Raw genomic sequence first — 56362 nt, forward strand, 5'->3', positions numbered from 1 at the left:
CCGCCACAAACGCCAGTGGCTGGCCATCCTCTCGACCAAGATCGACCTTGCCGACGAGGAAATTGTCCGTATTTACGGCAAGCGATGGGATATCGAGGTGTTCTTCAAGATGATGAAACACTACCTCAACCTCGAGCGGGAAGTCCAACTGCGGGATTTTGACGGTCTCATCGGCCATATCACCCTTGTCATGAGCCGCTATGTGTTTCTGGCTTTCGAGCAACGCTGTCATGACGATCCCCGCACCCTTGGCTCGCTCTTTTACGCCTGCAGTTAAGAGCAGCAGGATTTGAACCTGGCCGAAGCCATGCAACGGCTGCTCAGCCTCGCCCTGGATACAGTCAGAGCTGCTGGTCTCATCACCGAAAATGCAGTGCTGGCCCTTGTTGATACAGTCATGGACTTTGCCGTTGATATCCTGCAAACAGGGAAAAGGTTAGCCCGCAGTACAAACATAATAACGGTAAGTTAACTCAACTCAGAAACTTGAGTTCCCAATAATATCAGCGGTTACAATTTTACGCTTGACGCGAGTTTCGCGTAGCCGCCGCTATCGCTACCGTTGACGGAACGGGATCTGGCAGTACTCGATGCCGCGTTGCGGCACGATGCCGTTTTGCTCCAGAAACATTCCGAGGGAATTCATCGAGATATTGATATTGGCCGTGGGCCCCAGATAGAGGTGGTCCATGACCAGCGGCCGGCCGTCCAGGCTGAGGTCGAATTCGATGTAGGGCACCAGCATGGCGTGCCCCTCGCGGAAGAGAATCGGCGAGTCGGCTCTGTTGGCGAACACCGGCGAGACGACGCGCCATTCCTTTTCCTCGCGGAACGACGGATGCTTGAGGATGGCCGCGATCCGCAACAGGTCGGTCTCCACGGCCGAAAAGGCCGAGCGGTACAGGGTGCTCCGCTCGCCGGCCGGACAGTCCTCGCGGGCCAGTCCGGCGGCCAGTTCTTCCACCGCGTCGACCACTTGCCGGATCAGGGCCCGCTGCCGCGCCGGCTCGTAGATGCACTTGCCGATCATGAACCGTTGCCGCTTAGCGCAGCGCAGAATGTAGTCGGGATCGAATCCCAGGCTGACCCCCCTGCCCGGCGAACTGTAGCCCCGCCACTGGCTCAGCAGGTTGCCGTGCGAGCGGAAGGAAGCCCCGAACAGCATGCGGCCGTTGGTGATCCGGTGCGAGACCCAGTCGACGAACAGGGACAGCAGGCCGGAGTCGGCGTGGCCGCTGTCGATCCGCTCGCGCACCTCGGCGGCGATCAGGTTGGCGGTGTGGCGCAGTTCGGCGGAGTCGTTCATGTAACGGATGTCGCTGGCCCAGAGCGCCCGGCTGTTGACGATGCCGAGCAGGCCGCTGAAGGTGGTGTAATGGTAGAGGGTGCCTTGGGGGGTGTCGGCGTACAGTTCCCTGGTCAATACTTCGATTTCCTTCATGGTTCGTCCCGAATCGGGTTTGCGGCCGGGGCGGTCACTCCTGGCGGCAGCCGACATCATTCTTGAGATTTAGGCCGTCATCTGGTACAAATGCAACGTTTCTTCGTTGCCACCTCCGGCATGGCGGCCGGCTCCACTGAGCCCGGTCGTGCCGGCCAACTCGTGTTCCTTCAGCAGGTACCATATCCGATGTACAGAAATTTCAAAATAGTCCCCCAGATTGTTTTCGGCCGAGGTTGCTTCAACCAGTTGGGCGATATCCTCAAACCCAGGCGGACGACGCCCGATGCCTACATGGTGTTCGTCCTCGACGACGTGTTCAAGGGCCGGCCGCTGGAAGGCCGCCTGCCCATGGAAAAAGGCGACATGCTGCTGCCGGTCAACGTCGACGACGAGCCCAAGACCGGCTACATCGACCAGCTGGTCGCCCAGGTCCAGGCCTATTGCCCGCGGAAGCCGGCCGGCGTCATCGGCATCGGCGGCGGCGCCACCATGGACATCGCCAAGGCGGTGTCGCTGATGCTCAACAATCCCGGATCGGCCGCCGACTATCAGGGCTGGGACCTGATCAAGAATCCGGCGGTGTATCACGCCGCCGTGCCGACCCTGGCCGGCACCGGGGCCGAGATTTCCCGCACCACCGTGCTCACCGGTCCGGTCAAGAAGCTGGGCATCAATTCGGACTTCACCCTCTTCGACCAGATCGTGCTCGATCCCGAACTGCTGGCCGGCGTGCCCAAGGATCAGTGGTTCTACACCGGCATGGACTGCTACATCCACGATGTCGAATCCCTCAACGGCACCTACCTCAACGAATTCAGCCGCGCCTACGGCGAAAAATCGCTCGAGCTGTGCCGCCAGGTCTTCCTCGAAGACCGTGCCGACAAGGACGACAAGCTGATGATGGCCTCCTACTTCGGCGGCATGTCGATCGCCTATTCCCAGGTCGGCGCCTGCCACGCCCTGTCCTACGGGCTGTCCTTCGTGCTCGGCGTCCATCACGGCATCGGCTGCTGCATCGCCTTCGATTATCTGGAGGAGGTTTATCCGGAAGGGGTCAAGGAATTCCGCCGGATGATGGAGAAGCACGACATTCGCCTGCCGCGCAACCTGACCGCCAAGCTCGACGAGGCGGCCATGGACACCATGGCCAACGTCGCCCTGGGCCTGGTGCCGTTGTGGGAGAACTGCTTCGGCAAGGATTGGCAGCGGGTCGTGACCAAGGAATGGGTGCTGGAGTTGTATCGCCGGATGTGACCGCCCCGTCCGCCAGGATGTTTTGACCGGCGCCGGTCTTCGGGCCGCGCCGGATCGATTGCCGCAACCTCGTCCGTTTCGTCCTGTCGGTGGATGCAAACGGCCGGGGTTGTTTTTTTGGGCGGGCGCCGTCCCTGGGCCCGATGGCGGGCCGACCCGGCGAAAAACTCAAGGGATGCGAGGTGGGTGCGGTGGCAACAAGGGCAGCAGGACCGGCGGAATTCGCCTCCTTTCTTTACGCGATGCCCAACATCCGCCTGTTCATTGCCTTTCGCGTTCTCTTCAACGCCCGATTCTACTACCCTGTCTTTACCGTCCTTTTTCTCGATTTCGGCCTGAGCCTGGAGCAGTTCGCGGTGCTCAACACCGTCTGGGCGGTGACCATCGTGCTGGCGGAGGTCCCCTCCGGCGCCTTGGCCGACCTGTTGGGCAGGCGGGTGCTGCTGATCGCCACCTCCTTGTTGATGATTGCCGAGATGGCGCTCATCGCCTTTGTGCCGCTGGGCAATCCCCGGCTCGTTTTCTGGGCCTTTCTCGCCAACCGGGTATTGAGCGGCCTGGCCGAGGCCATGGCCAGCGGCGCCGACGAGGCCCTGGCTTACGATACCCTGGTCGCGCACGGCAAGGCCACGGCCTGGCCCAAGGTGCTGGAAATGCAGATGCGCGCCCAGAGCGTCGGCTATATCTTTGCCATGACCGCCGGAGCCTTGGTCTACGACCCGGAAGCGGTCAACCGGGTGATCGGCTGGCTGGTCCCCGGCACGGCTGTCACCCTCCAGGACACCATGCGCTTTCCGCTGTACCTGACCCTGTTGTTCGGCCTGCTGGCCCTGGCGGTCACCTGGCGGATGCGGGAGCCCGAAGGAGTGGCGGGACAAGCCGGACCACGGGCCGCGACCACCACTTTGCGGGCGGGAATCCGCCTGATTTTCCAGGCCGGCAAATGGATTCTGGCCACCCCCATGGTCCTGGCCGTCATTTTGTTTGCCACGGTGTTCGACCATACCCTGCGGATGCTCGCGACCCTGACCAGCGAATACTACCGGCTGATCGACCTGCCCGAGGCCAGCTTCGGCCTGCTGGGTTCGGCGGCCGCGGTGCTCGGGCTGTTCGTCCCCCGCCTGGCCCGGATCATGGCCGAGCGCCTGCCGCCCGGCGGCAACGTGCTGGCGCTCGGCTGCCTGTCGCTGGCCTCCCTGGCGCTGTTGCCGCTTTTCATCCCCTATTTCGGGGCGCTGCCGATGATGCTGGTCTTCACCGGCCTGACCCTGACCAGCTATTTCACCAGCCACTACCTGAACGCACTCACCGATTCGGCGCAACGGGCCACGGTCCTGAGTTTCAAGGGGCTGGTGTTCAACGCGGCCTACGGCTGCATCGGCCTGATCTACGCCGGGGTGATCCAGGTGCTGCGCCACGACCGGACCGGCCTGTATCCCGATTTGCCGCCGAATCTCATTGCCGACCAGGCGTTTAAGGAGGCGATGGTTTTTTTCCCCCTCTACCTGATCGTCGGACTGGCTCTGGCGGCCCTGTGCTGTCTCCCCCGGCTGCGGCGCGGCCGTGCCCTTGCCGGGCGCGGCTGAAAAGCCCCGGCTCCGTTCCTCAGATTTTTGGGGATCTCGTTGCCGGGATGCCCAGTTTTTTCAAGACCACTGCCAACGGACAGAACTTGCTGAAGCCGAACTGGAGGAGATTGGCGCCGACCAGGACGGCCAGCAGCAGCCAATAGCGGCTGACGAACAGGGGATTGGCAGGGCTGTCGACCCCCAGGACCAGGGAAAGCAAAATGAATGTGCCGGCCGCGACATGAATCCAATCGTCGATGATCATACAATACCTCCTGGTGCAAAACGCCGGCCGGTCCGATGGGAGGGACGGGCGCGGCAGCGGCTGGTTGTCTGGAAACAGTGGTAAGGGATGCGAAGCGTTCCGTCAATCGCTTGCGAAATGTTTGCGGCGCAGCGGGCATCCGACGCATCGGGACCTGTTCGGATATCGCCTCGAAACAGCAGGGAAATTGATGCTTGTCCACGGTTATGCTGATGCCTGGCCGCCGGCTGGGGCAAGGGCGGAACTTTTCAGCCGGGAAAATGCGTTTTCAACGGATTGGCCCTCGGTAAACGTTTTCTTTTTTCGAAAAATTTCTGTACATATTGAGTTTTGGATTGCCGCCCCAGGAAATTCGGGCGCCGCAACGACCATGGCTTGCCGGTGTACGCCTTCAATGTGGCACATGGAAACAGCGGATGCATTCCTGGGGGACTGGCCCTGCCCGCCGCCTGTTTTTCAGTGGACGGCATGGATTTGTGACACAGCCTTACGTTGAGGGGGACTATCATGAGTGCAATGGAAGACAAAATCACCAGTTTGTTGGCAGAAGGCAAGGTGTTCCAGCCGCCGGAGAAGGGGCGCGAGCAGGCCTGGATCAAGTCGATGGACGAGTACAAAAAGGCCTATGCGCACTCCATGGAAAATCCCGAGGATTTTTGGGCCAAACGGGCGGAGGAGCTGGTCACCTGGGACAAAAAATGGGACAAGGTGCTGGAATACGATCTGTCCATTCCCGAGGTCAAATGGTTCCAGGGCGGCCGGCTCAACATCTCGGCCAACTGCCTGGACCGCCATCTCACCGACGGCCGCCGCAACAAGGCCGCCATCATCTGGCAGGGCGAGCCGGAAGAGGACGTCCGCATCTACACCTATCAGATGCTGCACGACGAGGTCTGCCGGGTCGCCAACGTGCTCAAGAAAAAGGGTGTGCAAAAGGGTGACCGGGTCGCCATCTATCTGCCCATGGTCCCCGAACTGGCCATTTCGCTTCTGGCCTGCGCCCGGCTGGGCGCGGTGCACTCGGTGGTGTTCGGCGGCTTTTCCGCCGTGGCCCTCCAGAGCCGGATCGAGGACTGTCACGCCAAGGTGCTGATCACCGCCGACGCGGTTTTGCGCGGCGGCAAGGCCATCCCCCTGAAAGGCAATGCCGACGAGGCCCTGGAGACCTGCCCCAGCGTCGAGACCTGCCTGGTCGTCCGCCGGGCCGGCATCGAGATCGAGATGAAGGACGGCCGCGATTGCTGGTGGCACAAGGAGGTGAACGCCGCCGACATCACCTCGTTCTGTCCGCCCGAATCCATGGATGCCGAGGACATGCTCTTCATCCTCTACACCTCCGGTTCCACCGGCAAGCCCAAGGGCGTGGTCCATACCACCGGCGGCTATCTGACCTATGCCATGCATACCGTCCAGTGGGTGTTCGACCTGAAGGACGACGACGTCTACTGGTGCACCGCCGACCTCGGCTGGATCACCGGCCACAGCTACATCCTGTACGGGCCACTGGGCCTGGGGGCCACCACGTTGATGTTCGAAGGCGTGCCCAACTATCCCGGTCCGGACCGCTTCTGGAAAATCGTCGAGAAATTCAAGGTTAACATCTTCTACACCGCGCCGACCGCCATCCGGGCGCTGATGCGCGAAGGCATCGAACCGACCCAGAGGTGGGACATGTCCAGCCTGCGCGTTCTCGGTTCGGTGGGCGAGCCGATCAATCCCGAGGCCTGGATGTGGTATCATGTCAATGTGGGCAAGGAAAAGCTGCCGATCGTCGATACCTGGTGGCAGACCGAGACCGGCGGCATCATGATTTCGCCGCTGCCGTACGCAACGCCGCTCAAGCCCGGTTCCGCCAGCTTGCCGCTGCCCGGCGTCGATGCGGCCATCTACAACGAGGAGGGCAAGGAGGCCAGTCCCAACGAAGGCGGGCATCTGGTCATCCGCAAGCCGTGGCCGGGCATGCTTCGCGGCGTCTTCGGCAATCCCGAGCGGTACAAGAAAGCATATTTCAGCCGCTATCCGGACACCTACGATCCCGAGGACGGAGCCCGCCGGGACGAGGACGGCTATTTCTGGATCATGGGCCGGCTCGACGACGTGATCAACGTTTCCGGGCATCGGCTCGGCACGGCGGAGATCGAGTCCGCCCTGGTGGCGCACGAGGCGGTGGCCGAGGCCGCGGCGGTCGGCATGCCGCATCCGATCAAGGGCCAGGCGATCTTCGCCTATGTCACCCTGATGTCCTGGGCGGAGGAAAGCGAGGAGTTGCGGGCCGAGTTGCGACAGCACGTGCGCAAGGAAATCGGCCCCATCGCCACCCCGGATGTCATTCAGTGGGCGCCGGGATTGCCCAAGACCCGGTCGGGCAAGATCATGCGGCGCATTCTGCGCAAGATTGCGGCCAACGATTTCGCCAACTTCGGCGACACCTCGACCCTGGCCGACCCGACCGTGGTCGAGCAGTTGGTCGAGGCCAAGAAGCAAATGGGCTGATCCGGCCCCAGCCGCCCCATCGCGCGACCTCCGGCGGTCGCGCTCCCGCCCGCCTCCCGACCGGCAAATGCCCCGCTTTTGCCGGTCGGGTTCTTGATATACCCCGGTTGCCGTTTTTCCTTTGCAACATTTCATTTCATGGTATCATGGAAAACTTTGCGGTGAGAATGCCCGCATTGGCGTGTTTTGTTGCGCCTGTCCGCGCCGAAGGCGGGGGCGCGCAGCGGACCGGGCCGCCCTTCCCGGAAAAATAAACGCTCTGACGACGCAATGACCGGTAACGACATTCGACAATCCTTCTTGGAGTTTTTTGAGAGCAAGGGGCACACCAGGGTACCCGCCTCCTCCCTGGTGCCCATCGACGATCCCACCCTGCTTTTTGTCAACTCGGGCATGGTCCAGTTCAAAAAAGTCTTCATGGGCGAGGAAACTAGGCCCTATGTCCGGGCCACCACCGCCCAGGCCAGCGTCCGGGCCGGCGGCAAGCACAACGATCTGGAAAACGTCGGCTACACCGCCCGCCACCACACCTTCTTCGAAATGCTGGGCAACTTTTCCTTCGGCGATTATTTCAAACAGGAGGCCATCGCCTTTGCCTGGGAATTCCTCACCGAGAAATTGAAGATCGACCCCCAACACCTGTGGGTCACGGTCTATAACGACGACGACGAGGCCTATGCCCTGTGGGAGCGGATCGACACCCTGCCCAAGGGGCGCATCGTCCGCATGGGCGAGAAGGACAATTTCTGGGCCATGGGCGACACCGGTCCCTGCGGTCCCTGCTCCGAGATCCATATCGATCAGGGGACGCAAGTGGGCTGCGGCCGGCCGGAATGCGCCCTGGGCTGCGATTGCGACCGCTTCCTCGAACTGTGGAACCTGGTGTTCATGCAGTTCTACCGGGACGAAAGCGGCACCATGACGCCGCTGCCCAAGCCCTCCATCGACACCGGCATGGGACTGGAGCGGGTGGCGGCGGTGCTGCAGGGCAAGACCAACAACTACGACTGCGACCTGTTCACCCCGATCATCGACCATGTGGCCAAGCTTTCGGGCAAGCCCTACCACGCCGACAAGGCCGACGACGTCTCCATGCGGGTCATCGCCGACCATGCCCGGGCCACCACCTTTCTGGTGGCCGATGGCGTCCTGCCCTCGAACGAGGGCCGGGGCTATGTCCTGCGCCGGATCATGCGGCGGGCCATCCGCTACGGCCGCGCCTTGGGCTTGAGTTCTTTTTTCCCCGGAGTCTGTGCCCTGGTGACCGAGGAAATGCAACACGCCTACCCCCATCTCGCCCATACCACCGAACTGCTGGCCAAGGTGGTGACCAACGAGGAGGAGCGTTTCGGAGAAACCCTGGATCACGGCCTCAATAAGCTCGACCAGGAAATCCGACGGCTGCGGAAGGCGGATGGCGACCGGGCGGTCATTCCGGGCGAGTTCATCTTCAAGCTCTACGATACCTACGGTTTTCCGGTGGACATCGTCCGCGACGTGGCCATCGAGCGCGGGGTGGGATTCGACGAGCCCGGATTCGCCACGGCCATGGAGCAGCAGCGCGAGCAGTCGCGCAAATCCTGGAAAGGCAGCGACGTCGACCATCTCGAGGCGGGCATCATCGAACTGGGCAGCCAGGGGAAAAAAGCCGAGTTTATCGGGTACGGCGCCACTCAGGGCGTTTCGACCGTGGAGGGGATGGTCAACGCCGCCGGGCAACTGGTGACCGAGGCCCGGGCCGGGGAGACGCTGCGCCTGTTCTGCGCCCAGACCCCCTTTTATGCCGAATCGGGCGGGCAGGTCGGCGACCAGGGCGAGATCACCTGGCCGGACGGCCGGTTCGTGGTGGACAAGACCTTGGCCCCGGTGGACGGGCTGATCCTGCACGAGGGGCGGCTGGTCCAGGGAAGCCTGGCGGTCGGCACCCGGGTCGAACTGACCGTGGCCGAACGGCGGGGCGACACCGTGCTGAACCACACCGCCACCCATCTTTTGCAGGCAGCGATGAAAAAGGTGCTGGGCGACCATGTCAAACAGGCCGGATCAGCGGTCGACCACAACCGTCTGCGGTTCGACTTCACCCATTTTTCGCCGCTGACCCACGGGGAAATCTGCACCATCGAACAGATGGTCAATGCCGAGATCCGCAAGAACATTCCGGTGGCCACCAACCTGCTTGGGCGCGAACAGGCCATTGCCGAGGGCGCCACCGCCCTGTTCGGCGAAAAATACGGCGAGGAGGTGCGGGTGGTGAGCATCGGCGCATTCAGCAAGGAGCTGTGCGGCGGCACCCATGCCCGCATGACCGGCGACATCGGCCTGTTCAAGATCGTGATGGAGACCGGCATCGCCGCTGGGGTTCGCCGGATCGAGGCCCTCACCGGGTCCGCTGCGGTTCATTGGGTGCAGGAGCTGGCCCGGCAGGCTTCGGCGATCAGCGCGGTCATTTCCGGGCCGCTGGAAGGCGCGGTCGACAAGATCCAGGGCCTGCTCAAGCGGCAAAAGGAACTGGAAAAGCAAATCGCCGCCCTCAACGCCACCATGGCCCTGTCCGATCTCGACCAGCTGCTGGCTGCAAGCGTCGAGGTCGATTCCATGCCGGTGGTGGCCAGCCGGGTGCCGCTCGATTCCCCCAAGACCCTGCGGGAGATCGGCGACAAGATCCGCGACAGGATGCCGCAGGGGATTATCGTCCTCGGTGGCGAGTTCGAAGGCAAGGCCGCCTTGCTGGCCATGGTCAGCAAGGACCTGACCGACCGGATCAAGGCCGGGGACCTGGTCAACCGGGTGGCGACGATCGTCGGCGGCAAGGGCGGCGGCCGGCCCGACATGGCCCAGGCCGGCGGCACCATGCCCGACAAGCTCGACGAGGCCATCGGCAGCGTGGTCAGTATCATCAAAGGCCTGGCCCGGGTCTGAACCGTTTATTCCGCCATGCTGCAACTTCCAGAACACCAACGAATCGTAATCACCGGCGTGGGCCTGACCGCGCCGGGAGCGGCCAACCTGATTGAGTTCCGGGCCAATCTCCTGGCCGGGGTCAGCGGTATTTCCACCATCGATTTACGCTACATGGGGGTGCATCCGGCCGGGGTCTGCCGATTCGCCGAAACCCGCTATCGCAAGAAACGGGAAAACAACCGGGGCACCCGGGCTGGCTGCATCGGCGTGTACTGTGCCAACGAGGCCCTGGTCGATGCGAAAATCGATTTCTCCACCTATGACCGGGCCGCCACCGGCGTCTATATCGGACTGACCGAGCACGGCACGGTGGAAACGGAGAACGAGGTCTACAACATCGGCCAATACGGCTACGACGTCAACTACTGGACCCACCACCACAATCCCCGCACGGTCCTGAACAATCCGGCCGGCGAGATCACCATGAATCTCGGCATCACCGGGCCGCACTACTCCATCGGCGCCGCCTGCGCCGCCGGCAACGCCGCTCTGATCCAGGGGATGCAGATGCTCCGCCTGGGCGAGGTCGATCTGGCCCTTTGCGGCGGCATTTCCGAGTGCGTCGGCTCGTTCGGCATCTTCGCTTCCTTCCGCGCCCAAGGCGCCCTGGCCGAACACCGGGATCCGACCAAGGCGAGCCGCCCCTTTGACCGCGATCGCAACGGCATCGTCATTTCCGAAGGCGGCTGCGTCTTCGCCTTGGAACGCCTGGACCGGGCCCTGGCCCGTGGGGCCGCCATCTACGGCGAGTTGACCGGCTATGCCATGAACTCGGATGCGCGGGATTTCGTCCTGCCCCACGGCCCCCGGCAACGGCAATGCATGGAGGCGGCCCTGGCCCGCGCTGGCCTGCGGCCGGAGGAGATCACCATCGTCAATACCCATGCCACCGGCACCCGGCAGGGCGATATCGAGGAATGCAACGCCCTGCGCGAAACCTTTGCCGGCTGCGCCAACACCTGGGTGAACAACACCAAGTCGAGCATCGGCCATGCCATGGGGGCGGCGGGGGTGCTCGAACTGGCCGGCAACCTGCCCGCTTTTGTCGATCGCCAGGTCCATCCCACCATCAACCTGGACCATCTCGATCCGGAATGCGATTTGCCCGGCCTGGTGGCCAATACCCCCAAGCAACTCGACCGGGTGGACGCCATTCTCAACAATTCGTTTGGCATGGTGGGGATAAATTCAGTGGTGATAGTCGAGAGATTTGTGGCAAACTGAGGAAAGTTGTGGTATTTCTACTCATTTGCGCCTGGGTACGGATGCGTATTTGTTATTTCACATAAAGGAACCGAAGCATGAGCCGTGACGAGATCAAGGACGTTCTCCTTGAAATCATAGCCGATATTGACGAAGAAGCCGATTTCGCCAGCCTTGATGCCGGTGCTCCCCTGCGGGACCAGCTGGACCTTGATTCCATGGATTTTCTCGATATCGTCATGGAGTTGCGCAAGCGCTACAAACTGCAAATCCCGGAAGACGAATATCCGCAACTCGCCACCCTGACCAGTTGCATCGATTACCTGGAACCCAAACTGCAAAACGTCTGATTTGTCTCGCCGGGGCCGCAGGGCCTCGACGAAATCCCGTTCCCCATCGGTTATGCCCGCTCCATGGCTGCGTATCAGCTTCTCATCATCGGAGGCGGCTTGTCGGGAATCGCGGCCGGTATCCGGGCCGCCCGTTTCGGTCTCAAGACGCTGATCCTCGAGCAACACAACCTCCCCGGCGGCCTCAACTCCTATTATCTTCGCCAAGGGCGTCTCCTGGAAACCGGGCTGCACGCCATGACCAACTTCGCCCCGCCCGGTGCCAAACAGGCCCCGCTCAACCGTCTGTTCCGCCAACTGCGTCTTTCCCGCAAACAACTCGAAGTTCACGAACAGATCGGTTCGGAAATCCGCTTTGCCGGGCGCTCGCTGTACTTTACCAACGACATTGCGGCGCTGGAAGAGGCGATCGCGCGCGAGTTTCCCGACACGATCGACCGGTTTCGGCTGCTCAGGCGGCTGGTCGCGGCCTACGACCCTTTTGCCGCCGTCCCCTGGCGCTCGACCCGCGACTTTCTCGCCGAGCACCTGCGCGACCCGCTCCTGATCGACATGCTGCTTTTGCCGCTGATGATTTACGGCAATGCCGAGGAACACGACATGGATCTCGGCCAGTTCGTGATCATGTTCCGGGCCGTGTTCGAGGAGGGGTTTTTCCGGCCCGGCGGCACCATGCGCGAATTTCTCGATCTCCTGGTGCGGCAGTTCCGCGAGTTCGGCGGCGAACTCCGCTACCGCAGCCCGGTGGCGGCGGTCGAAACCGACGGCGACCGGGTGGTGGGCGTGCGCCTGGAGAGCGGCGAACAGTTGACCGCCGACGCGGTCCTGTCCACGGCCGGCATACCGGAAACCATGCGGCTTGCCGGCTGGGAGGGCGACCGTGCCCAATATGCCGGCCAGATGAGTTTCATGGAAACCATCTCGTTCGTTCCCCACGCGAGCGTGGCCTCGCTCGGCCCGGGCCGGACCATCATCTTCTATCACCGCGGCCCCCGGCTTGCCTACCGGCGTCCCGACGATTTCCTCGACCCCTCCTGGGGGGTGATCTGCTTTCCCGACAATTTTTCCGGTCTGATGTCGGAGGATACGGCCCAGATCCGGGTGACCAACGCGGCCAGCTATCCATTGTGGAAGAACCTCGCCGCCACGGCCTACGGCCCGGCCAAGGAGCGGTGGAGCCGGGCCGCCATCGCCGCCAGCGAGGAAATCATTGGGAATTATCACTCATCCATTGTATATCAGGACAGTTTTACCCCGGTGACCATCGAGCGGTTCACCCGCAAGGCCCAGGGCGCGGTTTATGGCAGCGGCATCAAGGTCCGGGACGGTGTGACGCCTTGGGGCAACTTGTTCATTGCCGGGACCGACCAGGGATACCTCGGCATCGTCGGGGCGATGCTGAGCGGAATCACCATTGTCAACCAACACATTCTCCGATAGCCCCGGGCTATGCCGGCCGTTTACGCGGCGGACCTGAAAATGCTGGTTTCACGTTTATCCACCAAACGGAGCGAAATGCAGTACACGCCATTGGATCAGGTGCGGTCTCATTATGACGCCATTGTGGTCGGTTCGGGCCTCGGCGGCCTCACCTGCGCCAACCGGCTGGCCGCAGCCGGGCATTCGGTCCTGCTGCTGGAACACCACGTCCAGCTCGGGGGACTTGCCACCTGGTTCAAGCGCGGCGGCCATATCTTCGACGTCTCCCTGCACGGCTTTCCCTACGGCATGGTCAAAACCTGCAAGAAATACTGGGGCAGGGCCATCCGCGACTCTATCGTCCAACTGAAGAACATCGTTTTCGACAATCCCCAATTCTCCCTGCGCACCACCTTCAGCAAAGAGGATTTCATCCGGATTTTGCAGGAGCGCTTTGGAATCCGCCCGGAGGTGGTCGCCGAATTTTTCGCCACTGTCGACGGGATGAATTTCTACGACGACCAGCGCCTGACCACAAGGGAGCTGTTTGCCCGTTTTTTTCCCGGCCGCAGCGACGTCCACCGGCTTTTGATGGAACCGATCACCTATGCCAACGGCTCCACCCTGGACGAACCGGCCATCACCTACGGCATCGTCTTCTCCAACTTCATGAACCGGGGGGTCTACACCTTCGAGGGGGGCACCGACAAGCTGATCGGCCTGATGGCCGACGAACTGCGGGCCAAGGACGTCGATATCTGCGCCGGCGCCGAGGTGGACCGCATCCTGGTCGAACAGGGCAGGACCACCGGAGTGGCGGTCAAGGGACGGGAAATCACGGCTCGGGCCGTCATTTCCAATGCCGGGGTCACCAACACCATCGACCGCCTCGTGGGCCGGGACCGGTTCGCCGCCGATTTTCTCGACCGATTCGGCCAGGTGCGGGTCAACAATTCGAGCTGTCAGGTCTATTTCGGTATCCGCAAGGGGGAATCGATCCCCGATATCGGCGATCTGCTGTTCACCTCCACGGCGGCGGATTTTTCCTCGGAGGAGATGCGGCGGATGGATACCGGCAGCCGCACCTTTTCCCTCTACTATCCGAAAACCCGGCCACAGAACCCGCCGGACCACACCATCGTCGCCTCTATGAACGCCGACTACGACGACTGGGCCAGCCTGGACCAGGCGGCATACCGGGCGGCGAAGGAGGCGATGGTCGCCCGTTGCTTCGCCGATCTGGAACGGTATCTCCCCGGCATCCGCGCCAAAGTGGACACCGTGGAGTCGGCCACGCCGCGCACCTTTCACCGCTACACCCTCCACACCAAGGGCACCTCGTTCGGCACCAAGTTCGAAGGACTCGATATTTCTCGCACCCTGCACAAGGAAATCGGCGGGTTGTTCCATGTCGGCTCGGTGGGAATCATCATGAGCGGGTGGCTGGGAGCGATCAATTACGGAGTAATCGTGGCCAACGACGTGGACGGGTATTTACGGGGGTAAAGGGGAAGAGTGGAATGAGGCTTGCCGACTACACCCAGAGCCGGGACAACAATTTCAATCTGATCAGAATTGCGGCGGCGCTTGCCGTCTTGGTGAGCCACAGCTTTCCGCTGGCGCTCGGTTCGAAAGCCGTGGAACCGTTGGTCGATTTGGCGGGAATGTCCCTCGGCGGGGTTGCGGTCGATATTTTTTTCTTCACCAGCGGCTTTCTCGTTACCGCCAGCCTTTTGACGAGACAAAGCGTGAAACAATTCGCGTGGGCGAGAATATTGCGGATCTACCCCGCGCTTATCGTCGTGGTCTTGTTGTCCGTTTTCGGTGTGGGATTGTTTTTCACCACCCAGCCCACGACAACCTATCTGGCCGATGCGAAAATTTACAAGTATTTGCTCAAATGCTCGACCTTGATAACCGGTGTCAACCAGCATCTTCCCGGAGTTTTCGAAAACAATCCATTCAAGAACTCTGTCAACGGATCGTTGTGGACCATGCCGTACGAAGTGAAAATGTACATAATCCTGGCGTGCGTTTGGTCGATCGTGCGGTTGATTCCAGCCAATAAAGTCAAGGTCTTCAAGATTGTTCTGGTGCTGAGTGCGGCGATCTCCGGGATTTTGTTGCTCTTGGTCCATTTTCATGTGGTCAATACGGGCGGTAAATCTTTAAAATTTTTCTACATGTTCTTTTCAGGCGCATCGTTTTACATCCTGCGCGACAAGATCGCTTTGTCTCACACTTTCTTTTTTTTATTTTTACTGCTGCTGGTTGGGGCGTTGTTCAATAAGCACCTCTTCTTTGTCAGCTATGTCTTGGTTCTCGGATACTGTATTTTGTACCTTGCTTACATTCCTTCGGGGATCGTCAGGAAGTATAACGACTTGGGTGATTTCTCCTATGGAATCTATGTGTACGCCTTTCCGGTGCAACAGTCTGTAGCCGCATTGATTCCGGGTGTTTCTGTGCCAGTAATGATGCTGTATTCAAGTGTTGTTACGCTGACTCTTGCCGTACTTTCCTGGTCGTTTGTGGAGAAAAAAGCGTTGCATTTGAAGGAAGGCTGGCTTAACCACCGTACGAGCTTTGCGTTCCCCTTGTGTATGCCTCGGAGCAAGAATTGACGATGGGCAAGGCGTTGTTTCGGGTCGACATGTAATCGATTTAATTTTTTGAATAAACCCATGCTCGAATTTGAAGGGAAAAAAGCAATTGTCACCGGGGCCACCCGCGGCATCGGCCGGGCGATTACCGAGGCTCTGTTGGCCCGGGGAGCGACTGTGGCCGGCATTTATGGCGGCAATCACGAGGCAGCCGAGGCCATGGTCGGTGACAACAGCCGCTATGGCGGACAATTGCGGCTCATCCGGCTCGATGTCGCCGACTATGCGGCCGTGGCCGACTTTTGCACCGGCTTGGAAGCGGAATGGGACACCCTCGATATCCTGGTGAACAACGCCGGCATCCGCCGCGACGCAGTCCTGGCCATGATGGGCGAGGAACAGTGGCGGCGGGTGCTCGACGTCAACCTCACCGGCGGCTTCAACATGGCCAAACTCGCGCTGCCGCTGATGCTCAAGCAGAAATATGGCCGGATCGTTTTCATCACCTCGCCCATGGGACATCTCGGATTTGCCGGCCAGGCCAACTACGCGGCTTCCAAGGCCGGCCAGATCGGGTTGATGAAGTCGCTCTCCAAGGAGGTGGCCAAGCGCAAGATCACGGTCAACGGCGTCTCGCCCGGTTTCATCGCCACCGAGTTGCTCGACGACCTGTCCGAGACCCAGGTGAAGGAGTACAAGAAAATGGTTCCGGCCAACCGGTTCGGCACTCCGACCGAGGTGGCGGAGGCGGTGCTCTTCCTGGCCGGCGACCGGGCCGCCTACATCAACGGTGCGGTGCTCGAAGTGACCGGAGGTTTGTGATGCAGCCGGCGGCCGATGCCTTCATCCTGGACCGCATCCCGCACCGGCCGCCCTTTCTCTGGCTGGATCGGGTGCTTGAAATCGGCGATGGGACGATCCGGGCGGAAACAACCATCCGTCCCGACCTGCCGCTCTTTGAGGGCCATTATCCCGGCTATCCGTTGATGCCCGGCGTGCTCCTCTGCGAGGCGGTCTTCCAGGCCGGTGCCCTGCTGATCGGAGAATTGATGGGCGGCAAGGAGGCGATGCCAGGGGGCGGGATGCCGGTGCTGACCCGGATCATGGGCGCCAAATTCAAGCGGGAGGTGCGGCCGGGCGATACCCTGGAAATCGCCGCCACCCTGATCGAACGCCTGGGGCCGGCCTGGTTGATGAAGGGTTCGGTCCGGGTGGGTGGAAAAACAGCGGTCCAGGTGGAATTTGCCTGTGCCCAAAAGAGGGGCTGAATGGATTTTCTCCAGCTTGCCGGCAAGACGATCGTGGTGTTCGGGCTGGCCAACAAAAAGTCGGTGGCCTGCGCCATCGGCCGGGTTCTGGCCGGGGCCGGGGCCAAGGTGGTCCATGTGGTCCGCAGCGAGCAGCGGGCGGACACCGCTGCCAAGCTGTTTCCCGACAGCCCGGTCTTTTGCTGCGATGTCGAAAACGAGGACAACATCGTCCGGGTGAGGGACGAAATCGCCGCCCGCATCGGAGCGCCGCTCGACGGCATTGTCCATTCCATCGCCTTTGCCAATTACTCGGAAGGGATGCGGCCTTTCCATGCCACCCTGAAGCGGGATTTCCTCCAGGCCATGGATGTCTCCTGTTTCTCCTTCATTGCAATCGCCAACCATTTCCGAGAATTGCTGGCTCGGCAAGCCTCGCTGGTGACCATCTCGATCTCCACCACCCGGATGGCCGCCGAGAATTACGGCTACATGGCCCCGGTCAAGGCGGCGCTGGAATCGTCGCTCTGCTTCTTGGCCAAGAGCTTCGCCGCCTTTTCCGAAGCCCGCTTCAACGCCGTCTGCCCCGGCCTGCTTAAGACCTCCGCCTCGGCAGGCATCCCCAACTATATCGACAGCTATCTTTTTGCCGAGCAAGCCACCTTGCGGAAAAGGGCGGTGCAGACCGAGGAAGCCGCCCATGCCGCCGCCTTCCTCCTGTCGCCGCGTTCCTCGGGGATTACCGGCCAATGCCTGGTGGTGGACGCCGGCATGGGCCTGAACTATTTCGACGCCGCCATCGTGGCCAAGGCTGTGGGCTGAAGAGGGGCGCATGCATTTCTGGCCGATATTCGCCCGCCTGTGGCAGATGATCGTTCACGCCAAGGATGTTTTCCTGTCGCCGGCCACCCCACTGCATGTGAAAATCGGTCTGGCTCTCGGCCTGCTGTACATCCTGTCGCCCTACGACTTTATTCCCGAATGGGTGCCGGTGCTCGGGGTGATGGACGATCTGGCCCTGGCTGCCCTGTTGATCGCCTGGGCCGGCAGATTCAGGAATGCCGGATGAAGGCGGAAGCGATGATCAAACCGTCTTGTGCACAGCATCGAAGACCGGAAAGGGCGTTTCGCAGTGCCGTTTCCGCCGGCGATGGTTTTCGGCAGCACCTTGGCCGGCTGCGAGCCGGCTTGCCTGCATCCGGAGCCGGCTCGTGAATCTGCGCTTCGACCGGGTCTGTCTGCATGCGTTCGGCCACGCCCTGCCGCCGGTGGCATTGTCTTCGACGGCCATCGAGGAGCGGCTCGGGCCCCTGTATGAGCGGTTGAAGCTGCCGGCCGGCCGTCTGGAATTGATGACCGGCATCGGTTCCAGGCGATTGTGGCCGCCGGGAACCCGGCCGAGCGACGGCGCGGCCGCGGCGGGTGCGGCCGCCATCGCCCATGCCGGCATCGACCTTGACGCCCTGGAATGCTTGCTGTTCACCTCGGTGAGCCGCGACATGATGGAGCCGGCCACCGCCGCCTTTGTCCATCGCACCCTGGGGTTGCCGCCGTCCTGCTTGCTGTTCGACATCTCCAATGCCTGTCTCGGTTTCCTCGACGGTATGGTCATGCTGGCCAACATGCTGGAGCTGGGACAGGTCCGGTCCGGGCTGGTGGTGGCGGGCGAAACCGCGGAAGACCTGGTCGCCTCCACCCTCCAGCATCTGCTTGCCGACACCACCCTCACCCGTAAGACCATCAAGCCGCTCTTCGCCTCGCTGACCATCGGCTCCGGCGCCGTGGCCCTGGTGATGACCCGCAGCGATTATCTCGATACCGGCCACTATCTGCGTGGCGGGGCCTGCCGAGCCAACACCGCCCATAACGATCTCTGCCAGGGCGGCCAGAACGCGGAGCAAGGAACGCTGATGTCCACCGATTCCGAACAGCTCCTGGAAAAAGGGATCGAAACCGCCGCGGCTTGCTGGACGTCCTTCCGGGAGAGCCTGGGCTGGGAACTCAATTCCATCGATCGATTTTTTTGCCACCAGGTGGGCAAGGCCCATGCCCAAATGCTGTTTGAGACCCTGCGGCTCGACCCGGCCAAAAATTTCGAGACCCTGCCGACCCTGGGCAACGTCGGTTCGGTTTCGGCACCGATCACCATGGCCCTGGGCATCGAACAGGGGGCCCTGATGCCGGGACAGCGGGCCGCGATCCTGGGAATCGGTTCGGGCATCAATGCCCTCATGCTGGGGATCGACTGGTGATGGAACGCACGGACAGCCTGGCGGAATATGCCTTTACGCCGCGTTTTATCGCAATCGACGGCCACCGCATGGCCTACCTCGACGAGGGTGACGGCCTGCCGGTGGTCATGGTGCACGGCAACCCCTCCTGGTCCTACCTGTACCGCAATCTGGTCCTCGGCCTGCGCGAACGTCACCGCTGCATCGTCCCAGACCACATGGGATGCGGTTTTTCCGACAAGCCGCAAACCTATTCCTATCGTCTGTCCACCCATATCGACAATCTGGAGCGGCTGCTCGACCATCTCGGCATAGCCCGCTGCGTACTGGCGGTGCACGATTGGGGCGGCGCCATCGGCATGGGCTGGGCCGGCCGCCATCCGGAGCGCGTGGCCGGGATGGTGGTGTTCAACACCGCGGCCTTCCGATCCCGCCGCTTGCCTCTGCGCATCGCCGTCTGCCGGTGGCCGTTGCTGGGGCCGTTTTTGGTGCGCGGCCTCAACGGCTTTGCCCGCGCCGCCACGGTCATGGCGGTCAACCAATCGATGCGGCCGGAGATCGCCAGGGCCTTCCTCGCCCCCTACGACAGCTGGCGGCATCGGATCGCCCTGCTGCGCTTTGTCCAGGATATCCCCATGCGGCCTGATCATCCCTCTTGGACCGCTCTGGCCGAGGTCGAGGCGGGGCTGGAGCGGCTGCGCGACCTTCCCATGCTGCTCTGCTGGGGTGGCCGCGATTTCTGCTTCAACGATCAGTTCTACGGGGAGTGGCGCCAGCGCTTTCCCCATGCGCAGACCCATTATTTCCCGGATGCCGGCCACTATGTGCTTGAAGACGCGCTCTCCGGGATCAAGCCGCTGCTCGCCTCTTTCCTCCTCGGCCTCGGGAGCGATCGATGACCGATTGCGCCGTCACCGATTGCAACATCGCCACTGCGCTCCAGCGCACGGCCGCGGCGCAACCCGATCAGATAGGGCTGGTCGCCCTGGAAGACGGGCAATGGCACGAATGGAGTTTCGCCCAACTCCGGGACAACGGCGACGGATTCGCCGCTGCCCTGCACGCCGAGGGCATCCGGCGGGGCGACCGGGTGATGCTGATGGTGCGGCCGTCGATGGCCTTCATCTGCTTGACCTTCGCCCTGTTTCAGCTGGGAGCGGTGGTCATCCTCATCGATCCGGGCATGGGTTATAAAAACCTGCTGCGCTGTATCGGCTCGGTTCGGCCGGACATCCTGGCCGGCATTCCCCAGGCCATCGTTTTCAGCCGGATTTTTCGCCGACCCTTTGCCACGGTGCGCAAACGGATCGCAATCGGCCGGACTTGGTGGCTGCCCGGCAAACGCCTGCAGCCGCAGCCGGCCGAGGCCGGGAATCGATTCCGGTACCAGGCCGGGGAGGGCGACCCGGCGGCCATCATCTTCACCACCGGCTCCACCGGCCCGCCCAAGGGAGTGGCCTATACCCACGGCATTTTCCATGCCCAGTTGCGCATGATCCACGACTACTACGGCATCGGACCGGGGGATGTCGATCAGCCCGGCTTTCCGCTGTTCGGCCTGTTTGCCGCCGCCCTCGGGGCCAAGGCGGTTATTCCGGACATGGACCCGACCCGGCCGGCCCGAGTCGATCCCGAAAAATTCGTCCGCACCCTGTTGGCCCACCGGGTCACCTACTCCTTCGGTTCGCCGGCGATCTGGAACGTGGTCAGCCGCTACTGCCTGGCAAGAAAGATCGTGCTACCGGTGCGCACGGTCTTGATGGCCGGGGCACCGGTCTCGGGCGAACTGGTGGACCGGGTCCAGCGGATTCTGCCCGAAACAGCCCGGATTTTCACCCCCTACGGCGCCACCGAAAGTTTGCCGGTGGCCTCGATCGAGGGTCGGGAAATCGTCGAGGCCACCTGGCCCCTGACCCGCACCGGCCGTGGCGCCTGCGTCGGCCGGCCCCTACCCGGCATGGAGATCCGGATCATCGAACCGGTGGAAGGCGAGATCGCCTCCTGGCAGGATGTCCGGCAAGTCGGCACAGGCATGATCGGCGAGATTACGGTGCGCGGGCCGGTGGTCACCCGCCTCTACGCCGACAACGAGCAGGAGACCATGCTGGCCAAGATTCCCGACCACCAGGGCTTCTGGCACCGGATGGGCGACATGGGTTACCTCGATGCCGACGGCCGGTTGTGGTTCTGCGGCCGCAAGGCCCATCGGGTGTCCACTGCCCAGGGCATGCTCTACACCATTCAATGCGAGGCAATCTTCAACGAGCATCCGCAGATCAGACGTTCGGCTCTGATCGGCCTGGGCAACCGGCCGGAGCGGAAAACGCCGGTGATCGTGGTGGAGCCGGAAGGCCCGATCACCGATCAACAGCGGCTGTTCGCGGAACTGCGGGACTTGGCCAGGGCCAATCCCCTGACCGAACAGATCAAGCATTTCCTGGTGCATCGCTCCTTTCCGGTGGATATCCGCCATAACGCCAAAATATTCCGCGAACAGCTGGCAACGTGGGCGGCCAAACGGGTGCAATTGCCCTGCGGCTGATGACTGCGGGTCGTCCGGTCCGGACGACAATCAGGGGAGAGGGCGATGGATGCCGGTAACGGGGTGACGGAGGCACGGGAAAAAGCGATGCCTTGGATGGGGAAGATGAGGAAGGTGGCGGTGACCGGCGGTGGCGGCTTCATCGGCAAGGCCCTGGTGCGGGCCCTGGTCGAACGAGGAGTCGAGGTGACGGTGATCGGCCGCAACTCCTACCCGGAGCTGGCCGCCTTGGGGGTGCGCTGCGTCCGAGGCGATATCCGGGAACCGGATGCCTTGACCGACGCATTGCATGGCTGCGACACGGTTTTCCATGTGGCCGCCAAAGCCGGCATCTGGGGACCGAGGGAAGAGTATTTCGCCATCAACGCCGCAGGTACGGCCAATGTCATTGCCGCCTGCCAGGCTCGGCAGGTGCCGCGCCTGATCTACACCTCGACACCCTCGGTGGTTTTCGATCGAGACGATCTCGCCGGTGCGGACGAGTCGACCCCCTACGCCGTCCGTCCCCTGTGCGCCTATGCGGCCTCTAAAATCCTGGCCGAGCGGGCGGTGCTTACGGCCGACTGTCCGGAATTGAGAACCATAGCCATAAGACCGCATCTGGTTTGGGGTCCGGGGGATGGGCATCTCATCCCCCGACTACTGGAGCGGGGCAGGGCCGGCTCGCTCAAAATCGTCGGCACCGGCGAAAACCGGGTGGATATCGCCTTTATCGACAACGTGGTCCATGCCCACCTGCTGGCGGCGGAAAATCTGTGCGCCAGCGGCAGCGGCGCCGGCCAGGCTTTCTTCATCGGCCAAGAAGCACCGGTTGCGCTCTGGCAGTGGATCAACGGACTTTTTGTCCGGCTCGGCATTCCGCCGGTGACCCGCAAGGTGCCGCTGGCCGTTGCCTACGGGGCAGGCGCGATCCTCGAGGGGATCCATGGCGCGCTTGGCGCCGCCAACGAACCGCGGATGACCAGGTTTCTGGCCTGCCAACTGGCCAAATCGCATTGGTTCAGCCACAGGAAGGCGGAGACCCTGCTCGGCTATCGGCCCCTGGTCAGTACCGAAGAGGGACTTGATCGATTGGTGGATTGGCTGCGCGGGGACGGTGGCCGGCCAGCCTGACCGCTTGGCGGCGGCTGGCCGGGGAGCAAATATTCATTGGCATTGCGCCGGGAATACAGTAGGCTAGCGCCTCTCTGCGGCCAGGCAAAACAATGGCCTGGTTTTCGAGCCGACAGCCTGAAACCAGCGGCACCGACGAGCAACAAGCATAACTGAAAAATCCCATAAATTTTACTTAAAAAGATTTGACAGCCGAACCAATTTTCAGTAGTTATCCGGAGCGGAAGATGAACCGCCATTCACTTGTCATGGCGAGCAATTACCATATTTTCAGCAATAAGAGGGAGTTAGTATGATTTCGGTTGATGTCACGCTGTTGATACACATCATCAATATGATCGTGCTGATGTTCGTTCTCAATGCGATTCTCTACAAGCCGGTGCTGGGGATTCTTGAGAAACGGGCGCAAAAAATCGAATCGCTCAACGGTGACGTGGCGCAATTCGAGGAAAATGCCCGGCAGCGGCAGGCCGAACTGGACAACAAAATGCGGGAAGCAAGCAATAAGGCGAAAAGAGCGCTCGATGGTGCGCGGGCGCAGGCCCAGGCGGCCGGTGCCGAGAAATTGGTCGCCATTCGCAAGGAATCCGACAGTGTCAAGGAACAGCAACTGACCGACCTCAGGGCGCAAATCGAGGCGGCCAGAAAGGAGCTTCAGGGAAATGCCGCGGGCTTTGCCCAGGCAATGGCAGGAAAGATACTTGGAAGGAGTCTGGACGCATGAAAGCTTGGAAGACAACATTGCTGCCGGTGCTGCTGGCGCTGCTGATCGGTGCCTTGCCGCCGGCAGTTGCTGTGGCGACCGATGCCCCGGCGGCCGGCACGCATCAGCAGGTGGGAGCAACGGAACCGGCCTCGGCCGGAGCGGCTGCCCATCAGGCCGTGGTCGCAGACCACGGAAGCAAGGCCGATGCGCATGGCGACGCCCATGCCAGCAACCCCCTCTCGGCGGAAAAACTGCAAGACCTGTTCTGGCGAACAATCAACTTCGTGGCGCTTGTTATCATTTTGGTGAAGTTCGGAGCCAAGCCGATCCTGTCCGGTTTGAGTGGACGGCAACAGCGAATCCGTGAGGACCTGGACGATCTCACCATCCGTCGCGACGAAGCCGAGAGAGCCTACAAGGAATTCGAGGCGAAGCTGGCCGGCATGGAAAAGGAAATGGAGCTGATCGTCGAGCGTGCCATTGCCCAGGCGCAGGTGGAAAAAGAACGCATTCTGGCTGATGCGGAAAAGGCTGCGAGCGATATCAAGCGCCAGGCGGAAGCGGCGGTCCAGACCGAATTGGAAGACGCCAAGCGGCAACTCCGGGAGGAGATTGCAGAGCAGGCTGCGGCCATGGCCGAAGAGTTGATCGTGAAGAACTTGACCCCGGCGGATCAGGTGGCGATCACCGAACAGTATCTTGAACGAGTGGGTGCGGTACAGTGAGACAGACAATACTAGCACGTCGCTATGCGAAGGCGCTCTTTTCCCTGGGGAAAGAGCAGGGGAGAACGGAAGAGTACAGCGAGCAGCTCAAGGCGATCGCCGGACTGTATGCCGACGAAGCGGCCGGTGTCTGCGATGCCGTGACCAACCCGCTCTATCCGGTGGATGTCCGCGAGAAAGTGATGGCCAAAATCGCCGAGTCGATCCAGGCGGACACCATCATGGCCAACTTCCTCAAGTTGCTCATCGCCAAGAAACGGGCGGATATCATCCCCGACATTGCCGAGGCAATGCAGGCCATGGTGGACAAGGACCAGAATATCAGCCATGGCACCATTGTTTCCGCGATCGAACTCAACGGCGACTTGATGGCCAAGATTCAGGCTACGCTCGAAAAATTGACAGGAAACAAGGTGATACTTGAAACCCAGGTTGATCCGTCCATTATCGGCGGAATTATTGCCAAGGTTGGTGACTTGGTGCTGGACGGAAGTATTAAGACGCAACTTAATGGATTAAAGGAATCTATCAAGGGGAGAGAATAATCAATGCAGATCAAAGCAGAAGAAATCAGCCAGATTATCAAGGATCAAATCTCTGGCTATAAAGCGGATATCGACCTGAAAGAAACCGGTACCGTTCTGTCGGTGGGTGACGGTATTGCCCGCGTCTATGGCGTCGAGAATTGCCAGGCCATGGAACTGCTTGAGTTTCCCGGCAACATCTTCGGACTGGCTCTGAACCTTGAAGAAGACAACGTTGGTTGCGCCATTCTGGGCGATGTGCGCGATATCAAGGAAGGCGATATCGTTAAGCGGACCGGCAAAATCGCCATGGTGCCGGTTGGACCGGAAATGGAAGGCCGCGTTGTCGACGGCATCGGCCAGCCCATCGACGGCAAGGGGCCGATCAACGCCAAGGAATCCCGCAAGATCGAAGTACTGGCCCCTGGCGTTATCGCCCGCAAGAGCGTGCATGAGCCGTGCTACACCGGTGCCAAGGCCGTGGACGCCATGACTCCGGTTGGCCGCGGCCAGCGCGAGTTGGTCATCGGCGACCGCCAGATCGGCAAGACCGCCCTGTGCGTCGATGCCATCATCGCCCAGAAAAACACGGACGTCCATTGCATCTACGTGGCCATCGGCCAAAAGAAATCGACCGTTGCCCTAGTTGTCGAGGCGCTGCGCAAGCATGGCGCCATGGATTACACCACGGTCGTTGCCGCCTGCGCCTCCGATCCCGCGCCGATGCAGTATGTTTCCGCATTCGCCGGTTGCGCCATGGGCGAGTATTTCCGCGACAACGGCCAGCACGCCCTGATCATCTATGACGATCTCTCCAAGCAGGCCGTTTCCTACCGCGAGTTGTCCCTGCTGCTGCGCCGTCCTCCCGGACGCGAGGCGTATCCCGGCGACATTTTCTTCAACCACTCCCGCCTGCTGGAGCGCGCTTCCAAACTGAACGACCAATTGGGCGCCGGCTCGCTGACCGCTTTGCCGATCATTGAGACCCAGGCGGGCGACGTTTCCGCCTTTATCCCGACCAACGTTATTTCGATCACCGACGGGCAGGTCTATCTGGAGCCGAGCCTGTTTTTCGCCGGCATTCGCCCGGCGATCAACGTCGGTCTTTCCGTCTCCCGCGTTGGTGGCGCCGCCCAGGTCAAGGCCATGAAACAGGTCGCCGGTACCCTGCGGCTCGACTTGGCCCAATACCGCGAACTGGCAGCCTTTGCCAGCTTCGGCTCGGATCTCGATGCTGCGACCCAGGCTCAGTTGACCCGTGGCGAGCGGCTGGTTGAGATTCTTAAGCAACCGCAGTACCAGCCGTTGCCGATGGAGAAGCAGGTCACCATCATTTTTGCCGGTACCAAGGGCTTTCTCGATAAGTTCCCGATCAATGTCCTTGCCGATTACGAAAAGGAGCTCTACAGCTACATCGAAACCAACGAGCCGACCATTTTCAACGAGTTGCGGGATAAGCAGGCCATTTCCCCCGAACTTGAAGAGAAAATGAAAAAGACACTGGCAACCTTTGGCGATACATTTAAGGCGACAAAGGGCCTGAACTGAGTGCAGGGGTAGACTCACATGCCTGGACTAAAGGACGTTAAAGAAAAAATCAAGGGTGTCAAAAAAACCGCGCAGATCACCAAGGCCATGAACATGGTGGCTTCGGCCAAACTGCGTGGGGCCCAGGAAAAGATGGAGCGGTTTCGGCCCTATGCCGTCAAGTTCGCCGAAGCGATGCGCGACCTTTCCGGCGGCATGGAGGGCAACGACCTGCCCCTGATGGAGGTCCGCGAGGTCAAGAAGGTGGAGATTGTCGTGGTCACCTCCGATCGCGGATTGTGCGGCAGCTTTAACGCCAACATCATTAAGACGGCCGAACGCCTGCGCAAGCAGTACGAGGCCGAGGGCAAAACCGTCAGTTTTGTCACCGTTGGCAAGAAAGGGACGCAGGCATTCAAGAAAAGCGGTAAATTGCGCACCCAGTTCAACGATATCATGGGTAGCTTTCAGATGTTCAACGCCCGTGAGATTTCACAAAATATCACTGCGGCTTTTCTTGACGGCGAAAGCGACCAGGTGGATATCGTCTACGGCCGCTTTTACTCGGTGGCGGTCCAAAGACCCGAACGGGAGGAGTTGCTGCCGATTAAGCCCATGACCGGAGAAGGCGAGGGGGCACCTGCCCCGGAGGCGATGTCCGGCTCGTATACCTACGAGCCCGATCCGGGCGAGATTATGGAAGTTTTACTGCCGCTCTTTTTAAATGTGCAGATCTATCACGCCATGTTGGAAGTTGGCGCCAGCGAGCATGCGGCCCGGATGACGGCCATGGATAACGCCACCAACGCTTGCAAGGATATGATCACGCAATTGACTCGTCTGTACAACAAAGCGCGCCAGGCTGCGGTCACCAGCGAGCTGATGGATATTGTTGGCGGCGCCGAGGCGCTCAAAGGATAATTACGATTTTACAGGCTATTCACACGGTTAAAGGAGGCCTTACCACAATGGGTGAATCAAACATAGGAAAAGTTATCCAGGTCATCGGACCTGTTGTCGACGTTGAGTTCGAGCCTGGCTGCCTGCCGGATATCATGAACGCGCTTTTTCTTTCCAACTCGGCTATTAGCGACGAACCGGACAATCTGGTATGCGAAGTGGCACAGCATCTCGGCGACAACGTCGTCCGCACGGTCGCCATGGACCAGACCGACGGTTTGGTGCGCGGCATGGCGGTCAGGGACAGCGGCGGCCCGATCACCATTCCTGTCGGCTCACCCGCCCTTGGCCGGATCATGAACGTGGTCGGCCGCCCCGTCGACGGGCTTGGGCCGATCGTTTCCGAGAAAAACATGGCGATCCATCGCCCGGCTCCCGCATTTACCGAGCAGGACACCGAGGTTAACGTCCTTGAGACCGGCATCAAGGTTATCGACCTGCTGGTTCCATTCCCCCGCGGTGGCAAGATGGGGCTCTTCGGCGGCGCCGGCTGCGGCAAGACCGTCATCATGATGGAGATGGTCAACAATATCGCCATGCAGCACGGTGGTATTTCGGTGTTCTGCGGCGTGGGCGAGCGGACCCGCGAAGGAAACGACCTGTACCATGAAATGAAGGAATCCGGCGTGTTGCCCAAGGCTGCCTTGGTGTACGGCCAGATGACCGAGCCTCCCGGTGCACGTTCCCGCGTCGCCCTGACCGGCTTGACCGCGGCTGAATATTTTCGCGACGAAGAGGGACAGGACGTGTTGTTCTTCGTCGACAATATTTTCCGCTTTACCCAGGCAGGTTCCGAGGTTTCCGCTCTGCTCGGCCGTATCCCTTCCGCGGTAGGGTATCAGCCCACCCTGGCAACCGACCTCGGTGCTCTTCAAGAGCGCATTACCTCGACCACCAAAGGATCGATCACCGCGGTTCAGTGCGTTTACGTGCCTGCAGACGACCTGACCGACCCCGCGCCGGCAACCACCTTTGCCCACCTCGACGGAACGGTTGTTTTGTCTCGCCAGATCGCTGAGCTTGGCATTTACCCCGCGGTCGATCCGCTTGACTCAACTTCCCGCATTCTTGATCCCAATGTTGTCGGCCAGGAGCACTACGCCACCGCACGCGGGGTTCAAGTCGCACTGCAAAAATACAAAGAATTGCAGGATATCATCGCCATTCTCGGTATGGACGAATTGTCCGAGGAAGATCAGTTGACCGTTGCCCGTGCCCGTAAGGTGCAGCGCTTTCTCTCCCAGCCCTTTCACGTGGCGGAAGTTTTTACCGGTTTTGCCGGCAAATACTGCAAGGTTGAGGATACGGTGCGCGGCTTCAAGGAAATTTTGGACGGCAAGCACGACGATCTTCCCGAGACCGCTTTTTACATGGTCGGCAATATCGAAGAAGCTGTGGAAAAAGCTGCACAACGGGCCAAGGCTTGATGCATCTAGGCTGAAGCGAGGTAACGTTCATGGCGCAAATTCATCTGGAAGTTGTCACCCCTAGCGGTGCCGTGATCAGCGAGGATGTCGATATCGTCACCGCACCCGGTGTGGGTGGTGAATTCGGTGTGCTGGCCAATCATGCCCCTTTCTTGAGCACCATCAAGACAGGCACATTGAGTTTCAAAAAAGACCGGGTCTCGAAGTTTTTGATGGTGACCGGCGGTTTTACCGAGGTGTCCAACAACAAGGTTACTTTTCTGGTGGAAAGTGCCGAATATGGCCAGGATATCGATGTAGAGCGGGCACTGCGTGCCAAGGAACGGGCTGAGAAGCGCCTTGTCCAGGCTCAGCAGGCTGCCGAAAAAATTAACCGCGTCCGTGCTGAAGCTGCTTTACAGCGAGCCTTGGCTCGCATTCATACTGCGGAAATGGCACGACACTGATTTTATTTATCGCATGCTTTACAAAAGCCGCCCCTAGGGGCGGCTTTTTTTGTTTGACCATTCACGACAAGACCCAACGAAACATTATTCCTCTTTCGTTGCAAAATACAACCTATCATCCAGTTGCTTCGACAAGTTCCTTCTGAAAGGGAACTGGCACAAGGCAAGGGAAAAAAAATCTGTATTCGGACGGAACATCTGCAGAAAGCACAGATTTTGGAGTTTGCTCGGAACCTATATTTGGCGATCAGTCACATGAGCAAAAAAAGCGCACTGCTACACGGATACATGAGCATGATTGATTTGGTAACGTGCTCTGTATTTGGAAACGAAATATGCGGGTAAAAAAGCAGGTTCCCCGACGTGGCGTCAAAGAGTAACGGCCGCGGTGTGGTGATGGTCGACGTAGGCGGCAATACCGGCGGCGATATGGGCGGCAATTTGATCGAGATACTGATCGTTTTGCAGCAGCTTGGCCTCTTCCGGATTGGTGATAAAGGAGATTTCGGTCAGGATCGCCGGCATTTCAGCCCCGATCAAGACGTAAAACGGTGCCTGTTTGACCCCGAGATTGCGCAGCTTATAGCTGCGGCCCAGGCCGGAAATCAAATTAGTTTGCACAAACCGCGCTAACCGGGTTGATTCGTCGAGCTTGGAATTCTTCATCATGGTTGAGAGGATATCCTGCATTTCACTGATGCTGTGGGTTGAGGTGGCATTTTCCAATGCCGCAACCCGCATGGCATTAGCATCGGTGGCCAGGTTGAGGAAGTAGGTTTCAATGCCGCCTTTGCTCTGGTCCGAATGCGCGTTGGTATGAATCGAAATGAACAGATCGCTTTTCTGGGTATTGGCGATGGCTGTTCGTTCCTCAAGGGGAATGAACACGTCCTTGGTCCGGGTCAGCACCACTTCGTAGCGGTATGTCTCATTGAGGACTTTCGCGACCCTCTTTGAAACAGTGAGGACAATGTCCTTTTCCTTGAGGCCAAAGGCCATCGCACCCGGATCTTTACCGCCATGACCGGGATCGATCACAATTTTACGGATACCAAGCCCCAGCTGCTGAGCCAGTGAAAGTTTTTCCTTCGATTTTCCCTTAGTGGAAGTGGATACAGCAGGCATGACAACCGACAGCGGGCTATGTTTTTTCTGCTCCGTCAGGCTGATAATGGTTCGCGCCGAATCACTTGTGTTTTTTTTGCCCGTTGCTGCGTCGCCGGGCGGTTGAGCGATTTGCGGGGTAACAGAAGCGGCAGGACCGGCGATTCGAGTATCCTTTGCTCCGGTATTTCCGCCGCGAATATCGACAATAACCCGAAATGGATCCGGCAGGCTGAAAATCTTGTATCCGGAAAAGGAGGAGAGGTCCAAGACAACACGGGTCGTCTCGCCACCCAACTGGTCCGGACGGATGGCCTTCAGGAGACCGGTCCGTACCTGCACCGGCTGGCGACTCTTCTGATCGATGACGCTTTGGCCGAGTTCAATGGCAAGCCGCCGTTCCTGGCCATCGCCTTGCGGCAACACCTTGGCGGAAAAGGGTACCGGTGCATCGGACTCAAGGACGATTCGGCAATAATCGTCTGAAGACCAATATTTGATAGGCGAAAGAGCGGCCAGGCGCGGTTGGGCCGGTGGCGCGCTCACTTGCGCGGCCTGCTTGGATGTGGCTCTGGATTTTTGTGGGCGTTCCTTGCCCTTGTTTTTTTCAACCTGGTCGCCTTGCGGATAAAACTCGGCGATTTTACGATATAAATCGTTGGCGGTATCTTCCTTTCCCGGAGTCATGCGAGCACACTCCGCCGCTTCGTTCAAGGCATCGTCGGCAAGAGCGTGGCCGGGGTAAACGTCTGCGAGTTCAAGGAAGCTTTTCATTGCGGCATCGAGATCTTGCGCTACCTTGAAAAGATCGTAAGCGCGTCGATATGTTTTGCCGGCCATGAACAGGCTGGTCGGGCCCAGTTCTCCCTTGCGCTCGGAAACGTAAATCTTGCGAAACGCTTGGGCGCAGTTGAGCCAGTTGCCGCGGGACTTGCCCAGGGTTTTGTCATGCTCCAGCCGGTCGGCAAAATCCCTGGCCGCCTGGTATTGCTGCTCGGCAGTTAATTTTTCGGTGGCTTCGACTTTGATGCCAGCCTTAGCTATGGCTTTGCCAGCGTTTTTGGGTGCCGCGACGGCCGGAGTCGTTGCAACAACGAGCACCAGGAACGCAGCAAGCAAAAGCTCGGCTCCCCTCAAACGGGCAAAGGGTAATAAGGCAAATAGCGTCAAGGGCATGGCTTAAGCGGGTTGCGCGGGTAATTCGCTGGAATAATTAATATTGTTTGAATGATGGCTGGCGCGAGGCACCAACAAAGCATCCAAATTCGACGCACTATACCGTATTTACGTCGGAAGGTAAAAGAAATTGTACTTTGCAGTGCGCAAAGTTTAAAAAATTTAAACAGAGGCGTCGGTGGTTTACAGGCAGGCTGGAAAATCTCAAGAAAAACCAGAGGCCGGAGTTTATGGATCAGAGGCCTTGAGGCAGGCAAGTGCTTGATAGATAAGCTCAAGTGCTTGCTTGGGACTCAACTCGTCGGGGTTGATGGCGGCCAGCAGTGCAAGCGCGGGATGAGTGGGAGGTGTGAACAGCGACAGCTGACGAGGGGCGTTTTTTTTGCTTTTCTTGCCAGCGGCGATGGTCGGCTGCCCCTGGAGGTTGAACTCGCCTATCTCGATATTCTTCAGAATTTCGTAGGCGCGGGTGATGACATGCTCGGGCACCCCGGCCAGAGAGGCCACCTGGATGCCGTAGCTGCGGTTGGTGGCACCCTTGATCAGCTTGTGAAGGAAGATGATGGTGTTGTTCCATTCCTTGACGGCGATCGAATAGTTCTGCACCCTGGCGTTTGTTGCTGCCAGGTCGGTCAGCTCATGGTAATGGGTGGCGAAAAGGGTTTTGATGCCAATGCCGTCTTTTTGGGCCAGTTCCTCCACCACGGCCCAGGCAATGGCCAGTCCGTCGTAGGTCGAGGTGCCACGGCCGATTTCATCCAGAATCACCAGGCTATTCTCGGTGGCGTTGTTTAAAATATTGGCGGTCTCATTCATTTCGACCATGAAGGTCGACTGGCCGCGCCGCAGATCGTCCATGGCGCCGACCCGGGTGAAGATGCGGTCGATCAGACAAATGTCCGCCGACTCCGCCGGTACGAAGCTGCCGAGATGGGCCATGAGGACGATCAGGGCGGTTTGGCGCAAAACGGTCGATTTCCCCGCCATGTTGGGGCCGGTGATGATCAGGATCTCGTCGCGTTCCTGATCGAGATGCACGTCGTTGGGAACAAAGCGGCCAGGCTCCAGGGAGCGTTCGATGACCGGATGGCGGCCCTCGGCGATGGAGAGGGAGCGGTTGGCGTTGATCTCCGGCCGGCAGTACCGGTGTCGGTACGCCAGTTCGGCGAAGCAGGCCAGCACATCGATCCGGGCCAGGAGGTCGGCGACGGCCAGCAGACGCTGGTTGTGTTCGACGAGTTGGCTGCGCACCTGCAGGAAAAGTTCGTATTCGAGTTCCAACCTGCGTTCCTGGGCGGTGGCAATGGAGTTCTCCAATTCCTTCAACTCGGGGGTGATGAAGCGCTCGGCGTTGACCAGGGTTTGCTTGCGGATGAAATAGTCGGGAAGCGCCTCGGCTTGGCTGCGGCTTACCTCGAAATAATAGCCGAAAACCTTGTTGTAGCCGACCTTCAGCTTGGCCAGGCCGGAACGTTCCCGCTCGCTGGTTTCCAGGGCGAGAATCAGTTGCTTGCCATCGCGGAGCAGCACGAGCAGCCGGTCGAGTTCGTCGTGGTATCCCTCCTTGATCAAAAGCCCTTCCCGCAGGCTGATCGGGGCGTCGTCTCGGATGGCGGCGTCGATGAGTTGGTGCAGATCGGTCAGGGAGTCGAATTCGGCGGCCATGGCCCGCAGCAGCGGGGAGGTGCACTCGGCCAACCAGACATGGATGGCGGGCAATTGTGCCAGGGAGGTCTTGATGGCGCCCATGTCGCGGGCGTTGCCATGGCCGAGCACCAGGCGGCTGCACAACCGTTCGAGGTCGTAAATCGAATCGAGCAGGTCGCGGATGGCGGCCCTGGCGTCAGGGCGCTGGAGCAACTCTTGGACGCTGGCCAGCCGCGCCTCGATCTGTTCTCGCTCCTGCAGCGGAAACAACAGCCAGCGCCGCAACAGGCGGGCTCCCATCGGGGTGGCGGTCCGATCGATCGCAAACAGCAGCGAGCCTTCCCGCTGGCCGCCGACCAGCGTTTCGGTCAACTCGAGATTGCGGCGGGAGGCGTCGTCGATGATCAGAAAGCCGCCTTGGTTGAGGGGGCTGAGTTGCTTGATATGGGAAAGTTCGGATTTTTGCGTCTCCTTGAGATACAGCAGCAAGGCGCCGGCCGCATTGACGGCGGCGGTGTAGGCGGCGCAACCGAAACCAGCCAGGCTGGTGGTATGGAAATGTTCGGTGAGGGCCGAAAGTGCGGCGCGGGAATCGAAGTGCATATCCGGCCGGCCGGTCAGGCAGAGCTGCCCCAAGTGGGCGGCAAGCAAGTCGGTGAGCCCGGTCCACTCTTCGAGTTCGGACTGCGGCAGAATCAGTTCGGCGGGACGAAGGCGAGTAAACTCGTCGATCAGGGGGGCGGGATCGCTTGGGGCGAAGATGACCTCGCTGACCTGAAAACGGCCGGTCGAGACATCGACCACCGCCAGACCGGCCAGCATCTCCTTGGCCGATTTGCGGGAAAACGAGGCGGCGCAGACATAACAGTCCGATTTGGCGTCGAGCAACTGATCGTCGGTGGTGACGCCCGGACTGACCACCCGCACGACTTCCCGGCGGACAATGCCCTTGGCCTGTTTGGGGTCCTCGACCTGCTCGCATAGGGCGACCCGGTAGCCGGCCTTGATCATCCGGCCCAGATAGCCGGTCACGGCGTGGAAGGGCACGCCGCACATTGGGATCTTGTTGGCTTCGTCCTTGGCGCTGCGCGAGGTCAAGGTAATCCCCAGGATCTTGGCCGCGGTCAGGGCGTCATCGAAGAACATCTCGTAGAAATCGCCCATGCGGTAGAAGAGGATGGTATCGGGATACTGTTCCTTGATCTCCAGGTACTGCTGGAGCATGGGGGTGATTTTGGGCGGCGCGGCGTTCATGGAGCTGAAGGGGGCGGCAATGCGCGAAAGTCCGGCGCGAGCGTGTCAAAGGTCCGCTCGATGTGCTGGGGAATGGTGCGGACTTCGGCGCAGACGGTCATGAAATTGTGGTCGTCCCGCCAACGGGGCACGATGTGGAAGTGCAGATGGTCGGCAATACCGGCTCCGGCCACGGTACCCAAATTGAGGCCGATGTTGATGCCGTCGGGATGCAAATGGCGCCTGAGGATGGTACAGCAGGTGGTGAGCATCGCCATCAGCCGGCAATTTTCTTCCGGCGCGAGGTCGGAGAGATCGGCCAGGTGCCGCCGGGGCGCCAGGAGCAGATGACCGTTGGCGTAGGGAAACCGATTCAGGAGGACAACGGTCAGCCCGTCGCGGAAAAGCAAGAGGTACGGTTTGTCCTGGAGCGCGGTTCCGGGCGGCTCGAACAGGCAACCGCTCGGCTTCGGAGCCGTGCCAAGGATGTGCTCCATCCTCCAGGGAGTCCACAGCACCTTCATCGGATCGGTGTAACGTCGGCGATTCGGGCGGCGAGTTCCTCGCCGGCTTCGAGAAGGGCAAAGGACCCGGGGGCGCCATAGAGCCCAGTGGCACAAAAGCTGCCCGGATTGAGGAACAGGGTCGAGCCGTAGCGCTGGCAGACAGGTCGATGCGTGTGGCCGTAGACTATGCAGTCGACCTCGGGAAAGAGATTCCAGAGCGCGTTTTCGTGGTCCGCTCCCAGCCGGGCGCCGTGGGTTAGGCCGATGGTGAAGGGGCCCAGGGAAAATTGCATCTGTTCCGGAAGGCGGCTGCGAACCCCGCTGTCGCACATGTTGCCGCAGACCGCATGGACGGTCTTGCCGCGAAAGGCCTCCAAAACCGCAAGCGAGGTCAGGTCGCCGGCGTGGATGATGACATCGCAATCGGCAAAGCAGGCCGCAACCTGCCGGACGAACAGGCTGTCCGGACGGCTGAGGTGGGTGTCGGAAAGAACGCCGGCGCGGATCATCGGCTATGCTGCGGTCTGGGAATGGTCATCATGGGCTGACAATCTATAGGCATTGCCGGACGAACACAAGAGAAGACCGGTTTAAGGCGATAAGTTTTGCTTTTGGCGCAGGAAGCGGTTGCGAAAAAAACGATAATTTTGTAATTTAACCTGTTTTAGGAAAAGTAATCGATTCATAAAGAGTGAAGGACAAAGGTATGTATACAGCATCCGATCTGCGCAAGGGCTTAAAAATTCAAATTGATGGCGAACCCTATATTGTCACCGAGTTCGATTTCTCCAAACCCGGTAAGGGGCAGGCGCTGTACCGAACCAAGATGCGCAACATGATCACCGGGGTTCAATTCACCCAAACCTACCGCTCCAACGACAAGTTCGACCGGCCGAACCTCGAAGAGCGGAAAATGCAGTTTTTGTACGCCCAGGACAACGAGTACCACTTCATGGACACCTCCTCTTACGAGCAGATTTTCCTGACCAAGGAACAGTTGGGCGACAACCTGAATTTTCTGATCGACAATATGGAAGTGGAGGTGTTGTTTTTCGGCGACCGACCCATCGATATCACCTTGCCCACCTTTGTCAACCTCGAGGTCACGGTGGCCGATCCCTGGGCCAAGGGCGATACCTCCGGTTCGGATACCAAACCCGTGACCGTGCAGACCGGCTTTCAGCTCCAGGTGCCGCCCTTTGTCGAACAAGGTGATAAAATCCAAATCGATACCAGGACGGGCTCCTACATCACCCGGGTGAAAGAATAATCGGGCATGCTCTCCCCCGTGGGCCTGCGGCAGCGTTCGGATTTGCTGCAGGCCATCCGTTCGTTTTTTCTTGGGCGTGATTATATCGAAGTCGATACTCCGTTACGGCTGCCGGTCCTGATCCCTGAACCTCATCTCATTCCCTTCGCCAGCGAGGAGTGTTTTTTGCATACCTCGCCGGAGATCTGCATGAAACGATTGCTCGCGGGCGGCTGCGAGCGCATTTTTCAGATCTGCCACTGTTTTCGCAAGGAAGAATGCGGCAGGCTGCATCAAGCCGAATTTACCATGCTCGAATGGTATCACAAGGGATGGGATTACTTCGACTTGATGCGGCAATGCGAGGAACTGATCGGATGGGTGGCACGGAAGGTGCCCGGTTTTTCCGGCCTCACGGATGGGGACCGGCTGCGTTGGCAGGATGCCCAAGTGGACTTGGCCCCGCCGTGGGAGCGACTGACGGTCGCCGAGGCTTTTCAGCGCCATGCCGCCGTTTCGGTCACGGACGCCCTGCGTGCCGACCGCTTTGACGAGATCTTGGTCACCGAGGTAGAGCCCAACCTGGGGCGGACTCGACCGGTCTTTCTCTACGATTACCCCGTCGAATTGGGGTCGCTCGCCCGCAGGAGCCGCCACAATCCGGCGGTGGCGGAACGGTTCGAACTCTACGTGGCCGGGGTCGAGCTGGCCAACGGGTTTTCCGAACTGGCCGACCCGCTGGAGCAGCGGCAGCGCTTTCAACGGGCAATCGAGCAGATGCAGGAAGAGGGGAAAACAGCCCAGATGCCGGAAAGACTGCTCGCCAACCTGAGCCGGATGGGTGAGGTGGCCGGGATAGCCTTGGGAGTGGATCGCTTGTGCATGCTGTTGCAGGGGCACAACGACATCGCCCAGACCACGCCATTAATTTTTGCGGAATTGTAGATAGCTGCCCTTGTCTTTTTTTTTCTTTCAACTACCATGAATAAATTCCTGGGAGATTGCGGTCTCTCCTGGCGGCACGCTGACCACCTCGCGCTCGGGCAGCAACAGCGCTGTCAACTGCCCGCCATACACCGCTCCGGTGTCGATGCCGATCTTGTCCGCCGCAAAATAGGGCTCGGCAAATACCGTGTGACCGAAAACAATAGGCTTGCCGAACTCGTGGGAACTGGTGAGAAAAGCATCGCGGGCCCACAGGCACCATTGAGCGGTTTGTTGGCTGAGATGGCGGCCGGGCTGCAAGCCGGCATGTACATAAATGGCGTGCTGATCCTCCCAGAAAAGAGGTAAGCTCCGCAGGAAAGCGAGATGGTCGGCGGGGACCAATCGGGTTCTTTGCTCGGGCGTTGCCGAGAGCGGAATGCCATAGCTGGCCAGGGTCTGTCGTCCTCCGACTTGCAGGAAAAGGGCGTCGTCGTCGCCCATGAGATATTGATAGAACAGAAAATCGTGGTTTCCCATCAGCGGCACGACCCGTGGATGCCGGGAACGCAGCGACAAAATGGTGGAGATCACCGCCTTGGAATCCGGGCCTCGGTCGACATAGTCGCCGAGGAACACCAGGGTGTCCGCCCGATGGCACACTTGATCCAGCAGATGACGGAGCGAAGTGTGGCAGCCGTGAATATCGCCGATCACGCAGGTGGTTGTGTTTGCTGTCGACATAACGGTTGATGGCTGAAAAAAAACGCGTAGAAAAATATGAACAATCAGCAGCGCCAGTTGATCAAAAAATATGTCGATCTCGTCCTAACCAGATGGCGGCTCATCACCAGTTGCCTGCTCTTGGGGGTAACCATCGGTCTGGGATACTACGTTGTCGTTCCCAAGAGCTACCAGAGTACCGCCTTGCTCAGCTATGAACAGCAGCAGATCAATCCCGGGAAAATGGATCCGGAACAAGGAAGGAGCAGGCTGCAGGAATCCTTGGCAACGTTACGGGAACTTGTAACCAGTCGCAACAACCTTGAAAAGGTCATCCTCAATTTTTCTTTGTACGAGGAAGCGCGAAAAAAGCTGCCTCTGGAAGATGTTATTGAAATGATGCGGACAAATATCGCCATCCAGCCTTCCGGCAAGGGTGATATCTTCAGTGTGTCCTTTCAAGGCGGCGACCCACAGAAAGTGACCAAGGTCACCAACGCTCTGGCCTCGTTGTTCATCGAGGAAAATATGAAGTACCGCGAGGGGCGCGCAGCTGAGATCTCGAAATTTACCCAAAGCGAGTTGGATCAGTCCAAGAAGGTGCTGGACGAGAAAGAACAGCAGATGCGGGACTACAAGCTGAAATATTTCAATGAAATGCCGGAACAGCGGCAGAGCAATTTTACCCAGCTTCAGGCCCTCATGCGGCAAAATCAGGATATCCAGACTTCCATTCAAGAGCTTGAACGAACCAGGGCCATGGTGCAGGAGCAGGGCAATATGCAGCGCAGCCTCGCCTCCCTACATGCTACTGGCGATCAAGCGCGTGCCGCCACGCGCCAACCGGAAACCGATGGAGATCGTTTGCTGCGTCTGCAGGGCTATCTGGAGGAATTGCAGGGAAAATACACGGAGAATCACCCGGAGGTACGGCGGGTTAAGCAGCAGATCCAGCAATTGGAGGCAAAGAGAGCCAAGGGAGGATCAAGCGGCAAGCAGAACGCATCGGCCGGCGCGAGAGCATCGCAAGCCGCAGGTCTGGAAGACAGCAGAACCCAGGTCCAACTGAAACAGCTGGATATCAATATTCAGCAATTGCGCGATGAACAGGCGAAAATTCCTCCGCAAATCGCCCAGTACCAGAAATGGATAGAGGCGGTGCCCACCCGTGAAGCGGAATGGGCTAGTTTTACCAGGGATTACAGCGAATTGCGTCGTCACTACGATCAGCTGGTCGCCCAGAATCTCCAGGCGCAATCCGGGGAAAACCTCGAGCGAAATCAAAAAGGGAGCAAGTTCAAGATTGTCGACCCCGCGCGCGCGCCTGAAAAACCGTTCAAACCTAATTTCCTGAGAATTCTGCTTGCCGCCGTGGCGGCGGGCTTGGGTTTAAGTCTCGGGTATGTCCTGTTGGTCGACTTTGCCGACACCTCATTTAAGAATATCGGTGAGCTTGAGGAATATATCGGCGTGCCGGTCATCTGCTCCATACCGTTTATCGAAAAAGATACCGAAACCAAAAAGGATCGGATTGTTTTTCGGATAAGCCTTGCCCTGATATCCAGTTATGCGGCCCTGCTGGTGGCGGCCATTGCATTCATGTGGATCAGGGGCATGATCATCGTCTGAAACTCTTCCCGGTTATTGCAAACGATTAAGCATGTATACCAAGTACTACGGCCTGTCCAAAAAACCATTCGCCCTGACGCCCGATCCCTCCTTGGTCTTCATGAGCGAGACCCATCAGGAAGGGTTGGCCATCCTCAAATACGGGATTCTCAGTAAGAAATGTTTCCTGGTGCTGACGGCCGACGTCGGTTCGGGCAAGACCACGCTTCTGCAGGCCTTGGTGAGTTCGCTGGAGCATGATGTCCATCTTTGCCATCTCAACAACCCGATCCTCCGGCGCGACGAGTTCTTTTCCTACATAGCCAAGCAGCTTGGATTGCAGTGGGATGGCAACAAAGCCATGTTCCTGATCGAATTCGGCAACCTGCTCAAGAAGTGTTACAAGAAAAATGAGCGGGTGTTGCTGATTTTCGACGAAGCCCATGTCCTCCCGGTCGATCTTCTGGAAGAGATTCGCCTGCTTTCCAATCTGGAGGAAAAGGGACAGGATGTGCTGTCGATCTTTTTGGTGGGTCAGCCGGAACTCAACGAACGCATGAGCGACGACCGACTGCTGCCCCTGCGCCAGCGCATCGGTATCCGTTTTCATCTCAACCGGTTCACCCTTGAGGAAACCCGGCAATATATCCTGTTTCGCTTGCGACATGCCGGGGCTCGGCACCTCAATATTTTTTCCGACGATGCCATTGTCGAGATCCATCAGGTCAGCCACGGGACCCCCCGGTTGATCAATATTATCTGCGATCATGCCCTGCTGTCCGGGTTTGCAGAAAGTAAACCGGCGATCAACGCGGATCTAGTCCGGGAGAGTGTGGAGGATCTCCATTTTCCCGGCGAGGAGAACCCCTTGCCCGTCGCCAGCCAAGCCGAACCCGACAGGGCACGCCTGCTCGGGGTGTGCGGCGGGGTCGCCGTTGTGGTTCTGATGCTTCTCGTGGTGTTGGAAATGCTGCCGGCCACCCGGGGTATTTCTCCGCTGGGCAGGATGCTGCCCGAGTCGTTGTTGCAGTATCTTCGTTTTTAAGGGCAGTTGGAGGGTCTTGTGGGAAAAGTATTCAAGGCATTGAAGCGGGCTGATGAGGCAATGGTCGTGGAAGCGGAGGAGGTTCGGGTATCGGATGCGCCCATCCTCGCCCCCAGCAACCCCGAGTCTCGGAAACCTGAACCGGCCGAACCCGCCACGTCGCCAGCCAGCCCAGTCGATGCTGCCGAGCAATTGCATCTCGGGCGATGGGACGATCGCCTGGTGCTTGCCACCTCGAACACCGGTCCGGTGGCGGAAAGCATCCGCGCCTTGCGTACCCGCATCCTGTTTCCTTCCTCGGGAAAGATTCCGCGGACCATTCTGGTGACCAGCGCTTCCCCGGGCGAAGGGAAAAGTTTTATTTGCGCCAATTTGGGGATATCCCTTGCGCAGGGTGTGGATAATTACTGCCTGCTGGTGGATTGCGACCTACGCAAACCGATGCAGCACAGCCTTTTTGGCCAGAGCAACGTGGCGGGACTGTCCGACTATCTCTGCCACCGCAAGCCCATACCCGACCTGCTGCTCCCGTCAGGCGTCGAGAAACTTTCGCTGCTGCTTTCCGGTCCTCGTTCCGTCAATCCTGCCGAATTGCTCGGTTCGGCGGCAATGAGCAGGCTGGTCGACGAATTGGCCCAGCGCTACGATGACCGCATCGTTCTTCTGGACAGCCCGCCGCTGCATGCCGCCAGTGAGACCTCGGTGCTGGCGCAGCACGTCGACGGCGTGGTACTGGTGGTTCGTTCCGGCGCCTCCCGTCGCGAATACGTGAAAGCTCTGGCCGACGCCATTGGCCGCGACAAGATTTTAGGTGTGGTTTTCAATGCCTACCGCGCCACCATGCTCGATTATCGGGTGTTTGGCTATTACGAATACCAGAAGGATTATTATTACGGGGAAAAGTAGCGTGTGCGGATATCGCCGTGCCACGCTGAAGGAGGGTTTTTTCTCCTTATCATTTTTTCTGTAGCTGAAGCATTATCCAGTTGATATGCTGTTGGGCCTTTTCCGCGCGGAAAGGGTGGCTGACCCGCTTGGCCTTTAGTTTTGTTCAACAATGCAACAACGGTACAGACCAAGGAAAGGAATGCGAACAGCGAAAAGAAAGATGACGGGACAAGAGGCGCTTCAAGTCCTGTTGGCGGGAAATGAACGGTTCGTCAAGGGCAATCTCCAACATCCCAATCACTGCGAAGAATCGCGCAGGGGGCTTGTCGGTGGGCAAGACCCGATAGCGGTGGTGCTTGCCTGCGCCGACTCGCGGGTCCCACCGGTTGATGTCTTTGACCAGGGGTTGGGGGATTTGTTTATCCTGCGCGTTGCAGGCAATATCATCAACGATCACATCCTGGGTAGCATCGAATACGCGGTTGCCCATCTCTATACTCCTCTGGTCATGGTGTTGGGCCATTCTTCCTGCGGCGCGGTCAATGCGGTGGCGCAGGGGGTCAAGTTGGAGGGGCACATCGCCAGTCTTACCCCGTCGATTGATGCGGCACTGAAGAGAACCAAAGGCCATGAAGGGCATTGGCCGGATAACGCCGCCATGGAATTGGCACGGGCCACAGCCAGAAAAATTGCCGAATCAGAACCCATTATCGCCGATCTGGTGAATGAAGGCAAAGTGGTCGTTGTCGCCGCCTACTATAATCTGGCCACCGGCGAGGTGACCGTGTTGTGAGCACTGCCAAGGCAAATGAGCGAAGAGCCCGATTGCTTCACCAACGTCCTCGCCCCCTTGCTTTTGCATGAGCCCTTTCTGGCTCGATCGCTTTTTCCACCCTCGAACCAGCCGCAAAGTGCTGGTTTTCTTTTTCGCTTGTATCGTTTGTTTCCCGGAAATCATTTGTTCGGGTTGCCTCATCCGCCGCATCTATGCTAGGTTGACCGGATCGTAATTGTTCTTTCCCCGCCGTAACCGGCGTTGATTCGGTGCAACGCATGACATTTCCTTTGCATGATGTCCTGCTCCTGCTCAAAAAAGAGGTGCAGGCGTATCAGGTTCCCGTGGTCGATTTGATCGCGGCGCAAACCAACGATCCCTTCAAGATTTTGGTGGCAACACTACTTTCGGCACGGACCAAGGACGAGGTGACCGCCGCCGCCGCCCGCCGGCTGTTTGCCCAGGCCGGTACGGTCGATGAGTTGGGCCGCCTGACAACCGAGGAATTGGAGCGGCTCATTTATCCGGTGGGATTTTATCGCAACAAAGCGCGATTTCTCCGACAGTTGCCGGCGGTCTTGCAAGAGCGGTTCGACGGCACCGTTCCCCAGAATATCGATTCCCTGCTCGCCTTACCCGGGGTCGGACGCAAAACGGCCAATCTGGTGTTGGCGGTGGCCTTCGCCAAACCGGCCATCTGCGTGGATACCCACGTGCATCGCATCATGAACATCTGGGGGGTGGTCAAGACCGAGACCCCCTTGCAGACCGAGATGGCCCTGCAAAATATCCTGCCGGAGCCTTCATGGGCTGAAGTGAATTCCATTCTAGTTGCCTTTGGTCAGGGGACATGCACCCCGGTGCGGCCCCATTGCGATTGTTGCGCGATCGCCTGTTGGTGCCCGCGCATCGGCGTGACGCCGCGCAAGCTCAAGACGACCAACAAGAGGACGGACATGCCGCAAACAAAGGGACAAAAATTCATTTCCTGGAATGTCAACGGGGTACGGGCGGCCTTGAAAAACGGCCTACTGGACGTGTTACGCGACTTCGATGCCGATATCCTGGCCCTCCAGGAAATCAAGGCCCAGCCGGAGCAACTGCCGCCATCGCTGCAGCACATCGATGGCTACCATGCGTTCTGGAATCCGGCGAAAAAGAAGGGATATGCCGGCACGGCCGTGCTGTGCAAGACCGCCCCGCTTCAGGTACGGTACGGACTCGACGAGCCCAGGTTCGATGACGAGGGGCGGGTGCTCACCCTCGAATTCAGCGACTTTTATTTCGTCAACGTCTATTCGCCCAACGCCCAGCCTGAATTGAAACGGCTGACCTTCAAGCAGGATTTCAACCAGGCCCTGTTGGCCTACATGGACCGTCTTGCCCAATCCAAATCGCTCGTGCTCTGCGGCGACCTGAACGTGGCCCACGAGGAGATCGATCTGGCCAATCCCAAGGCCAACGTCAACAATCCCGGTTTTTCCCACCAGGAACGAGCCTGGATGGATCTCATAACCGCGAACGGCTACATCGATACCTTCAGGAAATTCGACGCCTCACCGGAGCGGTACACCTGGTGGAGCTATCGCTTCAATGCCAGGGCAAAGAACATCGGCTGGAGAATCGACTATTTCATCGTCGACCGGGCCAGCGACGCCCGTGTCGTCGACGCCGCCATTCATGAAGAGGTCGCCGGTTCGGATCATTGTCCGGTGAGTATACTTTTTCGCTGACGGCTTCTGCCATGAACCAATATCGCATCGCCATCGCCGACGATCATTGCCTCATACGCCAGGGGCTGAAAAGCCTCATCCGTACCTGTCCGTCCCTCTGCATTGTGGCGGAAGCGGACAACGGCAGCGAACTGTTGGAAAAACTGCAGTTGCATCGCCCGGATATGGTGATTCTGGATATTACCATGCCGCAGCTCAACGGCATTGAGGCCTTGCGAAGAATACGCGACCAGTATCCGGAAATGGCTGTTCTGATTTTAACCATGCATTCCGGCAGCTATCATTTTTACCAAGCCATGACCGCCGGTGCCCATGGCTACCTGCTCAAGGACGACTCCGAAAGTGAATTGCTCATCGCCATCGGCACCATCCGCGAAGGCCGGCCCTATGTCTCCTCGCAGCTTGCGCCGGAGGTCACCGACGAAGTGATCGCCAATTTCCGCGGCGATGCCAAGACGCCTTGTTTCTGCTTGAGCGATCGGGAAAAAGAGGTGCTGCGCCTGGTGGTGCAGGGATGCTCGAGCCGAGCAATCGGCGAGCGCCTGGGCATCAGCCCCCGCACCATCGATCATCATCGGGCAAGCCTGCTGAAAAAATTTAAGATGAAAAAGACGGTCGATCTCGTCAATCATGTGGCCAGCAGCGGCATGCTGCTCCCAGACGATAAACCATAATTTTTCTCTTTTCTTTGCTATTCTTATTTCATTTAGCGTACTGTTTTCTTTGTATATTGTTTCAAATATAAGCATTTTTACCTAACATTCGTTAGGTATTTCTTACAATTGTTTTTTTTGTTGGCTGGGCTTAAGTACGGCTTCTGGAAACGGTCGGACCAAATGAGGGACGCGGCCTGAGCGCTAACGACACGAAGTGGGAAGAGTCCATGAACAAAAACGATCTCATCGCATCCATCGCGGTGTCTGCCAACATCAGCAAAAAAGCGGCTGCCCAGAGCCTGGACGGCATGCTGACCACCCTGTTCGCAGCCATCAAGGAAGGAAAACGCGTCACCCTGACCGGGTTCGGCACCTTCACCATCGTGGAGCGGGCGCCTCGGACCGGCAGAAATCCGCAAACCGGAGAAACCGTGCCCATTCCTCCCCGCCGGGTCGTCAAATTTCGGCCGGGAAGGGAATTGTCCCGGAAAATTCAGTGAGTTAATTCCTGGGAAACCGGGCCGGTAAAGCGGGCTCAGCGCGGCCGGTCTTGGGTTGCCCTTTGATGGAGCCATCGCCACAGTAGGGGCGCCGCGACGATCATGGCCAGGCAGAGCAGCTGGCCCATGGAGAAGGTCGAGCCGATCAGCCCGATTTGGGGGTCCGGCTCGCGGACAAATTCGACCAAAAAACGGAAGCAGCCGTACAGGCCGAGAAAAAGCGCCAACAAGGTTCCATGCGGCCAACGGCTGGTGGATGCCGGTTGCCATGGCTTGGCTTTGACGGCCCAGAGAACTATGAAAAGGACCACCCCCTCGAGCAGGGCCTCATAGAGTTGCGAAGGGTGCCGGGGCAAGGGACCGCCTTCGGGGAAGACCATGCCCCAGGGGACCACGGTGATCCGCCCGAAAAGTTCTCCATTGATGAAGTTGCCCAGACGACCGAAGAACAGGCCGATGGGCGCGGAGACGATGAAGAGATCCGCAGCCTTCCAGAAGTCGAGTCCCGTGCGGCGGCAGAAGAGATAGCCGGCCAGGAGCGCCCCCAGGCAACCACCGTGAAACGACATGCCCCCTGTCCAAATGGCCGGTATGTCGAGGGGGTGGGCAAGATAATAGGCCGGATTGTAAAACAGGACATAGCCGAGGCGGCCGCCGAGTACCACCCCCAGGATCAGAAATAAATGGAGGTCGTCGAGCCGGTCGCGCATCTGCTGCCAGTGAAACAGCTTGGCCTGGTACAGGACCAGCAGATAGGCGGCGGCAAAGCCGATGACATACATCAGGCCGTACCAGCGGAGTTGGATCGGCCCCACGGAAAGCAGTACCGGATCGATGGTGGGATACGCAAGCATGTCGTGTCCTGCCCGTGACGGTTAAAGAATGCCCAGGCGTTTGAGATGGACCTGGAGAACGGAAAGGGCCGCCGGAGTGACGCCGGATATCCGGGAGGCCTGCCCCAGCGAGCGGGGCTGTACCTTGGTCAGTTTTTCCACCACTTCATTGGAGAGACCGGGCAAGCCTCTGTAGACCAAATCCGGCGGCAATTCGATGCGTTCGAGCTTTTTGAAACGCACGATCTGCTCCTCCTGCCTGCGGATGTACCCCTCGTATTTCACCTGCAGTTCGATCTCGTCGCTCAAGGCGGCGGCCTGGGCGGGCAGTGGCCGCTCGGGGACCACTGCGTCGATTAATTCCGTGAGCTGGTGCAACCGGATCTCGGGCCGGCGCAGAATGTCAGCCAAGGTCACGGCCTGGGTAATGGCCTGGGAATCGTGCCTGACAAGGAAGTCGTTCACCGTGCTTTGCGGCTTGATCCGGGTTTCGTGCAGTAGGCGCACCGTCTCCTCGATGCAGGCCTTTTTGCGCTGAAACGCCTCCCAGGCGGATTCGCTGAGCAGCCCGATCCGATGACCGATCGCACACAGCCGCATGTCGGCATTGTCTTCCCGCAGCAGCAGGCGGTATTCCGCCCGCGAGGTGAACAGTCGATAGGGCTCCTTGGTGCCCAGGGTCACGAGATCGTCGATCAAAACCCCGAGATACGCCTGCGAGCGGTCGAGCACGACCGGCGCTTCGCCCCGCACCCGGCAAACGGCGTTGATCGCGGCCATCAGCCCCTGGCCGGCGGCCTCCTCGTAGCCCGAGGTACCGTTGATCTGCCCGGCCAGAAAAAGACCGGCGATGCGTTTTGTTTCCAGCGACGGTTTCAGTTCCCGCGGATCGACATGGTCGTACTCAATGGCGTAGCCGGGGCGGATGATCCGAGCCTGTTCCAGGCCGGAAATGGAGTGGACCAGGGCGACCTGGGTGGCCAGCGGCAGGCTGGTGGGGATGCCGTTGGGGTAGACTTCGACGGTGTCCAGGCCTTCGGGCTCAAGGAAGATCTGATGGCGCGGCTTTTCCGGAAACCGCATCACCTTGTCCTCGATCGACGGGCAATAGCGCGCGCCCACCCCTTCGATGATGCCGGCGTACATGGGCGACTGGTCGATGGAGGCGCGGATGATTTCGTGGGTGCGTTCGTTGGTGTAAGTGATGTGGCAGGGGCGCTGGGGCAGGGGCGGCGCTCCGCCCGAGGCAAAGGAAAAAAGGGACGGGGTTTCGTCGGTGTACTGAGCCTCCAGCCGGGAATAGTCGATGGTGTTGCCGTCGAGCCGGGGGGTGGTGCCGGTTTTCATCCGGCCCATGGCAAAGCCGGCGGCGACAAACCATTGGGCCAGCTTGGTCGAGGGCGCGTCCCCCATCCGGCCGGCGGGAAATTGTTTCAGGCCGATATGAATCAGGCCGTTGAGAAAGGTGCCGGTGGCAACCACCACCGCCTTGACTCGGATTCGTTCGTCCAGCGAGGTTCGTACTCCGACCACCTGGTCGTCTTCGACCAGGATTTCGTCGACCACTGCCTGGCGGATGGCCAGGTTGGGCTGATTTTCCAGCACCTGCTTCATCCGCAGGCGGTAGAGCAGCCGGTCGGCCTGGGCCCTGGAGGAGCGGACAGCCGGCCCTTTGCTGGTGTTGAGCCGCCGGAACTGGATGCCGGTGGCATCGATGTTTTTGGCCATTTCGCCGCCAAGGGCGTCGATTTCCTTGACCAGGTGCCCCTTGGCCAGGCCACCGATGGCGGGATTGCAGGACATGGCTCCGATGGTGTCGGCATTGATGACGCACACCAAAGTGCGGCAGCCCATACGGGCCGCGGCCAGCGCCGCCTCGCACCCGGCGTGGCCCGCGCCGATGACGGCGATGTCGAAGTCAGTCATGGCTGTAAATCCGTAGCAGCGGGAAAACTACCGGTAAATAAGGGCAAATCGCGGCGGGCTGCGTAGGATTGCGCCCGCCGTCCCTCGGAAAGTGGGCTATTATACGGCATTGTCTTTCATTTGCAAGCATCCTGGCCGGGACGTCCTCCGAGACGGGTCAACTCCGCTTCCGATCGGGGTGCCAGGTGATATAGGCCCAGGTGGGAACATGGCGGGGATGAAGCGCGATGGAGCCGTCGTCGCAATTCCTCGCGATGGAGCGAATATAGGCCTGCAGCCGCTTGGTTTCGCGGGTGTCCAGCTCCGGAAGCATCCAATGGTAGCGGGCAAGGGCCTGTTCGAGGTTGCGGTAGCGGGCGGTTTCTTCCAGCCGGATGAAATCGACGGTGGCCAGACAGCCCATTTCATAGAGGATATTGACGGTGAAGATGTAATCCGGCCCGGGGTGCAGGGGGCGTCCGACCGCAGCAAAGGCGTCGGGATCGTGCGGGCCGGCGCCAACCCGGTCGGTCACCGCCACCCGGTGCGCGGCAAATTCGTTGAGGCGGCGGAGGGCGGCGCCAAGATCGGCCACGGCGAGCGAGCGCGAAGCAATGACCAGATCGTGGGAGAGCAGGCCACAGGCGCGCCAGTCGTCGTCCCAGGAGAGGGGCAGGGTGGCGATGTTGTCCAGCCGGTTTCGCTCCGCCCGGTCGGCCAGGATGGCGAGCATCTTGGGCGAGAAATCGATGCAGGTGACCGTCCGCACCTTGGCCGCCAAGGGCAGGGCCAAGGTACCGGGGCCGCTGCCGACATCGAGCACGGACCAGTCCGGTTCTGGTTTGAGCAGGGCGAGGAAGGCATCGGCATAGGCCGACTGGCCGGTGCGCCGGGCAAAGGATGCGGCCCGTTCGTCCCAGTCGGCAACGCCCTTGGGCTGCCAGGAACGCTCCGCCTGCGCCTGTTGCCAGAGGCGGCTCCAGTCGATGTCCTGGTATCGGTGAAGAGACATGGACCACCTTGTCCGGGGTGAAATAATTTGACAGATCTTGAGCTCTATGATTATGATAGTTCTTTTTTGCAGAAGCACCCATGGCTGTTTTCGGAACCGTGGTGCCGAAGACCGCTGCTGCATTTACACTGTCTGCAAGCAGGGCGGCACAAGAAAGTACAAATGAGCAAGGGGACTTTTCCGCCTCTATTAAACAGATTGTCTGCCAGAAAGGAATCGGATTATGAGCAAAAGGACGTTTCAACCCAGCACCACCAAACGCGCCCGCACCCACGGATTTCTGGTGCGCATGAAAACCCGTACCGGCCAGGCGGTCATCAAGAGAAGACGGGCAAAAGGCCGCAAGCAACTGGCGCCTTGATCGCTTGGATCGCCGCACGCTTCCGAAACAGCATCTGCTGCGAACAACCGGGGATTTCCAGCGCGTCTACAAATCCGGCCGGCGGTTGAGGGGAGATGGGTATGGTCTGATTTTTCTGGCCAATGCCCTTGAGTTCAATCGCTTGGGCATCAGTGTGCAGCGCAAGGCCGGCAATGCGGTTCGGCGCAACCGGATCAAGCGGTTGATCAGGGAGGTTTTTCGCCTGCACCGCGACCAGTTCCCGCCGTCGGCTGACATTGTTTTCACCGTCCGCCCTGAATTCGCCATCGACAGCCTGCTGGACATGCATACCAGTGTTGTTCGCCTCATCGGGGCCTGACCAGGTACATGGCGATGCCGGAAACCAGGCAATCTCACGATCGTCCCTCCGGGAAGCCGGCTTGGCGGTATCGATGGTGGACGCTGCCTGGCCGATGCCTGATCGCGTTGTTCAGAGGGTACCAATACCTCGTCTCCCCGCTTTTTCCCCCAACCTGCCGTTTCGTGCCCACCTGTTCCCAATATGCGATCGAGGCCGTCGCCAAATACGGTGCCGTCCGGGGGACATTGTTGGCACTTTGGCGCATAGCGCGCTGCCATCCCTTTTCCCGGGGCGGCTATGATCCGGTCCGATGAGCCGCCGCAGCGCTTCGTTTTCCTCCCATCAACACCCCTGCCATTGCCGCAGAGGGTCGCAAAGGTATTTTCATGGATCTCAATAGAGCTTTTTTGGCCGTCGTCCTCTCGCTGTTCATTCTGATCGGCTTTCAGTACCTTTTTCCGACCGCGCCTCCCCAGCAAGCGCCCGCCGGTCCGCAAGGGCAGCAGGCGACACCGGCAACCGCCGGCCAGCCGGTCCAGGCCCAGGTGCAGCAAGCCCCGGCCGGGCCGGCCGCCGCGGCGCAACAAACCGTACCCGTCGATCCGAAGGCACGAGATATCACGGTCAATACCCCCTTGTATGCGGTGGTCATCAATGAACAGGGAGGCGGCTTCAGGAGTTTTGTCCTGAAAGACTACCTCAACACGATGGACAAGGATTCCGGCCCGATGGAACTCCTGTTCGACCACGGTCCAGGCAGCCTGCCCGTGTTGTTTTCCCTCGACAACGGCGCTGGCGCCAACCTGCCCGTGTTCAAGGCGGACAAAACCGCGGTCACCATCGACAAGGAAAACGAGACGGCCCAGCTGACCATGACCGCCACCCTGGCCGAAGGCTTCACCGTGGTCCGCACCCTGACTTTCAAGGGCGACAGCTATCTCGTCAAGGTCGAATACAAGGTGCAGAACACCACCGACAAGGCCTTGCAAGTCTCGCCGGCCTTGACGTTGACCAACGAGCCCTTCGCCCATGCCGCCGGCAACAGCGAATTCCTCTTTCACGGGCCCGCTGCCTATGCCAACGGCAAGCTGGTGGAAACCAAGTTGAAAAGCCTGACCGAGGGGCCGGTGGTGCTCCAGGGCAAGATCAGCTGGGCAGGGTTTATCGACAATTATTTCATGACCGCGGTGGTGCCAACCAGCGGCAACGCGGTGACCGTGACTCAGCAAGGGTCGGAGAAACAGGCGCGGACCGTGATTTCCGAAGGTATCCTGGGGATTGGCGCCCATGAAGCCAAGACCTTTGCCTACAGCCTCTACTTCGGGCCCGCCAAGCTGAACATACTCGAGGCGGCCGGGAACGACCTGGCCAAGTCGGTGGATTACGGGTGGTTTGACGTCCTTGGTAAGCCGATGCTGTGGCTGCTGAATTTCTTCCACGCGTTCACCGGAAACTATGGCGTCGCCATCATCTTGCTGACCGTGCTGATCAAGCTGCTTTTCTGGCCGATCACCCAGAAAGGGATGAAGTCCATGAAAAACATGCAGAAACTTCAGCCCAAGATCGCCAAGATCCGCGAACGGTACAAGGGTGATCCGGCCCAGATGAACCAGGAAATCATGACCTTGTACAAAACATACAAGGTCAATCCGATAGGCGGCTGCCTACCGATGCTGATTCAAATTCCCTTTTTCTTTGCCCTGTACCGCGTGCTGATGGCGGCCATTGAATTGCGGCACGCCCCCTTCATGCTGTGGATCAACGACCTGTCCGCCCCTGATCGGCTGTGGATAGGGTTCGACATCCCCTACCTGCACGGCATCCCCATCCTGACCTTGCTGATGGGCGCCTCCATGTACTTCCAGCAGAAGATGACCCCAACGGCGGCCGATCCCACCCAGGCGCGCATCATGCAATTTTTGCCGATCGTGTTCACCGTCATGTTCATCAATTTCGCATCGGGCTTGGTGCTGTACTGGTTCGTCAACAACTTGCTTTCAATGCTGCAGCAGTATCTCATCAATCGGCAGAATAAGGCCTGAACGCGGATGGGGAAAAGGAGTATCATGGCGAAAGGTCAAGATTTTTATGGAAAGGATATAGCCGAGGTCATCGAGCGGGCCTGCAAAACCCTGGAGGCGTCTCGAGAGGACCTGGATATAGAGGTGCTGGAAACCGGATCAGCCGGTATTTTCGGCCTCTGCAAGAAAAAAGCCCACATCCGGGTACAGCGCAAGGCGGTCTCGCTGATCGAGGAGATCGAGACCAAAGCTGCTCCGCCGGAGAAGCCGGCTCCAAAACCCGTACCGACGGAGAAGCCGGCCGTGATCGGGCAGACCGCAACGGATGCGCCGGATGGCACGGCTGCGGCGGCAAGTGGTGTTGCAGCGGCGACGGCCGTAAGTGGCACCGACGATGGGGATCGTCCCCTTGTGCAAACGCCTGCAATTGCGCCCGCCGGGCCGGAGCAGCGCGATGAGGACGACGAGCAGGACGGCGAGCCGGAGGATTTCGAGGAGGAAACCCCGATCGAACCGCCCTCCGAAGAGAGTCTGGCCGCCATTCAGGCCGATCTCCACCAGCTGCTGACCCTGATGGGTCTGCCCTCTGAGGTGCGGGTGGCGTTTGCCGACAACACCGTCCACTGCACCATCACCGGTCCGCACGAGGCCCACATTGTCGGCCCCGAGGGGCGGACACTGGACAGTCTGCAATATCTGCTGCGCAAGATGGTGGCCAAGCATCTGCCCGATAAAATCATGCTCTCCCTCAACGCCGGGGATTTCCGCGAACGGCGCACCGAGGAGCTGAAGCTGCGGGCAGTGGAGCTGGCCGCCCAGGTCAAGACGGACGGCAAGACCCAGGCCATTCCAGCGCTCAATCCCTCGGAGCGGCGAGTGGTGCACATGGTGCTCCAGGAAGACAAAGGGGTCCGCAGTCGTTCGGTCGGCGAGGGACTGTTCAAAAAGGTTCTGATCTACAAACCCGGCAAAGGCCGCCGCTCGGCGCCGAAAAAGAGGCGGGGAGGGCAGGGTGGCCGCCCATCCGGCGACTGAGACCATTGCCGCCATTGCCACGGCACCGGGCACCGGCGGCATCGGCATTATCCGAATTTCAGGTCCGGAGGCCCTGTCGCTGCTCGGCAAGGTCTTCGTGCCCCGCACCCCTCGCACCCATTTCACCAGCCACACCCTCTACTACGGCACCATCGTCGACCGCCACGGCCAAACGCTTGACGAGGCTCTGGCGGTCTACATGCGCGGGCCGCAAACCTACACTCGGGAAGACGTGGTCGAGTTGCACTGCCACGGATCCTACCTCGTTCTGCACAGCATCCTCCGCATGCTGGTCGCCTGGGGATGCCGGCTTGCGGAGCCGGGCGAGTTCACCAAGCGGGCTTTTCTAGCCGGCCGGATCGACCTGACCCGGGCCGAGGCGGTGATCGACCTGCTGCAGGCCCAGACCGAAGCCGGCGCTCGATTGGCGGTCAATCAGCTTCAGGGACAGCTTTTCGACCGGTTCGAGGCCGTTCGGCAGCACTTGATCGAATACCTTGCCTTGCTGGAGGTCGCCATCGATTTTCCCGACGACGATGTCGAGATTTTCGATGCCGGTCAGATCGCCGCCCGGCTGCATCCGGAAGTGATCGCCCCTCTGGAACGCCTGATTGCTTTGGCGGAGCAGGGCAAGATCGTGCGCGAGGGCGTCAAGGTGGTCATCGCCGGCCGGCCGAACGTCGGCAAGTCCAGCCTGCTCAATGCCCTGCTGCGAGAGGAACGAGCCCTGGTCACCCCGGTCCCGGGGACCACCCGGGACACGGTGGAGGAACACATCGATATCCGCGGTATCCCGGTACACCTGGTCGATACCGCCGGCATCCGCCGGCACGAGGATCCGGTGGAGGCGCTCGGCATCGAACGGGCCCGCCGCAAACTGGCCGAGGCGGATCTGGTATTGTTGGTGGTGGATGCCCAGACCGGGATGGTCCCGCGCGACCACGAATTGCATGGGAGTGTCCGGCACAAGCCGCATCTGGTGGTGCTCAACAAATGCGACCTGGCAAGCGATGAGCAGGTCGCCGCCCTGGCTGGCACCTTTGCCGACACCGTGGCGGTACCGGTTTCGGCCCAACAGGGCGAAGGGATCGAGGCGCTGCAGGAGGCGATTTACCAAACCATCGCGGCCGGAAGCGAGTTCACCGACCAGATTGCCTGCGCCCCCAATACCAGGCACCGGGCGGTGCTGGTGCGGACGGTGGAGGCCTGCCGCCGGTTTTACCGTGCCATGGAGGAAGGCGCCCCGGTCGATCTGCTGGCGGTCGAGGTGCAATCGGCGCTCGACGATCTGGGCGACATCACCGGGCTGACAACCCCGGACGAGGTCTTGGATGCGGTCTTCAGCCGGTTCTGTATCGGCAAATAGCGCGGATAGGAGAAAAACTCTATTCCCGGTCCACCGCTGGAGGGCGGCAAACCGGGAATTTTTTTTGGTGGGGAGCCGCGCAAACGGGAAGCGGCTTACTGCTGGGTAAAGCTGTCGGCAAAGAGTTGGTTGATGGCGGCAATGCCGTCGTCGCTGAGGTAGCGGGTGCCCGAGCCGACAAAGGTGTTGTAGCAGATTTTGGGGCTGTCTTCCAGCCATGCCCCTTCCTTCCAGGTGAACCACTGCCGACGGAGCTGGTCGTAGACATGCAGCGGCCGGTTGAACAGCTTGGCCAGCTCCACCGCCCAGCCGGTGCCGCCTTTCACCGAGTTGTCCTCCAGGATGGTACCGACCACGAAGACCTGGTGTCCTTTATTGACCATGTGGAAGATCGTCTGCAGCACCCGACGGATTTTCTCGGTTTCGTAATAGGTTCGGTTCATCATCCGCGATGCCAGTTCCATGCTGATGTCGCCCCGCTGCAGTTCTTCCTCGGTCAGGACCACGGAGTTGCGGTCGCGGTTGAGACGGTGGCCTTCGAAGGTGAAAATCACCTCCTGGATGCCATATTTTTCGGCATTCTCGCCAAACAGGGTTTCCGCCCCTTTCAATCCTCCGTGGTACAGCGTGCAGTCTTGTGCGTTCATGTCCTTTTCCTTGTTCGGTTGTGGGGTTGCAGTGCGGGCGCGTGCTTTGGCCCCGCGCATGCGGTATCGGTGATAAATTTAAATTTTACGGCTACTTGGTCGCCTTGAGGAACACCCGGCGGGGCGCCGGATACCCCTCAACAGTAAGCTGGTGATTGTCCTTGTCAATGAAATCTTCGTAGGATTCGAAGTCCATCCAGGCGGTTCGGCGTTGTTCGGCGCTGCTCATGAAATGGTCGCAGAACAGGCGGACCTCCCGGAAGCCGGTGCGGGCGATCCAGTTGAACAGGCAGGCCCCGGTGGGCACGAACCAGGTGCCCGGAACCTTGGCGTAGGTCGTGCGGGGAAAGAGCGCCATCGGTTCCTCGCCCGGGATGGCTTGGGACTCGACAATCAGCCAACCGCCCGGTTTGAGCGCGGCGTGCAGGTCGCGCAGGGCGTCCAGTGGCGAAGGCCGATGGTACAGGATGCCCAGACAGAAAATGACATCGAAGCAGGCGGGAAAAAGGGGCAGGTGCTCGATCCCCAGCAGCTCCACCCGGAGATGCCGCTGGCCGGCAAAGGCGTTGAGGGCGTTGAAGGCGTAATAGTGCTGGACATAGGGTTCGAATCCGAGCACCAGCGCCGGCCGGTGATGGGCCATGCGGAACATGTAATACCCGTTGTTGCAGCCGACGTCGGCCACGGTCTTGCCCGCCAGGTCCGGGAGTTCGGGGAGGATGCGGTTCCACTTCCGCTCGCTGCGCCATTCGGCGTCGATATCGATACCAAAGACCGAGAAGGGGCCCTTGCGCCAGGGCATGAAACCGCGCAAGACCCGATGGACCTGAAGCTGTTGGTCCGGGCTCAGGTCATCGGTCGTGCCGATGCGGACCGCATCGCCGGAAAAATCGCAGGAGGAGGCCCGGAGATGGCTGACCTCCGCCAGCAGGTTCCGGTAGCGGAGAAAGCCTTTTTTGTCTTGATTGACCCAGGCGGCTTTTTCGGCCAACACCGTTTCGAGCCGGGCGCCGTCGGCCTGGGGGAATGCCTGGATCAGATCCATGGTTCAACGCTTGAGGGCAACGATGGCCGTAAAGTTGAACCACCTGAAAAATGGCTCGATTTCTGCAAATCCTGCTTGCCGCAGCAGCGCGACGTTCTCCTCCAGGGAAAAGGGGATCAGGACATTTTCCAAGGCTTCCCGTTTGGCCGCGATTTCCAGTTCCGAATACCCCTGCTGCTTTTTGAAGGCGTGGTAGATGTCGATGAAGTCGCGGTTGAGCCGGCCGGAATGGGAGATGGTTTTTTCACCCAGAAAAAGGACGCCGCCCGCGGGCAGCGCCTCGTATATCCGCCGGACAAAGGGTTGCCGGGTCAGCGGCCGGAGGAACTGAAGGGTGTAATTGCAGACGATGGCCTCGGCTCGGGGCAGGGGACAGGTGGTGATGTCGGCCTCGACGAAGCGCAACACCTCGCTTTTGCTGAACATGGCGCTTTTGCGCCGCGCTTTGGCGAGCATGGCCGGCGCGTTGTCGATGCCGACATAGCGCAGCTGCAGTTCCGGCAGCCGCCGGGCCAGTTCAATCAAGGTGGTGCCGGTCGAGCAGCCCAGGTCGCAGACCGTGGCGTCGGCGGAGAGATGGCAGGCCACAAGCTGCGCCATGCCGTCGATCACCGTGCGGTAATAGGGGACCGAACGGTTGAGCATGTCGTCGAACACCTCCGCCACCCGGTCGTTGAAGGCGAAATCCTCCGCCACCGTGCCGGCGGTGTACAGGGTGTCTCCGGGCAGGTCCGCGTCCGCCGGAGTCGATTGCGGGCTGTGCCCGGATGGCGCCGACAGGGCGGCGCTATCTGTAGCCATCGGGGTTGGCCGCCTGCCAGCGCCAGCTGTCGGCACACATCTCCTCGATGCCGAGCCGGGCCTGCCAACCCAACTCACGTCCGGCCAGGGACGGGTCGGCATAGCATTGGGCGATGTCGCCGGGCCGGCGGGGGGCGATGCGATAGGGGATCTGCCTGTCGCAGGCCCGGCCGAAGGCGGCGACCATCTCCAGTACCGAATAGCCGCGGCCGGTGCCGAGGTTGTAGATGGCCATTCCG

General features: G+C 59.9%; 54 protein-coding genes and 1 pseudogene (1 of these 55 cut by a window edge). 40 read left to right on the forward strand and 15 right to left on the reverse strand.

The annotated features are described in order from the left end of the window. Positions 1-472, forward strand: a pseudogene (locus tag RMR13_RS15380) (IS4 family transposase); the annotation flags it as partial. Between the two features lie 84 nt (positions 473-556). Here RMR13_RS15380 and RMR13_RS08110 read toward each other — a convergent pair. After that, the gene (locus RMR13_RS08110; RefSeq protein WP_310600136.1) at positions 557-1441 is read right to left on the reverse strand and encodes a DUF2971 domain-containing protein; all 885 of its coding nucleotides are present in this window, start codon (positions 1439-1441) and stop codon (positions 557-559) included. Positions 1442-1630: 189 nt separating this feature from the next. Between RMR13_RS08110 and RMR13_RS08115 the strand changes: the two genes are divergently transcribed. Next, positions 1631-2698 (forward strand): iron-containing alcohol dehydrogenase family protein, encoded by a 1068-nt coding sequence (locus tag RMR13_RS08115; RefSeq protein ID WP_310600137.1) that lies wholly within the window; start codon positions 1631-1633, stop codon positions 2696-2698. A gap of 191 nt (positions 2699-2889) precedes the next feature. Continuing rightward, complete coding sequence (locus RMR13_RS08120) at positions 2890-4284, forward strand: MFS transporter (protein ID WP_310600138.1); 1395 nt, start codon at positions 2890-2892, stop codon at positions 4282-4284. A 19-nt stretch (positions 4285-4303) separates the two neighbouring features. On the opposite strand, the gene RMR13_RS08125 is transcribed toward RMR13_RS08120, so the two are convergent. Next, complete coding sequence (locus RMR13_RS08125) at positions 4304-4531, reverse strand: DUF2892 domain-containing protein (RefSeq protein WP_310600139.1); 228 nt, start codon at positions 4529-4531, stop codon at positions 4304-4306. Positions 4532-5038: 507 nt separating this feature from the next. Here RMR13_RS08125 and acs point away from each other — a divergent pair. From acs to RMR13_RS08235, 22 genes are all read left to right on the forward strand, one after another. Next, on the forward strand, positions 5039-7024 hold the full coding sequence (gene acs, locus RMR13_RS08130; RefSeq protein WP_310600140.1) for an acetate--CoA ligase: 1986 nt from the start codon (positions 5039-5041) through the stop codon (positions 7022-7024). A 270-nt stretch (positions 7025-7294) separates the two neighbouring features. Beyond that, positions 7295-9943: an alanine--tRNA ligase gene (gene alaS, locus RMR13_RS08135; protein ID WP_310600141.1), complete on the forward strand. Its 2649-nt coding sequence runs from the start codon at positions 7295-7297 to the stop codon at positions 9941-9943. 15 nt (positions 9944-9958) lie between these two features. Beyond that, on the forward strand, positions 9959-11209 hold the full coding sequence (locus tag RMR13_RS08140) for a beta-ketoacyl-[acyl-carrier-protein] synthase family protein (protein ID WP_310600142.1): 1251 nt from the start codon (positions 9959-9961) through the stop codon (positions 11207-11209). Between the two features lie 77 nt (positions 11210-11286). Beyond that, positions 11287-11538, forward strand: a complete 252-nt coding sequence (locus tag RMR13_RS08145) for an acyl carrier protein (protein ID WP_310600143.1) — start codon at positions 11287-11289, stop codon at positions 11536-11538. Between the two features lie 63 nt (positions 11539-11601). Further along, complete coding sequence (locus RMR13_RS08150; protein ID WP_310600144.1) at positions 11602-12978, forward strand: FAD-dependent oxidoreductase; 1377 nt, start codon at positions 11602-11604, stop codon at positions 12976-12978. Positions 12979-13053: 75 nt separating this feature from the next. Beyond that, entirely contained in the window at positions 13054-14463 is a 1410-nt protein-coding gene (locus RMR13_RS08155) for an NAD(P)/FAD-dependent oxidoreductase (protein WP_310600145.1), read from the forward strand. A 14-nt stretch (positions 14464-14477) separates the two neighbouring features. Further along, the gene (locus RMR13_RS08160; RefSeq protein WP_310600146.1) at positions 14478-15581 is read left to right on the forward strand and encodes an acyltransferase; all 1104 of its coding nucleotides are present in this window, start codon (positions 14478-14480) and stop codon (positions 15579-15581) included. A 60-nt stretch (positions 15582-15641) separates the two neighbouring features. Further along, positions 15642-16382, forward strand: a complete 741-nt coding sequence (fabG, locus tag RMR13_RS08165; protein ID WP_310600147.1) for a 3-oxoacyl-ACP reductase FabG — start codon at positions 15642-15644, stop codon at positions 16380-16382. After that, positions 16382-16828, forward strand: a complete 447-nt coding sequence (locus tag RMR13_RS08170) for a 3-hydroxyacyl-ACP dehydratase FabZ family protein (protein ID WP_310600148.1) — start codon at positions 16382-16384, stop codon at positions 16826-16828. The genes fabG and RMR13_RS08170 overlap by 1 nt, the downstream gene beginning before the upstream one ends. Next, positions 16829-17629, forward strand: a complete 801-nt coding sequence (locus RMR13_RS08175) for an SDR family oxidoreductase (RefSeq protein WP_310600149.1) — start codon at positions 16829-16831, stop codon at positions 17627-17629. A 10-nt stretch (positions 17630-17639) separates the two neighbouring features. After that, positions 17640-17876, forward strand: a complete 237-nt coding sequence (locus tag RMR13_RS08180) for a DUF1232 domain-containing protein (protein ID WP_310600150.1) — start codon at positions 17640-17642, stop codon at positions 17874-17876. A gap of 142 nt (positions 17877-18018) precedes the next feature. Next, positions 18019-19059 carry a 3-oxoacyl-ACP synthase III gene (locus RMR13_RS08185; RefSeq protein ID WP_310600151.1) on the forward strand — a complete coding sequence of 347 codons (1041 nt, stop codon included), beginning with the start codon at positions 18019-18021 and terminating at the stop codon, positions 19057-19059. After that, positions 19059-19937, forward strand: coding sequence for an alpha/beta fold hydrolase (locus tag RMR13_RS08190; RefSeq protein WP_310600212.1), 879 nt, complete (start codon positions 19059-19061; stop codon positions 19935-19937). The genes RMR13_RS08185 and RMR13_RS08190 overlap by 1 nt, the downstream gene beginning before the upstream one ends. Further along, positions 19934-21580: a fatty acid CoA ligase family protein gene (locus RMR13_RS08195; protein ID WP_310600152.1), complete on the forward strand. Its 1647-nt coding sequence runs from the start codon at positions 19934-19936 to the stop codon at positions 21578-21580. The genes RMR13_RS08190 and RMR13_RS08195 overlap by 4 nt, the downstream gene beginning before the upstream one ends. A gap of 45 nt (positions 21581-21625) precedes the next feature. Next, positions 21626-22693 (forward strand): NAD-dependent epimerase/dehydratase family protein, encoded by a 1068-nt coding sequence (locus tag RMR13_RS08200; protein ID WP_310600153.1) that lies wholly within the window; start codon positions 21626-21628, stop codon positions 22691-22693. Positions 22694-22985: 292 nt separating this feature from the next. After that, a complete protein-coding gene (locus RMR13_RS08205; RefSeq protein WP_310600154.1) occupies positions 22986-23417 on the forward strand; it encodes an ATP synthase F0 subunit B in 432 nt (143 codons plus the stop codon). 26 nt (positions 23418-23443) lie between these two features. Further along, entirely contained in the window at positions 23444-24124 is a 681-nt protein-coding gene (locus tag RMR13_RS08210; protein ID WP_310600213.1) for an ATP synthase F0 subunit B, read from the forward strand. Beyond that, on the forward strand, positions 24121-24669 hold the full coding sequence (gene atpH, locus RMR13_RS08215) for an ATP synthase F1 subunit delta (RefSeq protein ID WP_310600155.1): 549 nt from the start codon (positions 24121-24123) through the stop codon (positions 24667-24669). The genes RMR13_RS08210 and atpH overlap by 4 nt, the downstream gene beginning before the upstream one ends. A 3-nt stretch (positions 24670-24672) precedes the next feature. After that, positions 24673-26196 carry a F0F1 ATP synthase subunit alpha gene (atpA, locus tag RMR13_RS08220; RefSeq protein WP_310600156.1) on the forward strand — a complete coding sequence of 508 codons (1524 nt, stop codon included), beginning with the start codon at positions 24673-24675 and terminating at the stop codon, positions 26194-26196. 18 nt (positions 26197-26214) lie between these two features. Then, on the forward strand, positions 26215-27096 hold the full coding sequence (atpG, locus tag RMR13_RS08225; protein ID WP_310600157.1) for an ATP synthase F1 subunit gamma: 882 nt from the start codon (positions 26215-26217) through the stop codon (positions 27094-27096). A 47-nt stretch (positions 27097-27143) separates the two neighbouring features. After that, the gene (gene atpD, locus RMR13_RS08230; RefSeq protein ID WP_310600214.1) at positions 27144-28562 is read left to right on the forward strand and encodes a F0F1 ATP synthase subunit beta; all 1419 of its coding nucleotides are present in this window, start codon (positions 27144-27146) and stop codon (positions 28560-28562) included. A 29-nt stretch (positions 28563-28591) separates the two neighbouring features. Continuing rightward, complete coding sequence (locus RMR13_RS08235; protein ID WP_310600158.1) at positions 28592-29008, forward strand: F0F1 ATP synthase subunit epsilon; 417 nt, start codon at positions 28592-28594, stop codon at positions 29006-29008. A gap of 369 nt (positions 29009-29377) precedes the next feature. On the opposite strand, the gene RMR13_RS08240 is transcribed toward RMR13_RS08235, so the two are convergent. From RMR13_RS08240 to RMR13_RS08255, 4 genes are all read right to left on the reverse strand, one after another. Continuing rightward, positions 29378-31282 (reverse strand): N-acetylmuramoyl-L-alanine amidase, encoded by a 1905-nt coding sequence (locus RMR13_RS08240; RefSeq protein WP_310600159.1) that lies wholly within the window; start codon positions 31280-31282, stop codon positions 29378-29380. Between the two features lie 234 nt (positions 31283-31516). Beyond that, positions 31517-34189: a DNA mismatch repair protein MutS gene (mutS, locus tag RMR13_RS08245; RefSeq protein WP_310600160.1), complete on the reverse strand. Its 2673-nt coding sequence runs from the start codon at positions 34187-34189 to the stop codon at positions 31517-31519. Next, positions 34186-34665: an HIT domain-containing protein gene (locus RMR13_RS08250; RefSeq protein ID WP_310600161.1), complete on the reverse strand. Its 480-nt coding sequence runs from the start codon at positions 34663-34665 to the stop codon at positions 34186-34188. Before RMR13_RS08250 ends, mutS begins: the two co-directional genes overlap by 4 nt. Before the next feature lie 23 nt (positions 34666-34688). Continuing rightward, complete coding sequence (locus RMR13_RS08255; protein WP_310600162.1) at positions 34689-35183, reverse strand: YfcE family phosphodiesterase; 495 nt, start codon at positions 35181-35183, stop codon at positions 34689-34691. A 197-nt stretch (positions 35184-35380) separates the two neighbouring features. Between RMR13_RS08255 and efp the strand changes: the two genes are divergently transcribed. Then, positions 35381-35944: an elongation factor P gene (gene efp / locus RMR13_RS08260; RefSeq protein ID WP_310600163.1), complete on the forward strand. Its 564-nt coding sequence runs from the start codon at positions 35381-35383 to the stop codon at positions 35942-35944. A 6-nt stretch (positions 35945-35950) separates the two neighbouring features. Further along, a complete protein-coding gene (epmA, locus tag RMR13_RS08265) occupies positions 35951-36868 on the forward strand; it encodes an EF-P lysine aminoacylase EpmA (RefSeq protein ID WP_310600164.1) in 918 nt (305 codons plus the stop codon). Positions 36869-36895: 27 nt separating this feature from the next. Here epmA and RMR13_RS08270 read toward each other — a convergent pair whose 3' ends face one another. Then, positions 36896-37591 carry a metallophosphoesterase gene (locus tag RMR13_RS08270; protein WP_310600165.1) on the reverse strand — a complete coding sequence of 232 codons (696 nt, stop codon included), beginning with the start codon at positions 37589-37591 and terminating at the stop codon, positions 36896-36898. Between the two features lie 36 nt (positions 37592-37627). Between RMR13_RS08270 and RMR13_RS08275 the strand changes: the two genes are divergently transcribed. The 4 genes from RMR13_RS08275 to RMR13_RS08290 all read left to right on the forward strand — a co-directional run bounded on the left by RMR13_RS08275 (position 37628) and on the right by RMR13_RS08290 (position 41904). Then, positions 37628-39199 carry a Wzz/FepE/Etk N-terminal domain-containing protein gene (locus RMR13_RS08275; protein ID WP_310600166.1) on the forward strand — a complete coding sequence of 524 codons (1572 nt, stop codon included), beginning with the start codon at positions 37628-37630 and terminating at the stop codon, positions 39197-39199. A gap of 31 nt (positions 39200-39230) precedes the next feature. Then, entirely contained in the window at positions 39231-40223 is a 993-nt protein-coding gene (locus tag RMR13_RS08280; RefSeq protein WP_310600167.1) for an AAA family ATPase, read from the forward strand. A gap of 18 nt (positions 40224-40241) precedes the next feature. Further along, the gene (locus RMR13_RS08285; RefSeq protein WP_310600168.1) at positions 40242-41129 is read left to right on the forward strand and encodes a CpsD/CapB family tyrosine-protein kinase; all 888 of its coding nucleotides are present in this window, start codon (positions 40242-40244) and stop codon (positions 41127-41129) included. A 181-nt stretch (positions 41130-41310) separates the two neighbouring features. Then, positions 41311-41904: a carbonic anhydrase gene (locus RMR13_RS08290; RefSeq protein WP_310600169.1), complete on the forward strand. Its 594-nt coding sequence runs from the start codon at positions 41311-41313 to the stop codon at positions 41902-41904. 37 nt (positions 41905-41941) lie between these two features. Here the strand turns inward: RMR13_RS08290 and RMR13_RS08295 are convergent, their stop codons facing one another. Further along, positions 41942-42166, reverse strand: coding sequence for a hypothetical protein (locus tag RMR13_RS08295; RefSeq protein WP_310600170.1), 225 nt, complete (start codon positions 42164-42166; stop codon positions 41942-41944). Between RMR13_RS08295 and RMR13_RS08300 the strand changes: the two genes are divergently transcribed. The 3 genes from RMR13_RS08300 to RMR13_RS08310 all read left to right on the forward strand — a co-directional run bounded on the left by RMR13_RS08300 (position 42165) and on the right by RMR13_RS08310 (position 44775). Further along, a complete protein-coding gene (locus RMR13_RS08300; RefSeq protein ID WP_310600171.1) occupies positions 42165-43619 on the forward strand; it encodes an exodeoxyribonuclease III in 1455 nt (484 codons plus the stop codon). The two genes, RMR13_RS08295 and RMR13_RS08300, sit on opposite strands and share 2 nt — an antisense overlap. Before the next feature lie 11 nt (positions 43620-43630). Further along, the gene (locus tag RMR13_RS08305) at positions 43631-44293 is read left to right on the forward strand and encodes a response regulator transcription factor (protein WP_310600172.1); all 663 of its coding nucleotides are present in this window, start codon (positions 43631-43633) and stop codon (positions 44291-44293) included. 209 nt (positions 44294-44502) lie between these two features. After that, the gene (locus RMR13_RS08310) at positions 44503-44775 is read left to right on the forward strand and encodes an HU family DNA-binding protein (protein WP_310600173.1); all 273 of its coding nucleotides are present in this window, start codon (positions 44503-44505) and stop codon (positions 44773-44775) included. Between the two features lie 35 nt (positions 44776-44810). Here RMR13_RS08310 and lgt read toward each other — a convergent pair whose 3' ends face one another. The 3 genes from lgt to RMR13_RS08325 form a co-directional block, all read right to left on the reverse strand. Further along, positions 44811-45629, reverse strand: coding sequence for a prolipoprotein diacylglyceryl transferase (gene lgt / locus RMR13_RS08315; protein WP_310600174.1), 819 nt, complete (start codon positions 45627-45629; stop codon positions 44811-44813). Positions 45630-45650: 21 nt separating this feature from the next. Further along, positions 45651-47534 (reverse strand): tRNA uridine-5-carboxymethylaminomethyl(34) synthesis enzyme MnmG, encoded by a 1884-nt coding sequence (gene mnmG, locus RMR13_RS08320; protein WP_310600175.1) that lies wholly within the window; start codon positions 47532-47534, stop codon positions 45651-45653. A gap of 157 nt (positions 47535-47691) precedes the next feature. Next, entirely contained in the window at positions 47692-48525 is an 834-nt protein-coding gene (locus RMR13_RS08325) for a class I SAM-dependent methyltransferase (RefSeq protein WP_310600176.1), read from the reverse strand. Positions 48526-48748: 223 nt separating this feature from the next. Here RMR13_RS08325 and rpmH point away from each other — a divergent pair, with 223 nt between their 5' ends. From rpmH to mnmE, 6 genes are all read left to right on the forward strand, one after another. Continuing rightward, on the forward strand, positions 48749-48886 hold the full coding sequence (gene rpmH, locus RMR13_RS08330; protein WP_310600177.1) for a 50S ribosomal protein L34: 138 nt from the start codon (positions 48749-48751) through the stop codon (positions 48884-48886). A gap of 4 nt (positions 48887-48890) precedes the next feature. Next, the gene (gene rnpA, locus RMR13_RS08335; RefSeq protein WP_310600178.1) at positions 48891-49226 is read left to right on the forward strand and encodes a ribonuclease P protein component; all 336 of its coding nucleotides are present in this window, start codon (positions 48891-48893) and stop codon (positions 49224-49226) included. An 83-nt stretch (positions 49227-49309) separates the two neighbouring features. Beyond that, entirely contained in the window at positions 49310-49522 is a 213-nt protein-coding gene (yidD, locus tag RMR13_RS08340; RefSeq protein ID WP_408936590.1) for a membrane protein insertion efficiency factor YidD, read from the forward strand. A gap of 72 nt (positions 49523-49594) precedes the next feature. Beyond that, positions 49595-51250 carry a membrane protein insertase YidC gene (yidC, locus tag RMR13_RS08345; RefSeq protein ID WP_310600180.1) on the forward strand — a complete coding sequence of 552 codons (1656 nt, stop codon included), beginning with the start codon at positions 49595-49597 and terminating at the stop codon, positions 51248-51250. Positions 51251-51274: 24 nt separating this feature from the next. Beyond that, positions 51275-52264, forward strand: coding sequence for a Jag N-terminal domain-containing protein (locus RMR13_RS08350; protein ID WP_310600181.1), 990 nt, complete (start codon positions 51275-51277; stop codon positions 52262-52264). Beyond that, positions 52242-53630 carry a tRNA uridine-5-carboxymethylaminomethyl(34) synthesis GTPase MnmE gene (gene mnmE / locus RMR13_RS08355; protein WP_310600182.1) on the forward strand — a complete coding sequence of 463 codons (1389 nt, stop codon included), beginning with the start codon at positions 52242-52244 and terminating at the stop codon, positions 53628-53630. The genes RMR13_RS08350 and mnmE overlap by 23 nt, the downstream gene beginning before the upstream one ends. A gap of 95 nt (positions 53631-53725) precedes the next feature. Here the strand turns inward: mnmE and RMR13_RS08360 are convergent, their stop codons facing one another. The 4 genes from RMR13_RS08360 to galE form a co-directional block, all read right to left on the reverse strand. Then, positions 53726-54277 carry a hypothetical protein gene (locus RMR13_RS08360; RefSeq protein WP_310600183.1) on the reverse strand — a complete coding sequence of 184 codons (552 nt, stop codon included), beginning with the start codon at positions 54275-54277 and terminating at the stop codon, positions 53726-53728. A 91-nt stretch (positions 54278-54368) separates the two neighbouring features. Beyond that, on the reverse strand, positions 54369-55322 hold the full coding sequence (gene cmoB / locus RMR13_RS08365; RefSeq protein ID WP_310600184.1) for a tRNA 5-methoxyuridine(34)/uridine 5-oxyacetic acid(34) synthase CmoB: 954 nt from the start codon (positions 55320-55322) through the stop codon (positions 54369-54371). Positions 55323-55325: 3 nt separating this feature from the next. Then, positions 55326-56123 (reverse strand): carboxy-S-adenosyl-L-methionine synthase CmoA, encoded by a 798-nt coding sequence (gene cmoA, locus RMR13_RS08370; protein ID WP_310600185.1) that lies wholly within the window; start codon positions 56121-56123, stop codon positions 55326-55328. Next, on the reverse strand, positions 56110-56362 hold the end of the coding sequence (gene galE, locus RMR13_RS08375) for a UDP-glucose 4-epimerase GalE (RefSeq protein WP_310600186.1). The gene runs 761 nt beyond the window's last position; only the last 253 of its 1014 coding nucleotides appear in the window; the start codon falls outside the window, past its right edge; its stop codon occupies positions 56110-56112. The genes cmoA and galE overlap by 14 nt, the downstream gene beginning before the upstream one ends.

It is taken from the genome of Desulfobulbus sp., from assembly GCF_031547805.1.
In the GTDB taxonomy this organism is placed as follows: Bacteria; Desulfobacterota; Desulfobulbia; order Desulfobulbales; family Desulfobulbaceae; genus Desulfobulbus.

Bases quoted from the DNA above. Each gene is read 5' to 3' on its own strand.
- RMR13_RS08110 (WP_310600136.1), bottom strand. From the start codon at position 1,441: ATGAAGGAAATCGAAGTATTGACCAGGGAACTGTACGCCGACACCCCC.
- RMR13_RS08115 (WP_310600137.1), top strand. From the start codon at position 1,631: ATGTACAGAAATTTCAAAATAGTCCCCCAGATTGTTTTCGGCCGAGGT.
- RMR13_RS08125 (WP_310600139.1), bottom strand. From the start codon at position 4,531: ATGATCATCGACGATTGGATTCATGTCGCGGCCGGCACATTCATTTTG.
- acs (WP_310600140.1), top strand. From the start codon at position 5,039: ATGAGTGCAATGGAAGACAAAATCACCAGTTTGTTGGCAGAAGGCAAG.
- alaS (WP_310600141.1), top strand. From the start codon at position 7,295: ATGACCGGTAACGACATTCGACAATCCTTCTTGGAGTTTTTTGAGAGC.
- RMR13_RS08140 (WP_310600142.1), top strand. From the start codon at position 9,959: ATGCTGCAACTTCCAGAACACCAACGAATCGTAATCACCGGCGTGGGC.
- RMR13_RS08145 (WP_310600143.1), top strand. From the start codon at position 11,287: ATGAGCCGTGACGAGATCAAGGACGTTCTCCTTGAAATCATAGCCGAT.
- RMR13_RS08150 (WP_310600144.1), top strand. From the start codon at position 11,602: ATGGCTGCGTATCAGCTTCTCATCATCGGAGGCGGCTTGTCGGGAATC.
- RMR13_RS08155 (WP_310600145.1), top strand. From the start codon at position 13,054: ATGCAGTACACGCCATTGGATCAGGTGCGGTCTCATTATGACGCCATT.
- RMR13_RS08160 (WP_310600146.1), top strand. From the start codon at position 14,478: ATGAGGCTTGCCGACTACACCCAGAGCCGGGACAACAATTTCAATCTG.
- fabG (WP_310600147.1), top strand. From the start codon at position 15,642: ATGCTCGAATTTGAAGGGAAAAAAGCAATTGTCACCGGGGCCACCCGC.
- RMR13_RS08170 (WP_310600148.1), top strand. From the start codon at position 16,382: ATGCAGCCGGCGGCCGATGCCTTCATCCTGGACCGCATCCCGCACCGG.
- RMR13_RS08175 (WP_310600149.1), top strand. From the start codon at position 16,829: ATGGATTTTCTCCAGCTTGCCGGCAAGACGATCGTGGTGTTCGGGCTG.
- RMR13_RS08180 (WP_310600150.1), top strand. From the start codon at position 17,640: ATGCATTTCTGGCCGATATTCGCCCGCCTGTGGCAGATGATCGTTCAC.
- RMR13_RS08190 (WP_310600212.1), top strand. From the start codon at position 19,059: ATGGAACGCACGGACAGCCTGGCGGAATATGCCTTTACGCCGCGTTTT.
- RMR13_RS08195 (WP_310600152.1), top strand. From the start codon at position 19,934: ATGACCGATTGCGCCGTCACCGATTGCAACATCGCCACTGCGCTCCAG.
- RMR13_RS08200 (WP_310600153.1), top strand. From the start codon at position 21,626: ATGGATGCCGGTAACGGGGTGACGGAGGCACGGGAAAAAGCGATGCCT.
- RMR13_RS08205 (WP_310600154.1), top strand. From the start codon at position 22,986: ATGATTTCGGTTGATGTCACGCTGTTGATACACATCATCAATATGATC.
- atpA (WP_310600156.1), top strand. From the start codon at position 24,673: ATGCAGATCAAAGCAGAAGAAATCAGCCAGATTATCAAGGATCAAATC.
- atpG (WP_310600157.1), top strand. From the start codon at position 26,215: ATGCCTGGACTAAAGGACGTTAAAGAAAAAATCAAGGGTGTCAAAAAA.
- atpD (WP_310600214.1), top strand. From the start codon at position 27,144: ATGGGTGAATCAAACATAGGAAAAGTTATCCAGGTCATCGGACCTGTT.
- RMR13_RS08235 (WP_310600158.1), top strand. From the start codon at position 28,592: ATGGCGCAAATTCATCTGGAAGTTGTCACCCCTAGCGGTGCCGTGATC.
- mutS (WP_310600160.1), bottom strand. From the start codon at position 34,189: ATGAACGCCGCGCCGCCCAAAATCACCCCCATGCTCCAGCAGTACCTG.
- RMR13_RS08250 (WP_310600161.1), bottom strand. From the start codon at position 34,665: ATGGAGCACATCCTTGGCACGGCTCCGAAGCCGAGCGGTTGCCTGTTC.
- RMR13_RS08255 (WP_310600162.1), bottom strand. From the start codon at position 35,183: ATGATCCGCGCCGGCGTTCTTTCCGACACCCACCTCAGCCGTCCGGAC.
- efp (WP_310600163.1), top strand. From the start codon at position 35,381: ATGTATACAGCATCCGATCTGCGCAAGGGCTTAAAAATTCAAATTGAT.
- epmA (WP_310600164.1), top strand. From the start codon at position 35,951: ATGCTCTCCCCCGTGGGCCTGCGGCAGCGTTCGGATTTGCTGCAGGCC.
- RMR13_RS08270 (WP_310600165.1), bottom strand. From the start codon at position 37,591: ATGTCGACAGCAAACACAACCACCTGCGTGATCGGCGATATTCACGGC.
- RMR13_RS08275 (WP_310600166.1), top strand. From the start codon at position 37,628: ATGAACAATCAGCAGCGCCAGTTGATCAAAAAATATGTCGATCTCGTC.
- RMR13_RS08280 (WP_310600167.1), top strand. From the start codon at position 39,231: ATGTATACCAAGTACTACGGCCTGTCCAAAAAACCATTCGCCCTGACG.
- RMR13_RS08290 (WP_310600169.1), top strand. From the start codon at position 41,311: ATGCGAACAGCGAAAAGAAAGATGACGGGACAAGAGGCGCTTCAAGTC.
- RMR13_RS08300 (WP_310600171.1), top strand. From the start codon at position 42,165: ATGACATTTCCTTTGCATGATGTCCTGCTCCTGCTCAAAAAAGAGGTG.
- RMR13_RS08295 (WP_310600170.1), bottom strand. From the start codon at position 42,166: ATGCGTTGCACCGAATCAACGCCGGTTACGGCGGGGAAAGAACAATTA.
- RMR13_RS08305 (WP_310600172.1), top strand. From the start codon at position 43,631: ATGAACCAATATCGCATCGCCATCGCCGACGATCATTGCCTCATACGC.
- RMR13_RS08310 (WP_310600173.1), top strand. From the start codon at position 44,503: ATGAACAAAAACGATCTCATCGCATCCATCGCGGTGTCTGCCAACATC.
- lgt (WP_310600174.1), bottom strand. From the start codon at position 45,629: ATGCTTGCGTATCCCACCATCGATCCGGTACTGCTTTCCGTGGGGCCG.
- mnmG (WP_310600175.1), bottom strand. From the start codon at position 47,534: ATGACTGACTTCGACATCGCCGTCATCGGCGCGGGCCACGCCGGGTGC.
- RMR13_RS08325 (WP_310600176.1), bottom strand. From the start codon at position 48,525: ATGTCTCTTCACCGATACCAGGACATCGACTGGAGCCGCCTCTGGCAA.
- rpmH (WP_310600177.1), top strand. From the start codon at position 48,749: ATGAGCAAAAGGACGTTTCAACCCAGCACCACCAAACGCGCCCGCACC.
- yidC (WP_310600180.1), top strand. From the start codon at position 49,595: ATGGATCTCAATAGAGCTTTTTTGGCCGTCGTCCTCTCGCTGTTCATT.
- RMR13_RS08350 (WP_310600181.1), top strand. From the start codon at position 51,275: ATGGCGAAAGGTCAAGATTTTTATGGAAAGGATATAGCCGAGGTCATC.
- RMR13_RS08360 (WP_310600183.1), bottom strand. From the start codon at position 54,277: ATGAACGCACAAGACTGCACGCTGTACCACGGAGGATTGAAAGGGGCG.
- cmoB (WP_310600184.1), bottom strand. From the start codon at position 55,322: ATGGATCTGATCCAGGCATTCCCCCAGGCCGACGGCGCCCGGCTCGAA.
- cmoA (WP_310600185.1), bottom strand. From the start codon at position 56,123: ATGGCTACAGATAGCGCCGCCCTGTCGGCGCCATCCGGGCACAGCCCG.